This window comes from Phytoactinopolyspora halotolerans (genome assembly GCF_010550675.1).
Taxonomy (GTDB): domain Bacteria; phylum Actinomycetota; class Actinomycetes; order Jiangellales; family Jiangellaceae; genus Phytoactinopolyspora; species Phytoactinopolyspora halotolerans.
The window spans coordinates 1-56797 of the sequence record NZ_JAAGOA010000028.1 but is presented as its reverse complement, the minus strand read 5'-3'; the positions used below and the strand labels follow the sequence as shown (position 1 = coordinate 56797).

Here is a 56797-nt window from a genome sequence, read left to right as displayed (position 1 = left end):
CCGGCTGCACTACTTGTCCGGCGCCGTCCGCGTCGGTGAGACCCAGTTCGCCGACGTGCACCAAGACGTCGTCGACGCGGCGCACATCCTGGATCTGAAACCGGTGCCCGACCTCTACGTGGTCCTCGATCCGGTGCCGCGCGCGATGGCCATCGGCAAGGACAAGCCGTTCATCGTCGTCAGCACCGGGCTGTTCGACCTGCTCGACGCGGAGGAGCGCCGGTTCGTCGTCGGACACGAGGTCGGGCACATCCTCTCCGGTCACGCCGTGTACCGCACGTTGCTGCTGGCGCTGACCAATCTGGCGCTGCGGGTGGCATGGCTGCCCATGGGGTACTTCGGCCTGCGCGCGATCGTGCTGGCGCTCGAGGAATGGCATCGGAAGTCGGAGCTGTCCTGTGACCGGGCCGGTCTGTTGACGCTGCAGGATCCGGACGCCGCGAAGCGGACGCTGATGAAGCTCGCCGGTGGCTCCCGGCTGGCGGAGATGGACACGGAGGCGTTCCTGCAGCAGGCACGCGAGTACGACGCCGCTGAGGACGCCCGGGACGGGCTGCTCAAACTGCTGAGTCTGATGGGCCGGACGCACCCGCACGCGGTCGTCCGGTTCGCCGAACTGGACCACTGGGCGAGTTCCGGTGAGTACAGCCGGATCCTGGCCGGTGATTACCCACGCCGGTCCGAGGACGCCGACGCATCGATCAGCCAGGAGGCGAAGAACGCGGCGAAGTCGTATCAGGAGGCGTGGAACCGCTCCGCGGATCCGCTGATCAAGGTTCTCCGCGACGTCGCCGGCGGCGCCCAGGACGCCGGAGGCAAGATCTTCGACACCGTCTTCAACCGCAACCGCCCCAACACCTGACCCCGCCCTAAATGATCATGTGAAGTGGGTTTTCTCGTGCCGTAACAGGTCTGCAGACATGGTGGGGCACGAAGAAACCTACTTCACATGATCATTTAGCCCGGTCGAGGGGCTGGGTTAGACGCTGAGGCTGGGCTTGACGGTGATGAGCCGGGCGAGCAGGCCGTTGACGAAGCCCGGCGACTCGTCGGTCGACAGGTCGCGCACCAGGGCCACCGCCTCGCTGACCGCCACCGGGTCCGGCACGTCGTCCCGGTACAGGATCTCGAACGCGCCCATCCGCAGGACGTTGCGGTCGACGGCCGGCATCCGTTCCAGGGTCCACCCCTCGGAGTAGGTGGACAGCAGCTCGTCGATCCGCTCCTGGTGCGCGTTGACCCCCTCGACCAGCGCGACGGTGTACTCGTTCAGCGGCTGGTCGGCCGTGGCCATCCGCCGCGACAGCGTCGCGCCGAGCGCGAGACCTTGCTGTTCGGATTCGAACAGGATGTCCAGGGCCCGCTTCCGGGCGCGAGTGCGGGCTGGCATGAAGGTCGCCGATCAGGACGCGCGGCCGAGGTACGAGCCGTCGCGGGTGTCGACCTTGACCTTCTCACCGGTGGTGATGAACAGCGGAACGTTGATCTCGTGGCCGGTCTCCAGCCGGGCCGGCTTGGTGCCACCGGTGGAGCGGTCACCCTGCACGCCGGGCTCGGTGTACTCGATGGTCAGCACCACGGATGCGGGCAGCTCCACGAACAGCGGGTTCTCGTCGTGCAACCCGACGACGGCGTCCTGGTTCTCCAGCAGGAAGTTCTGCCCGTCGCCGACGGTCGCCGCGGGGACGTGGACCTGTTCGTAGGACTGGGTGTCCATGAACACGAACGCATCTCCGTCGCGGTACAGGTAGGTCATCTCACGCCGGTCGACGTTGGCGGTCTCCACCTTGACGCCGGCGTTGAAGGTCTTGTCCACGACCTTGCCCGACAACACGTTCTTCAGCTTGGTGCGCACGAACGCACCGCCCTTTCCTGGCTTCACGTGCTGGAAGTCCAGGACGGTCCACAGCTGGCCGTCGAGGTTGAGCACCAGGCCGTTCTTCAGGTCGTTGGTGGTCGCCACGTCAGTAGTGCCTCTTCGTCGTCATCGTGCACGTCCGTCGCGCTCACGCGTCGAGGACGAGCAGCTCCTTGGTCAATGGTGTGAGCAGCTCCGGTCCGTCGGCCCGGACCACGAGCGTGTCCTCGATCCGAACCCCACCGCGGTCCGGCAGGTAGATACCGGGCTCAACCGTCACTGTCATGCGCTCGGCAAGTGTACCCGTTGCCGAGTACCCGAGCGTCGGCGCCTCATGTACCTCCAGCCCGACGCCGTGACCGGTGCCGTGGCCGAACTGCTCACCGTAGCCCGCGTCCTCGATCACCGAACGCGACGCCTTGTCCACGTCGATCCGCTCGCCGCCGGGTGTCAGCGCCTCCCGACCGGCCCGCTGAGACGCGGCGACGATGTCGTAGATCTCACGTTGCCAGGCCGCCGGTTCGCCCCCGACGACGCACGTACGGGTGCAGTCCGCGTGATAGCCACCGAACGCGGCGCCGAAGTCGATCTTCACGAAGTCCCCGCGCTCGACGACGCGGTCCGTCGGGCGGTGGTGCGGTACGGCGCTGTTCGGGCCGGACGCGACGATCGTCTCGAACGCGATGGCGTCCGCCCCGGCCGCGTACATCCGCCACTCCAGGTCGCGGGCGATGACCCGCTCCGACCGCCCGAGCAACGAGCCGGCGCCGAACAACTCCTGCAGCGCCTGGCAGGAGATCTCGCACGCGCGCCGCAGGCTGTCGATCTCGGATTCGTCCTTGACCGCTCGCAACTCCTCGATCGCACGGCCCATCTCGGTCAGTTCGGTTGTGCTACCGGCGTCCTCCAGCGCGGCGCGGATCGCCGCAGCCAGCTCCAGCGTGACGTCGTGCTGCTCGACGGCCAGCCGCCCGAGGCCGCGCTGCCCGGCGCGGGTGGCCAGCTCAGTGGCGACGCCGCGGATGACGACGAGCTCGACGTCCGGCGCCACGGCGGCGGCCGCCGTCGCGTATCGACCGTCCGTGGCCAGCGTCGCCGTCCCGTCGTCGGTGATGAGTACGGCGGCATTGCTGCTCTTCAGACCGGTCAGGTACTGGACGTTGACGAGCCGGGTGACCAATGCGGCGGGGATGTCGCGCTCGGCGAGGTGGGCCGCGAGCCGGGCCCGACGGGCAGCGTGGAGTTCAGCCATGGTGACGACTCTAGACGCCGTCTTCTCGGGTGAGAGACCCTGCCGTTCACTCCACGAGAGAAGGCCGCATCGGTTACCATTTTGATCATGGTCGAGCTCGGCTTGATTCTGGTGGTAAGCCTGGCGATTGTCGTGAGCGTGGTGATCATCAGGCGAGCCCCGGAGCGCCGTGGCAAGCCGGTCGAGAACACCGTACTCTCCGATGTCCGCCTGAACTCCGAGTTCCAGGAGGAGCTGCGGTCGCTGGCATGGCAGGGCCATACCGAGCAGGCGATCAAGCTGTTGCGTAAACACAGCAAGCTGGAGACCCACGAGGCGACGCTCGTCGTTCAGGAGCTCATGGTCGGACGTGTCTTCCCGCAGGCGGAGACGTCCACTCAGACCGAATCGGGCGGGCAGTCGAGTGCGGTCATCGACGATCACCTGTTACGCAGGCTGAACGCCTTGGTTGAACAGGACCCGTTCACCCGGACCGCCGCCATCCAGCTGCTCCGCGATCACACGGGGATGAGCGTCAAGGAAGCGAAACGGTTCATCGACGCGCTGTGATTGATATCAAGTAATAGCTAGCATGCGATAGCAGCTATCAGCTATCATGATCGTCATGCGGCAGCTTCTCCTACGCATCCCCGACGACCTGCATGCGCGCTTGACCGCCAAGGCAAAGCGCGAAGGGATCTCGGTGAATGCACTCGCCAACAAGGCGCTACATTCGGCCGCGCCCGCCGAGGGCCCGGCCGACGGCGTCACCACCCGCCGATATCGCCTCAAGGAACGCGCCCGCGAGATGGGGATCCTGGTCGAGTCGCCGGCCCCTCCCGTCACGCCGGAGCGTTTCTCTGCCGCACTGAAGGAGACCGAGGGGATCGGACCGGTGGTCACCGAACTCTGGACCAAGGGGCGCTGAGATGATCGATACCACGCTGATCTATGTCGATCCGTCGGTTCTGGTCCGTTCCTACCTCGCCGACGAGCCCGGACATCAGCAGGCGCGGGCACTGGTGGAAGGCGGACAGCTGCTGCTGACGGCAAGCTTCACGCTGGTCGAGGTCGTGGCGACGCTGCACCGCGCAGGCAAGGCGAAACGCCTCGCCGACGTCGACGTGCTGATCGAGAAACTGTATGAGGAGGTCTCACCCGACGGTCCGATCAGCCTGACCCGCCCAGACCCTACGGCGACGGAGAGCGCCGCGCTCACCATCGTGCGGGTCTACGGCGTCCATGCCATGGAGGCCCTGCATCTCGCCGTTGCCGACATCGCGGTGCGGCCGCTGGCCGAACCGGGTGAGCGGGTCGGTTTCGCCACACAGAGCGAGCCGCAACGCGCTGCCGCGAAAGCCCTCGGCTTCCTACCCGTGGCCGGGTTCACCGACTCGGGCGCACCTGCGGACGAGGTCGTCCCGTCGGTCCGGACCATGCCGCCGGCCGCATCGACCCTATCGACGCCGTCGGCCCCGTCCGCGCCGTCAGTACCTCCTGCCCCACCGGCTCCCGCGTCGTGAGCTCCTCACCGGTGGTGCAGGTCGTGCAGCGCCTGGAGCGCGAGGTCATAGGAGACCATGCCGAAACCGGCGATGGTCCCGGTGGCGACGCCGGCCACGACGCTGGTGTGACGGAACGACTCACGCGCGGCCGGGTTCGAGATATGCACCTCGATCAGCGGTGCCGTCAGCTGCGCACAGGCGTCGCGCAGCGCGTACGAGTAGTGCGTGAACGCCGCCGGGTTCAGCACCACCGGCGTAGCGGCGTCAGCGGCGGAGTGTAGCCAGCCGACGAGTTCGGCCTCGTCATCGGTCTGCCGCACCTCGACGTCGAACCCGAGCTCCCGACCGTTACGCTCGCACCGTTTGACGAGGTCGTCGTAGGACGTGTCACCGTACACGTCCGGCTCCCGCGAGCCGAGCCGGCCCAGGTTCGGGCCGTTCAGCACCAGCACCTTCTTCATCGCATCTGACCCTACAGTGCGGCACCGACCGACGTGATGTTCGCCCCATCTCGGACGCCTCCGTTTCGCACGCCTGGCCGGACCGTGCCACATAGAGTGGACGGGTGAGGATTTCGGCATCCCAAGCGGGCCACGAGCACGCCACATCGCTGTCCTCGGTGCTCGCCAGCATGAACGCACACTCGGCGAGCCAGGCGGCGTCCGCGGATCCGGTCGCCGTCAAGGAGCTGCGTCAGCTGCGCGAGGACTTCACCCGCTTCATGATGCAGTACAAGTTCGGCATGGAGGAGATCACCACCAAGATCTCGATCCTGCGGGAAGAGTTCAGCCACCTGCATGACTACAACCCGATCGAACATGTCTCCTCGCGATTGAAGTCTCCGGAGAGCATCCTGGAGAAGATCCAGCGCAAGGGGTGCTACCCGTCGTTCGACGCGATCCGCGAGACCATTACCGACATCGCCGGCGTGCGGGTGACCTGCAGCTTCGTCTCGGACACGTACCGCGTATTCGACATGCTCGCCAAGCAGCAGGACGTCCGGGTACTCCAGGTCAAGGACTACATCCTTCAGCCCAAGCCCAACGGCTACCGCAGCCTGCACGCGATCGTCGTGATCCCGGTGTATCTCTCCGACGGCATGGTGGAGGTCGTCGTCGAGGTTCAGCTGCGCACGATCGCCATGGACTTCTGGGCGAGCCTCGAGCACAAGATCTACTACAAGTACGACAAGGACGTGCCACGGGAGCTGCTCGACGACCTCGCCACCGCGGCGCAGACGGCCGCTCATCTCGACGAGACGATGGAGCGATTGCACAACGAGATCCGCGTCGCCGACGGCGTCGACCAGCAAAACGGGCCGGAGCCGCCGGACGAGCAGCATGTGGTCCCGGCCGAAGAGGTGGTCGCCCGGCTACGCCAAGCCCGTCGGCACTACCGCGACTGACCCGCCGCCATCGGCGATGCGCCATGTGCGCATCCCGGGTATGCCGATGTGTACTGACTGCTCCTGTGCGGCTGACTAGCCGGCGACCTCGGCGAATGCTGCGGCCAGCAGTTGCGGATCGGGGCCCTCGAGGATCCCCGGCTTGGCCAGGCCGTCCAGGACGACGAACCGTAACCGGTCGCCGCGGCTCTTCTTGTCCACCCGCATCGCCTCGAGCAGCCGCGGCCAGGCGTCGCCGCCGCCGTACGAGGTCGGCAGGCCCAGCGCCTCCAACACCGATCGATGCCGCTCGGCCGTCTCGTCGTCGAGGCGGCCGGCCAGCCGTCCCAATTCGGCGGCGAAGACCAGGCCGACCGAGACGGCGGCGCCGTGCCGCCACCGATACCGTTCCACCTTCTCGATCGCGTGCCCGAGCGTGTGACCGTAGTTGAGGATCTCGCGCAGCCCCGACTCCTTCAGGTCCGCGCCCACCACCTCGGCCTTCACCCGCACGGACCGCTCGACCAGTTCGCGGACGTGCGGGCCGTCCGGCTTCGCCGCGGCCTCAGGGTCGGCCTCGATGATCTCCAGGATCCTCGGGTCGGCGATGAAGCCGGCCTTCACCACCTCCGCCAGCCCGGCCACGTACTCGTTCGCCGGCAAGGTGCGCAGCGCGGCGAGATCGCAGAGCACCGCGGCGGGCGGATGGAACGCGCCGACCAGGTTCTTCCCCTCGGCCGTGTTGATGCCGGTCTTGCCGCCGACGGCTGCGTCGACCATGCCGAGCACCGTCGTCGGGATCGGGATCCAGCGCACGCCGCGGAGCCAGCTCGCCGCGACGAAGCCGGCCAGGTCCGTGCTGGCGCCGCCGCCGATCCCGACGATGGCGTCCGAGCGAGTCATGCCGATCCGCCCCAGTACCGACCAGCAGTACGAGGCGACCTCGGCCGTCTTGGCGTCCTCGGCGTCCGGGACCTCGATGGCGTGCGCCTCGTATCCTTGCTCGCTCAGGTCGTCCCGGACCGCGTCCGCGCTCGTGCGCAGCGCTCCCGGATGGATGATCGCCACCCGCCGCACGTCGTCGCCGAGCACCGCCGGCAACTCACCCAGCAAGCCGGTGCCGACGACGACGTCGTACGGGGCGTCCCCGCCGACGGTGATGCGCCGCGGCTCAGACATGACCCATCGCGTCCTCCACGTCCTGCACGACCTCCTCGATGCCGCGCCCCGTGGTCACCACCGTCGCCGACGCCACCTCCTGGTACAACGGCCGGCGCGCGTCCATCAGCTTCTTCAGCTGCGCCCGTGGGCTCTCCAGCAGGAGCGGCCGGTCCCGGTTCAAGCCCACCCTCGCGGCGGCGTCGGCCAGCCCGACGTCGAGGAATACCACCCGGTGCCCGGCCAGCTCGGCCCTCGTCTCCGGGTTGGTGACCGCTCCCCCGCCGAGTGCCAGCACACCGTCGTGCTCCCGCAGCGCCGCGGTGATGGCGGCGCGTTCGAGTGAGCGGAAGGCAGGCTCGCCGTCTTCGACGAAGATGTCCGTGATGGGTTTGCCGGCCGTTCGCTCGACGTCCGTGTCGGTGTCGCGGAACGTCACGCCGAGCCGGTCGGCCAGCTGCCGTCCGACGCTGGACTTGCCCGCGCCCGGCGCCCCGACCAGGACCACCCGAGGACTCACCGGATCGCCAGCCTCTCCGGGATGGCGTCCAGGTAGGAACGCCAGTTCCGCGCCGTCTCCGCCACCGAGTCGCCGCCGAACTTCTCCAACGCCGCCTGCGCGAGTATCAGCGCGACCATCGCCTCGGCCACCACACCGGCTGCCGGCACGGCGCAGACGTCGGAACGCTGGTGGTGAGCGCGGGATTCCTCACCCGTCGCGGTGTCGATCGTGCGCAGCGCGCGCGGAACGGTGGAGATCGGCTTCATCGCCGCCCGGACCCGCATCACCTCACCGGTGGACATACCGCCTTCGATGCCGCCGGAGCGCCCCGACGTGCGTCGCACGCCGCCGCCCTCCACCGGCTCGATCTCATCCTGTGCGTCCGACCCGCGCGTGCGCGCCAGCTCGAAGCCGTCGCCGACCTCCACACCCTTGATCGCCTGAATGCCCATCAGCGCACCGGCCAGCCGGGCGTCCAGCCGGCGGTCGCCGTGCACGTAGCTGCCGAGCCCGGGCGGCAGCCCGTACGTGACGACCTCAACGACGCCGCCCAGGGTGTCACCGGCCTTTCGGGTCTCGTCCACCTCGGTCACCATCGCGTCGCTGGTCTCCGCGTGGAAGCAGCGCAGCGGGTCAACGTCCAGCTTCGCCACGTCGTCCGGATGCGGCAGCGGGGAGCCGGCGGGAACCGCGATGGTGCCCAGTTCGACGGTGTGGCTCACCAGCCGGACCCCGTACGCCTGTTCCAGGAACGCGGCCGCCACCGAACCGAGCGCGACGCGCGCCGCCGTCTCCCGGGCGCTGGCCCGCTCCAGTACCGGGCGAGCCTCATCGAAGCCGTACTTCTGCATGCCGGCCAGGTCCGCGTGTCCGGGGCGCGGGCGGGTCAGGGGCGCGTTGCGGGCCAGCCCGTCCAGCTCGTCCGGGTCGACCGGGTCGGCGGACATCACCTTCTCCCACTTCGGCCACTCCGTGTTCCCCACCTGCACGGCGAGCGGACCGCCGAGGGTCCGGCCATGCCGCACGCCGCCGAGGAATGTCACCTTGTCCGCCTCGAAGGACATCCGCGCGCCACGCCCGTAGCCGAGCCGGCGGCGAGCCAACGCCTCCGCCACGTCGTCTGTGGTGACCTGAACGCCGGCCGGGAGCCCTTCCAGGGTCGCGACGAGCGCGGGGCCGTGCGATTCCCCCGCCGTGAGCCATCTGAGCATGGTGAACATCTTCCCACGCCGCCCCCACCCCTGCCCCGCTACCCCTAAATGATCATGTGAAGTAGGTTTTCTCGCGCCGTACCAGGTCTGCAGACATGGTAGTGCTGGGGAAAACCCACTTCACATGATCATTTAGGGCGGGGCATGTGGGGGTGGGTGGTGGGTGGGATACGCTCGGGCGCGTGGCTCATGAGATCGATCCGGCGTTCCGCGCCTATCCGATGCGGATGCTCGCCGACGCCGCACTGCAACGCGCTCGTGACCTCGGCGTCGACCACGCGGAGTTCAGGTTCGAACGCATCCGCTCGCAGACGCTGGCCCTCCGCGACGCCGCTCTGGAAGGCAGCCGCGACGGCGAGGACGTCGGCTTCAGCGTCCGGGTCCTGCACGACGGCACCTGGGGCTTCGCCGCCGCCGTCGACCTGACCCCCGAACACGCGGTCCGCGCCACCGAGCAGGCCGTCGAGCTGGCCAAGGTGGCCCGGGACCTCAGCCCCACCCGGGTGGAGATCGCCGACGAGCCCACCTACGCCGACGTGATGTGGGTGTCCGACTACGACATCGACCCGTTCAGCATCCCGGACACGGACAAGATCGAACTGCTGGCCGCCCGCTCGCGGCAGGTGCTCGAGCAGCCGGCCGTCGATCACATCACGGCTCGCCTGGACCAGGTGCTGGAGAACAAGTTCTACGCGAACACGGCGGGCACCGTCACCACTCAACAGCGCGTCCGGGTGCAGCCGGCCTTCGAGGCACTCGCCGTCGACGCCGGCAGCGGCAGATTCGAGACGATGGAGACGCTCGCCGCACCCGCCGGCCGAGGCTGGGAGTACGTCACCGGCGCCGACGGCGTGGTCGCCTGGGACGCCGCACTCGACGAGCTCGGGCCGCTGCTGGCGGAGAAGCTCGCCGCGCCGACGGTCGACGCCGGCCGGTACGACCTGGTCATCGACCCCACCAACCTGTGGCTGACCATCCACGAGTCGGTCGGCCACGCCACCGAACTGGATCGCGCGCTCGGCTACGAGGCCAACTATGCCGGGACCTCGTTCGCCACGCTGGACAAGCTCGGCACGCTGCGCTACGGCTCCCCCGCGATGCATGTCACCGGGGATCGCACCGCGCGGCACGGGCTGGCCACCATCGGCTACGACGACGAAGGAGTGCAGGCGCAGCGCTGGGACATCGTCCGCGACGGCGTGCTGGTCGGATACCAGCTCGACCGGGCGATGGCGAAGGACAACGCGTCCGCGCTCGGGACCAGCCGGTCCAACGGTTGTGCCTTCGCCGACTCGCCCGGCCACGTCCCGGTGCAACGGATGGCGAACGTCTCCTTGCAGCCGGCCGCCGCCGGACCGTCCACCGAGGACCTGATCTCCCGAGTGGACGACGGCATCTACATCGTCGGGAACAAGTCCTGGTCGATCGATATGCAGCGGTACAACTTCCAGTTCACCGGCCAGCGGTTCTACCGGATCCGCAACGGCCGGCTGAGCGGACAACTGCGCGATGTCGCGTACCAGGCGACGACGACGGACTTCTGGGGGTCCCTGGATGCCGTCGGCGGTCCGCAGACCTACGTGCTCGGAGGCGCGTTCAACTGCGGCAAGGCGCAGCCCGGGCAGATCGCACCGGTGTCACACGGCTGCCCGTCCGCGCTGTTCCGGGATATCAACGTGCTGAACACGGCTCAGGAGGGTGGCCAGTGAGCGGGGTCATGACGCCGCAGCAGATCGTCGAGCGCTGCCTCGAGCTCTCCCGCACCGACGGCATGCTGGCCTTGGTGGACGAGTCCTTCACCGCCAACCTGAGGTGGGCCAACAACGCCCTGACCACCAACGGCGTGATGCAAGAGCGGCTGGTCACGGTCGTCGCCCTGGTCGGCGGCAGCACCGGCACCGCCTCCGGCGTCGTCTCCCGTAGCGCCGTCACCGACGACGCGCTGGAGCCGCTGGTGCGCACGGCGGAGCAGGCGGCACGGGACAACGGACCGGCCGAGGACGCCCAGCCGCTCATCGCGGGCGAGGCGGCCGCTGACTGGGCGGCGGAACCCGGACGCACCTCCGCCGCCGCGTTCGCCACGCTGGCACCGGCCCTGGGCGAGGCGTTCGCCACGAACTCCGAGCGACGGAACTTCCTCTACGGATACGTCGAACACGAGGTGCGCACCACCTACCTGGGCAGTTCCACGGGCCTACGGCTGCGGCACGAGCAGCCGACCGGGCATATCGGGATCACCGGCAAGTCCAGCCGTCCCGGCGACCCCAGCGCCGACGCCGGCAACGCCTCCGCGTGGGTGGGCCAGTCCTGCCGGGAGTTGGCCGACATCGACATCGCCGGGCTCGACGCCGAGCTGCAGCGGCGGCTGGCCTGGGCTCGCCGCAGCGTCGAACTGCCGGCCGGCCGGTATGACACGTTGTTGCCGCCGACGGCCGTCGCGGACCTGATGATCTACGCCTACTGGACGATGGGTGCCCGGGACGCATACGACGGCCGGAGCGTGTACGCACGTCCAGGCGCCGGCACCCGGGTGGGTGAGAAACTCTCCGCTCAACCGGTCACGCTCTGGTCCGACCCGAGCTTCCCCGGGCTGGAGTGCGCCCCCGCCGCCCTGGCGCGCGCCTCGTCGGCGGAGCAGAGCGTCTTCGACAACGGTCTGCCGCTGCGACGCACCGCATGGATCGAGGACGGTCAACTCTCCTCCCTGCTCCAGACCCGGCACTCGGCACAGCTCACCGGTCTGCCGGTCACCCCGGCGGTGGACAACCTCGGGCTCACCGTCGACGGCGCCACCGGTTCCACCGACGACCTGGTCCGAGACATGGAACGTGGGTTGCTGCTGACCTGCCTGTGGTACATCCGCGCGGTCGACCCGCAGACGTTGCTACTGACCGGGCTCACCCGCGACGGCGTGTACCTGGTGGAGAACGGCGAGGTCACCGGGGCGGTGAACAACTTCCGCTTCAACGAGAGCCCGGTGGCTCTGCTGGATCGGTTCTCCCACGCCGGTGCGACGGTGCCGACGTTCAGCCGGGAGTGGGGCGACTACTTCCCGCGCACCGCGATGCCGGCGCTACGGGTGCCCGACTTCAACATGTCCTCCGTCAGCCAGGCCTCATAGCGCAGAAGCCGCCCGGGGCGGTCCGTCGCTGCCCGGCGGCAGCCGTCGCCGTCCGTGAGCGACGGCCGTTGTCGTCGGTCAGCGGGTCTCGGTGGGGTCTTCAGCGAGGCGAGCGGCTTCCTCCGCTACCTCCGCCTCGTCGACCTCCACCTCTTCGGCGCCCGCGTCACCGCTGCCGCCGTCGTCGTTGTCTTCCTCGAACAGTGACACCGGGCCTCGGCGCCGATTGATCACGTGCCGGACGATCTCCACGATCACCGTGATGCCGAGCGCGATGCCGAGCCCGAGGAGCAGCCCGCGCAGCGGGTCGTCCTCAAACGCCCGGCCTCCGAAGTAGCCGATCAGGCCCGAGTAGATGCCCCAGGAGATCGCTGCGAACATGTCGAAGAAGCTGAACTTCCGCAGCGGATAGTTCAGGGTCCCGCAGGTCAGTGTCACGGCGGTCCGCCCACCGGGGATGTACCGGGCGACCACCAGGATCAGCCCGCCGCGCTGGGTCAACGCATTGGACGCCCAGGTGAACGCCGCACCCGCCCGTTTACCGCCCAGGAAGCGCCGGCGCACACGGACTCCTGCGGTCCGCCCGATCAGGTACGACGTGTGGTCGCCGACGAACGCTCCCGCCGCAGCGCTGACGATCACCACCAGCAGAGCCGGATCACCGCTGGCGGCGAAGACACCGGCGGTGATGACCAGCGTCTCGCTCGGCACAACCGGGAAGAAGGCGTCCAGGAACGCCAGCCCGAAGATGAGCACGTAGATCCACGGCGACGACATCGCGTTCTCGGCGTGTTCCAAGACCGTGTCGCCGAAATCGCCCAGTGCCTCGAGCATGACCCTCATCCCTGTGGAACCGATGTCCTGCACCGCCCGAGACGTACCGGCGTCTGCGGCCCGTCGTCGTGTGCATCCCTATCCTTACACGACGCTACCCACAACGGGCGGCCAGGACATACGACCACAGGTGGACCTTCCCCATCCTTCACCCGGAGGGGTTCCCCCTGATGTGCCGTCTCGTCGCCCGACGGGCACGATTCCCTGGACCAAGGCGCGCACCCACGCCCCCTCGGCAACGTACCGCGGCCGCGAGCGCACACGATCATGTACCGGTTTTGGCCCGCATAGGGGCCAAAACCGGTACATGACGAGCGGTCTCCCCATGACATCCAGCCGAAAGCCCGACCGTCGAGACCTCGAGGTGAAGCCCGGCACATCGGCGACCACAGAAGGTGGGGAGGGACCAGATCCCCTCCAGGGTAGGCTCGGGCATCGGCGTGGGAGGAGCCCCCCGACGACTCGCCGCGGGCGGGGAGGGGATCTGGTCCCTCACCACCGCCACGAGGCCCTCCCCACCGCGACGAGGGCGTCAGCTCTCGAACGCCTCCGGTGCCGGGCAGGAGCACACCAGGTTCCGGTCGCCGTAGGCACCGTCGATCCGGCGCACCGGCGGCCAGTACTTGTCCGCACGCGCGGATGCCGACGGGTACACGGCCACCTCCCGCGTGTACGGGTGATCCCACTGGCCGACCAGCGACTCCGCCGTGTGCGGGGCATTGCGCAGCGGGTTGTTCCCGGCCGGCCACTCGCCCGCCTCGACCCGATCCGCCTCGGCCCGGATAGCGATCATCGCGTCGCAGAACCGATCCAGTTCCGCCAGGTCTTCGGACTCCGTCGGCTCGATCATCAGCGTCCCGGCGACCGGGAAGGACATGGTCGGCGCGTGGAAACCGTAGTCGATCAGACGCTTGGCCACGTCGTCCACGGTCACCCCGGTGGCCTTGGTCATCGGCCGGAGGTCCACGATGCACTCGTGCGCGACCAACCCGCCGCGCCCGGTGTACAGCACCGGGTAGTGCTCGCGCAGCCGGGCCGCCACGTAGTTCGCCGCCAGCACCGCGGTCTGGGTGGCGAGCTTGAGCCCGTCGGCGCCCATCATGCGGATGTACGCCCAGGAGATCGGCAGGATCGACGCCGATCCGAACGGCGCCGCGGACACGGGACCGACGCCGGTGGCCGGCCCCGCCTCGGGGAGCAACGGGTGGTTCGGCAGGAAGGGAGCGAGGTGCTCGCGCACCCCGATCGGCCCGACGCCCGGGCCACCGCCGCCGTGCGGAATGCAGAAGGTCTTGTGCAGGTTCAGGTGGCTGACGTCCGCCCCGAACTCGCCGGGCTTCGCCAGTCCCATCAGTGCGTTCAGGTTCGCGCCGTCGACGTAGACCTGGCCCCCGGCCTCATGCACCAGCCGCGCGATCTCCGAGATGCCCTCCTCGTACACCCCGTGGGTGGACGGGTAGGTCACCATGATCGCGGAGAGCCGCTCACCGTGCTGGGCGATCTTGGCTCGCAGGTCGTCCAGGTCGACGGTACCGTCCTCGGCAGCACCCACGACGACGACCCGCATCCCGGCCATCACCGCCGACGCCGCGTTGGTGCCGTGCGCGCTGGACGGGATGAGGCAGACGTCTCGCTGGGCGTCGTCGCGGGAGCGGTGGTATGCCCGGATCGCCAACAGTCCGGCGAGTTCGCCCTGAGAGCCGGCGTTGGGCTGGACCGACACGGCCGCGTACCCGGTGATGGTCGCCAGCCACGACTCCAGCTGGCGGATCATCTCCACGTAGCCCTCGGCCTGTTCCACCGGCGCGAACGGGTGGATTCCGGCGAAGGCCGGCCAGGTGATGGGCTCCATCTCCGTGGTGGCGTTCAGCTTCATGGTGCATGAGCCGAGCGGGATCATCCCGCGGTCCAGCGCATAGTCCTTGTCCGCCAGGCGGCGCAGGTACCGCAGCATCGCCGTCTCGGAGCGGTGCACGTTGAACACCGGATGGGTGAGGAATTCGCTCGTCCGCTCCAACGTCGCCGGGATGGCGGTGCCGGCGCGCTGCCGCGGCTCGACGCCCGCCCCGAACACCTTCAGCACCACGGCGACGTCGGCGTCCGTGGTCACCTCGTCACAGGCGATCCGGATCCGGTCCGCCCCGTCCGCTCCCAGGTTGATCCCCAGCTCGGCCGCCTCGGCGACGATGGCTTCCGCCCGCCCCGGCACCCGGGCCAAGACGGTGTCGAAGAAGGAGTCGTGGACCACCTCCACTCCCCCGGCGCGCAGCTGGGCGGCGACGGTGGCGGCGTGCCCGTGCACCCGTCGGGCGATCTCGCGTAGCCCGTCCGGTCCGTGCCACACCGCGTACATCGAGGCCACCACGGCGAGCAGAACCTGCGCCGTGCAGATGTTCGATGTGGCGCGCTCGCGACGGATGTGCTGCTCACGGGTCTGCAACGCCAGCCGGTAGGCCTGGTCACCGTCGGCGTCGACCGACACGCCCACCAGCCGCCCGGGCAGACCGCGCTCCAGGCCGGTCCGCACGGCGATGTAACCGGCGTGCGGGCCGCCGTATCCGAGCGGGACGCCGAACCGCTGCGAGCTGCCGACCACCACGTCCGCCCCCATCTCGCCGGGCGGCACGAGCAGGGTCAGGGCGAGCAGGTCGGCGGCGACGGTCACCAGCGCACCTCGCTCATGCGCCGCCTCGATCGTGGGCGTGAGGTCGTGGACGCCTCCGGAGGCGCCGGGGTACTGCAGCAGGATTCCGAAGAACTCGCCCTCCGGGAGGCCATCGGTGAGGTCGGCGACCTCCACCTCGATGCCGAGCGGCTCGGCCCGGGTCTCGATGACGGCGATGGTCTGCGGCAGGCAGTCGGCGTCCACCAGGAACCGGTCCGCCCCGCCCCGGACCGAACGCCGCATCAGGGTCATCGCCTCCGCTGCCGCGGTGGCCTCGTCCAGCAGGCTGGCGTTCGCGGTCGGCAGGCCGGACAGGTCGGCCACCATGGTCTGGAAGTTCAGCAGCGCCTCGAGCCGGCCCTGGGAGATCTCCGGCTGATACGGCGTGTAGGCGGTGTACCAGGCGGGGCTTTCCAGCACCCGGCGGACGACCACGGGCGGCGTCACGGTATCCGAGTACCCCAGGCCGATCATCTGGACCTGCTGCTTGTTGCGGCGGGCCAACCGGCGCAGGTCCTCCAGCGCCTCCAGCTCGGTGCCGGCGTCCGGCAGGTCGAGCGCGGACAAGGTGCGGATCGACTCGGGTACGGCGGCATCGGTCAATGCGTCGAGTGAGTCGTAGCCGACCGCCTCCAGCATCGTCGCGATCTCATCGTCGCGGGGTCCGATGTGCCGACCGACAAACGGGGCGTCGGCGGATACATCGGACAGCGGTCGGGGATTCAGCTGAGAAGAAGTCATCGCTGGAGCTCCTCGGGCGCAGTGTGCGGGTTACGAGCGCTCCCCCTCTGTCGCACCGGCTGCACATCGGCGTGACGCACCGGTACTCCAGAGCTGCCTGTCCCGGCCGGTCCCTGTTGCCTGAGAGGTTGACGGGGATGTTGCCCCTTCGGCGCCCCACGCCACTGCGGGCACGGAGACTCTCCCAGCCGGAGTCGACGGCTTCTACCGCTCAGCATAACCATTTCCGGCCGCGACGCCAGCCACACGTCCCGTCCTCGGACCCCGTGAGCGGGCCGCGGATCCACCCGCACGCGAGTCGTCGGCAACGTGGGCGCCACGCACCGACGACGTTGTGAGCTGCGCCGACATCACCGGCGACCGCGTGCGCACGGCATCGGGCGAGGACAGGTGTAATCTCATCCGAGTGCCTGTGGAGTACCGGGGGCTCCCCACGCGCCGCTGGATTCGTGCGGCCGCGCGCTGGTTGCCTCGTTTCCAGCATCCGGCCCAGTTCGTCGTCGCCGGATTCGCCTCCGCCATCGCGGTCGGAACCGTCCTACTGTCCCTTCCGGTGGCACGCGAAGGACCTGCTTCCGCATCGTTCCTGGATGCGCTGTTCACCGCCACGTCCGGGGTCTGCGTCACCGGGCTGATCGTCGTCGACACACCCGGCTACTGGTCCACGTTCGGCGAGGTCGTCATCCTGGGTCTGATCCAGGTCGGCGGTTTCGGCCTGATGACCACGGCGTCGCTGCTGGTGTTGCTGGTCTCCCGCCGGATCGGGCTGCGTTCCCGGCTGACGGCAGCCGCCGAGACGAAGAGTCTGGGCCTCGGTGATGTTCGGCGGGTGGTCACCGGCGTCGCCAAGGTGAGCGTGCTGTTCGAGTTCGCGACCGCTCTCATCCTGACCGTCCGGCTGCTGATCGGCTACGACGAGCCGCTCGGACGCGCCGCGTACCTCGGCGTGTTCCACGCGATCTCCGCCTTCAACAATGCCGGCTTCTCCCTCTACAGCGACAGCCTGATGCGATTCGCCACCGACCCGTGGGTGCTGATTCCCATCGCCGTCGCGGTGATCTGCGGCGGTCTCGGCTTTCCCGTCCTGCTGGAGCTGCGACGCGAGTTCCGCCAGCCGCGCCGTTGGAGCCTGCACACCAAGATCACCCTGTCGGCGACGGCGCTGCTCATCCCTGGCGGCATGGCGTTCATCACCTACAGCGAGTGGGACAACGACGCGACGCTCGCCCCGCTGAGCGTCCCGGCCAAGCTGCTCAACGGCTTCTTCCACTCGGTGATGCCACGTACCGCCGGCTTCAACAGCGTGGACGTGGAGCAGATGACCGAGGGCACCTGGCTCGGCACGGACGTGCTGATGTTCATCGGCGGCGGCAGCGCCAGCACCGCGGGCGGCATCAAGGTGACGACGTTCTTTCTGCTCCTCTTCGTCATCGTCGCCGAGATCCGCGGCCAACGTGCGGTCAATGTCTTCGACCGCCAGGTCGGCGCACGCGTTCAACGCCAGGCACTGACCGTGGCGCTACTCAGCGTGGCGGCCGTGGTGATCCCGACCATCATCGTCGCCGAGGCCACCCCGGAGATCTCCACCGACCGCGCGATGTTCGAGGTGATCTCCGCCTTCTCCACGGTGGGTCTGTCCACCGGCATCACCGACAGCCTCCCGGGAGCAGAACAGGCGATGCTCGTCCTGCTGATGTTCGTCGGCCGGTTGGGCCCGATCACGTTCGCCAGCGCCCTTGCGCTGCGCAACCAAGAGAAGCTCTACGACCTGCCGGAAGGTCGCCCCATCATCGGCTGAGGACGCCCGATGCCCGATGTCTGACAGCGCACGCGACACGATGGCGTCACATCTGACCTCTTCGGTTGCACCGTGCCGGGTGGCGTGTAATGTCGCGCGAGTGCGCAGCGAACACGGGGCGCTTACCGCGAACTGGGTGGGCTGGCTTGCGAGGCACCGGCCACGCTTGACCCATCCCGCACAGTTCGTCGTCGCCGGATTCGCGTTGATGATCGTCTGCGGCACGGCGATCCTGATGCTGCCCGTCGCGACCGACGGACCGGGTTCGGCTTCGTTCATGCAAGCGTTGTTCACAGCGACGTCCGCCGTGTGCATCGTCGGGCTGATCGTCGTCGACACCCCGGGTTACTGGTCCACGTTCGGTGAAGTCGCGATCATGGGCCTGTTCCAGGTCGGCGGCTTCGGCATCATGACGATGAGCTCCTTGCTGGTCGTCCTGATCTCCCGGCGGATGAACCTGCGCTCACGCTTGACCGCGGCAGCCGAGACCAAGAGCCTGGGCCTCGGAGACGTGCGTCGGGTCGTTTTCGGTGTGGCCAAGCTGACGGCCGCGTTCGAGATCACGGTGGCCGCGATCCTGACCACGCGGCTGCTCATCGCCTACGACGAGCCGCTCAGCAGGGCGCTGTACCTCGGCACGTTCCACGCCGTCTCCGCCTTCAACAACGCCGGATTCTCGCTCTACAGCGACAGCCTGATGCGCTTCGTCACTGACCCGTGGATCTGCATACCGATCGCCGTCGCCGCGTTCTGCGGCGGTATCGGCTTCCCGGTGCTGCTGGAGCTGCGGCGGCAGTTCTGGCAGCCACGCTCGTGGAGCATGCACACCAAGCTCACCGTCTCCATGAGCGTGCTGCTGTTCGTCTTCGGTTCCTGGTTCATCATGGCCGCGGAATGGCGCAACGAGGCCACTCTGGGCCCGCTCGATGTGCGCGGGAAGCTCCTGGCCGGCTTCTTCCACGGCGTCATGCCCCGCTCGACGGGGTTCAACACGCTGGACGTGGAGCAGATGCGGGAGGCCACCTGGCTGGGGAACGACGTGCTCATGTTCATCGGCGCGGGCAGCGCCGGTACCGGCGGCGGCATCAAGGTCACCACGTTCGCCCTGCTCTTCTTCGTCATCTACGCCGAGCTCCGCGGCGAGCCTCGAGTCAACATCTTCGACCGGCAGGTCGGAGGCCGCGTCCAGCGCCAGGCGCTCACCGTTGCCCTGCTGACCGTCGCGCTGGTGGTCGTCCCGACGGTCATCATCTTGTTCGTGACCGGCGACGCCTTCAAGCTTGACCGAGTTCTATTCGAGGTGATATCCGCAGCCTGTACAGTTGGGCTATCGACCGGGATCACAGCAGAGCTTCCCGAAGGCATCCAAGGACTTCTCGTCGTGCTGATGTACGTCGGCCGCCTCGGCCCCATCACCCTCGGTACCGCACTCGCGCTGCGCCAGCGCACCCGGTTGTACGAGCTTCCCGAAGGGAGACCGATCATTGGCTAGGAAGCACCGCGACAGCAGCGTGGTGGTCGTCTGCGGACTGGGCCGTTTCGGCAAGTCCCTGGCGCTGGAGCTGATGAAAGAACAGACCGAAGTCCTCGGCATCGACGCGGACGCCGACAAGGTCCAGTCGGTCTCCGGGCGGCTGACACACGCCGTCGTCGCCGACACGACCAAGATCGAGGTACTGCGGCAACTCTCGGTGCACGAGTACAACCGTGCCGTAGTCGGCATCGGGTCCGACATCGAGTCGAGCATCCTCACCGCGTCGTCGCTCGTCGAGCTCGGGGTGCCGAACATCTGGGCGAAGGCGATCAGCAACTCGCACGCCCGCATCCTCACCCAGATCGGCGTGCACCACGTCACCAGGCCGGAACACGACATGGGCGCGCGTGTCGCGCATCTGGTGCGCGGCCGCATGATGGACTACATCGAGTTCGAAGACGGCTTCGCGATGGTGAAGACCACTCCACCGGCACACATCGTCGGCATGCGGCTGGGCGACTCGAAGGTCCGGCAGGAGTACAACGTCACCATCGTCGCGATCAAGCGGCCTGGTGAGGGCTTCACCTACGCCACCGCGGACACCATCATCCGGCCCGGCGACACGGTGATCGCGTCCGGCCTCGTCGTCGATACGGAGCGCTTCTCCGAAGCGTCCTGACACGCGCTACGGCCGTCCCCTCGGCTACGCCACGCTGTTACGCCGACGCGGAGCGGTGTGGTTGCGTTGGGAGGGCCGGGGATTTCTTCTCCTTCTCACGCGGTCGGCGGTCAGCGTCCCGCGCTGGTCGCGTAGATCTGCCGCCGACCGGAAGATCAGTCGAAGAAGCTCCCCGGCCCGTTCGAACGCGCTGGCCTCTGGGCGGCGTCGGCGGGCACCGCGGGCCGGCGCCTCGTCGCGCCAGTGATCACACGACGGCGAAGACCCGAGCCGAGTGGCTCTGCGTATCCGTGGTGCCGGTGAGTCGAGACCGGGACGAACGTACGGAAAGGCCGGAGAAGCTCTCTTGCCGATCTTCGATCGGCGGCTGATCTACGCAACCGGCACGAAAGGCCGCCCGCCGATCGCGTGAGAGGCAAGAGAATTCTCCGGCCCACCCAACGCAACCACGGCGTCAGCCCACCACAGGGCGCCCGAAAGCGAATCGACGCAACGCAACCACAGACAGCTACGCGGGCTTGGCCGCCTTTGCGCGGCGACGGGCGGCGAGCTGGTCCCCGGGATGATCGGCGCCGTCCTCCCCCGCACGTTCCGCGGGCAGCTCGATCAGTGTCGCCTCCACCTCGCGCCACACCCGGCCGACGGCGATGCCGAACACCCCTTGCCCACCCTGGACCAAGTCGACGACCTCATCCGCCGACGTGCACTCGTAGACGCTCGCACCGTCACTCATCAGGGTGATGCCGGCCAGGTCCTGGACGCCTCGCTCGCGCAGATGCTGGACGGCCTGGCGGATCTGCTGCAGCGACACCCCCGTGTCCAGAAGCCGCTTGACGATCTTCAGGACCAGGATGTCCCGGAAGGAGTACAGCCGCTGGCTGCCGGATCCGGTGGCGTTGCGGATGCTCGGCTCCACCAGGCCGGTACGGGCCCAGTAGTCGAGCTGGCGGTAGGTGATTCCGGCGGCATTACACGCGGTAGGGCCGCGGTAGCCGGAGTCTTCGGGGACAGCGTTCACGACCGGCTCGAAGAGCTGCCCCTGGGCGCCGCCGGCCGGAACTGCGGATCCAACGACACGACCTGCCCGGTCTGTACCGGAAGTGCTGTCTGCGCTCACGCCGTCCCCTTCGTTATTGGTGTGACAGGAGTGACGTTAGGCGCACCCGCGATCACGGTCAACGCAACACGCGGGAAAGCCTCAAGCTCAACTTCAGCTCCAGGCGTCAGTTCCGCCTGCCGGGTCAGTCCCGCATGGTCAGCGCTCCGGCGGCTGGCCATGGAAATCCTCCGGCGACACTTGGTCCAAGAACTCTCGGAACCTGGCCACCTCATCCTCGGACACCTCGCCCGAGTCCGAATCCTCCACGCCCTCCGCCATCAGGATGCCGGCCTCGTCGAGAAGCGGCTCGGTGGCATAGATAGGCGTGCCGGTCCGCAGCGCCAGCGCAATAGAGTCCGACGGCCGCGAACTGACCTCGATTCCGCCGGAGAACACAAGCTCCGCGTAGTACGTGCCATCCCGAACCTCAGTGATGCGGACCTGCTCCAAGGAGGTACCCATCGCCTCCAGGACGTTCTTGAACAGGTCATGCGTCAGCGGCCGCGGTGGCACTACCCCCTGCTGAGCGAAGGCGATCGCGGTAGCCTCTACCGCGCCGATCCAGATCGGCAGGTAGCGGCTGCCGCCCACCTCGCGCAGCAGCACGATCGGCTGGTTGGACGGCATCTCTACTCGGACACCGACAACGTCGAGTTCACGCACAAGTCCAGACTACCCCTGCATGGCAAATGATCCAGAGGGCGCAAACTCACGAATCCGCGCCGTTCGCCTCACGGTCTCGCCGCGCGGCTGCGCGCCCGCACCGCCTCACCGGGCGCGCAGCCGTCGCACGCCGATGTCGACGAACGCGGCGTGCAGGCGTGTCGCCAGGCGAGCGATTTCGGCCGCCGTCTCCTCGGCCCGGCCGGCCGCCTCCACGCTGCGCTGACGCAACATGGGGGCCAGCACCTGCTCCACCAGGTCGACCTCACGCTCGGCGGCGCTGCGCACCACGCGCAGGTGCCGCGGCTGAAGTCCGTACTGCGCCAGCTCGCCGGCCGTGCGCGCGACGAACAACGCATGTGCGTCGTAGAGGCCGCCCTTCCCCGGCTGCACCAGCGAGTAGGACTCGAGCTCGGCCAGCAGTTCGGGCGTGATCCCGGCTGCTTCCACCAGCGACGACTGGGTCAGTGCCACCTCGTCGTCGCCGGTGTTCTTGGCCGTGCCTGCCGTGTACGGGGTGACCGTGCGTTCTCCGTCGGAGACCAGCTCCATACCGCGGTCAAGCTGCTCGAGCTGCTCCTTGATCACCCGCAGCGGCAGGTAGTGGTCACGTTGAACCGTCAGGACGTACCGCAGGCGGGCCACGTCGTCGTCGGTGAAGCGCCGATAACCAGAAGCGGAGCGCTGCGGCTCGACCAGACCCTCAGTCTCGAGAAAGCGGATCTTCGAGATACTGATATCGGGAAAATCCGGACGCAACAGCGCCAAGACTTCCCCGATGCTCTTGGTCTGGCGAGCCGGCAGCGCCGAACTCACCTCGGTCCGCCTCCAAACCCGTGCTGGCTGGAGTAGTAGACCAGGCGGTACTTGCCTACCTGGACCTCGTCACCGTTCGAGAGCCGGACCTCATCGACCCGGTCCCGGTTGACGTACGTCCCGTTCAAGCTTCCGACGTCCGATACGACGAAGCCTCCCTCGAACCGACGGAACTCAGCGTGCCGGCGCGAGACCGTGACATCGTCCAGGAAGATGTCCGAATCCGGGTGCCGCCCGACGCTGACGACGTCGGTGTCGAGCAGGAACCGACTTCCCGCGTTCGGACCACGTAAGACCACGAGCAGCGCGCTGCCTTCCGGAAGCGCGTCAACGGCGGCCTGATCGCTCGGACCGAGGTCCCGCCCCTCTTCGCGGTCCGCGTCCTCACGCGGGATCATCATGGTGCTCGTCACGTCGCCAGACTCAGCCTGCGACACGGACGTCACGATCCTGGTTCCACACTGCGAGCAGAACCTGGCATCGCTCGGATTCTCATGCCCACACTGGGTACAGAACGGCATCAGCTCGGCCTCCCGCCGCTGGCGTCCGCGGCTCGACATCTCCGGCGCGTCGAGAGTCTATGCCAGACACTCCCTTTCACGCCTTGGGGTTGAAAAGATAAAGGAAACCTATGGCTGTCGACAGCCCAGGGTCAACTTCGTGGCGCAAGCCGCCCGCAAGACCCCGAACCCGCTCAGCCTTCGACCTGCGCGCGGTACGCCTCGGCTGAGAGCAACCCGTCGACCGCTGCCTGGTCCGCCGGCACGACTTCGAACATCCATCCCTCGCCGTACGGGTCGGAGTTGACCTTCTCCGGCGCGGCATCCAGCGCGTGGTTGCGGGCCACCACCTGCCCCGAAACCGGCGCGTAAAGGTCGCTCACACTCTTGGTGGACTCCAGCTCGCCGCACGCCTCGCCGCCGGTGACCTCGTCACCGACGTTGGGCAGCTGCACGTAGACGATGTCTCCCAGCTGCTCCTGTGCGAAGTCCGTGATGCCGACCCGGACGCTGCCATCGGCCTCTCCTGGGCTGCGCACCCACTCATGCTCGGCCGTGTATTTCAGGTCCTCGGGGTACATGGGGTGAAACCCGCCTCCTTCGATGATGTCAGCACTCGCGTTCGCACGCATCATCATCACACGCGTGCCTTGATCACTCGCCCTCCGGTGCCGGACTAGCGTGTTCCGGCTCGGTGACCTCGTGCAACGTCTCCACGGTGAGCTCACTGAACTGGGTGACCGTGGCGTCGCCGCCGTCCAGGGTCACGTCGCTCATGACGCCCTGCGGGAAATGCATCGCTTCGTCGAGATTCTCCGGATTGCCGATCGCGGTGATCACGTAGGGCGGCCGGAGCATGACTCCGGACACCTCGACTCCGCCCTCGGCCGGAAGCAGGTACGACTCCGCCACGATCCGCACGGCGGTGTCGTTGCCCTGCCCTTCGATCTGGATCGCCTCCGCACCCGCCGAGCGCAGCTCATAGATCGCGCCGAACAACGTCGTGTCGGTGACCTGATTGTCCGGATCGCTGATGGTCAGCTGAATGCCCGGACCCGTCACCGGTACGGTTCCGGCGACGATCTGAGCCTGCCGGAGGCGTTCCTCGGCTTGTTCCAGGGCGACGCTCTCGTCCCCGGCGCTGGAGGCGAGGTCGTCACGGTCGCGGCGCAGGTCCTGGATCTCCTCCTCCAGGCGGTCCGCTTCCCGGGTGAGTCCGTCGTAGATCTGCAGCAACTCATCCCGGCGCGCATGGCTGAGTGCGTCCTCCTCGTCGCCGCGGACCTGCAGGACGGCGCCGAAACCGAGCAGTGCCAGCAGTACGGCCACACCGAGGTGGCTGGCCTGTGGGCGCTTGGTCATCGCGCGCCAGAAACGCCTGCCTCCGGACGGCACGGCAGGCCGGAACCGTGGCACGTCCGTGTCGCTGGGCGCCGCGGCGTCTCCGGCGTCCGCCTGGCTCTTGCCGTTCGCCTGATCCTTGTCCTGCTCCTCCACCATGACGGTCTCACGCTCGGAAGATATGTCGTCTGATGGTTGCGGCATTGGTGAAGATACGGATGCCGAGGACGACGATCACCGCGGTCGACAGCTGTGCGCCGACGCCCAGCTGATCACCCAGATACACGATCAACGCCGCGATCAACACGTTGGCGATGAACGAGACCACGAAGACCTTGTCGTCGAAGATGCCTTCCATGACCGCACGAATGCCGCCGAAGACGGCGTCCAGCGCGGCCACGATGGCGATCGGCACGTACGGCTGAAGATCGAGGGGGACCGAGACATCGAGGAACAGGCCGGCGATGATCCCAGCCACCAGTCCGAGCGCTGGGATCACGAAACACCCCCGGTGGCGGTCGCGTAGGAAATCGACATCGAACTCCCGGCCGGCAACCGGACTGATTCCTCGACCCGGACCGTGTACCGGATTCCGTCTTTGCCTGCGCTGCGCAAGTAATCTCCCCCGGGGCCCTCGCTGAAGTCACTCGCCAGCGTGCGTGAGTCGCCGATCGCCAGGACCTCGTACGGCGGGCTCAATGGCCGCCCGTTGACGTTGATCACGTTGTTCGCCATCCGTATAGGACTCAGCGACGTTACCCGCTGATCATTGATGCTGATCGCCTCCGCACCTGCGATCCATAATCCGTTCACGACCCGTTGCAGGTCGACGTCGAGCACAACAGCGTATTCAGGTTTCTCGGTCTCCTCAGGATGCTCCGCGTCGTCGAGCACGACCGAGGCCCCCGGACCGGCGACGGCGGCGGTGCCGGCGCTGCCCTGAAGGTTCTGCAGCGACTCACGCAACCGCTGGCCGCGGGCGCTGCTCTGCAACTGACGATCCTCGAGCTCAGCGATCTCCGCCTGCAACGAGCTGACCGCGTCCTGCAGGCGTTCGGTCTGCTGCTCCTGGCCCCGGATGCGCTCGGCCAGACCTTCGCGCTCCGCCGAGGCCACGCTCGCGGTGCCTTCCTTCTGCACGATCGCCACGGACAGCAGCAGGCCGAGGGCGAGCATGCCCAGCACAAGCGAGGCGGACATGCGCGGCTTCCTCGATGGTGCCTCGTCCTCGTCGGCGCCTCGCCTGGTGGCGGCGACACGCTCATAATCAGGGTCGAGCGGGTTGGCGAAGACGTTGTTGAGCAGCGACATCGACGCGTCACGAGGACGCGTTACCGTTGCCTTCTTGCTCGTCACCGTCATATCGTCGCACGCCCACCCGCGGTCATCGCTCCGTGTCCGAACACCCGTGGATCACGCCGGATTGTCACGCAACACCCGTCGCACCTGCTCGGCGTAGAGGATCCCCGCCCACCAGTAGAGTGCGACCCCCCACAGCGCGAAAGCCCACCCGAACACTTGTGCCAACATGGCCAGCGTACCGTCCCCGATACCTAACAGCAAGAGCGGGAAAGCATACAACAGACAGAATGTGGCGGCCTTACCCAGAAAATGCACCGGAAGTCGCACCAGGCCACGTTTACGCAGAACCGGCACCAAAGCCAGCAAGAAGACATCCCGCGCTACCAACACGATCGCGAACCACAACGGAATGATCTCCCGAATGGTGAACGCGGCAATGGTGGTGAGGATGTACAACCGATCGGCCAGCGGATCCAGCACCTCGCCGACCTTGCTGATCTGATTCCATCGACGGGCGAGCTTGCCGTCCAGATAGTCGCTGACACCGGAGAAGGCCAGCACCGCCAGAGCCCAGAGGTCGGCCTCCTCGACCAGGATCAGCCACAGGAACAGCGGCACACCCAACAGCCGAAGTAACGAGAGCAGGTTAGGGATGGTGAAGACTCTGGACGTCTGCACCTCGTTTTCTCCGACCTCCACGCGGGCCGCCCTCCTACCGCGTTAAACCGCCTAATCGACGGTACACCGCAGTTCGAACCGTCCGACAGCCGGTTCCGGTTCCCGGCGCGTCGTCGTGCTTCACGCTTGGGTCATGAGCTGGAAGATCGGCGCAGCACCCCCGCCTTGACATACGGCGCCCCGCACGGTGATTGGTTACGATGACCGCGACGATCCTACCGACTCGCCGGAGAGGCACCGGATGACCAACGAGCATCTGACCCAGCCGTTGATACTCACCGGCGCGAGTCTGGACGAGGCCGAGGTGGCGGCCGTGGTCGTGCACGGCCGGGGCCAGGATCCACAGTTCATGATCGCCGCCGTCGTCGATCGGCTCAACGTAGGGCATGTGGCCTGCGTGCTTCCCCGTGCCGCGGAGAACAGTTGGTACCCGGCGAGGTTCATCGAGCCGCTCGAGGTGAACGAACCACATCTCGGGCATGCGCTGCAGGCATGTGACTCGGCTGTGCGCACCGTGGTGGAGCACGACATCAAGCCGGAGAAGACCGTGCTGATCGGATTCTCGCAGGGGGCCTGCCTGCTGGCTGAGTACGTGGTCCGCAATCCCCGGCGATACGGCGGAGTGGCGCTGTTGACCGGCGGCTATATCGGCCCGCCGGGTCCTCCTCGGCGGCCGACCGGCTCGTTGGGTGGGACCCCGGTGTTCCTCGGTAGCAGCCGATACGACGCGTGGGTGCCGCTCGCCCGGGTCCAGGAGACGGCCGACCTGCTCACCGCGATGGACGCCGACGTCGACCTGCGCGTCTACGACGACCGGCAGCACTTCGTGAACGAGGACGCGATCAGACGCACCCGCGACCTGCTGACCGCGGTCAGTTGAACGCATGGCCGGACTCGACCCGGCCCGATCGGCCGCGCCTGCCGGGAGGACCTACACGTGGGCCTACGCGGCGTACCCCGCCCGAGTGGTCTTCGGCCACGGCACGGTCGGCACCGTGCTGGACGAGGTGGAGCGGCTGGGCCGCTCCCGAGCGTTGCTGCTGGCGGGTCCGCGGGTATCGGAACACGCGGATACGGTCGCGGCCGTTCTCGGTTCGTCCGCGGTGGCGCGCTTCGACGGGGTGGCTGAGCACACGCCCGTGCAGGTGACCGAACAAGCGCTGACGGTGCTCCGTGAGCACGACGCCGATTGCGTCGTCGCGGTGGGCGGCGGCTCGACAACCGGACTCGCCAAGGCGCTGGCCGCCCGGACCGGCCTCGACCAGGTCATACTCCCGACGACGTACGCGGGCTCCGAGATGACGCCGGTGCTCGGGGAGACGGAGAACGGCGTGAAGACCACCAGGTCCTCGGCTGACGTCGTGCCGGAAGCGGTGGTATACGACGTCGACCTCACCCTTGATCTACCCGTGCACATCTCGGTCGCCAGCGGTGTCAACGCGATGGCGCACGCCGTCGAAGCCTTATATGCGCCACAGGTGAGCCCGCTGGTCCAGGCCTCGGCGCTCACCGCACTGTCCCGCATCGCGGGTGCGCTCCCCCGGCTGGTGTCGGATCCGGGCGGGACGGCCGCGCGCGCCGACATGCTGACCGGTGCGTGGCTGGCCGGGATCTGCCTCGCGTCCGCCGACATGGCCCTGCAGCACAAGCTCTGTCACACCCTCGGCGGTTCGTTCGGTCTGCCGCACGCGGAGACGCACGCCGCCGTCCTGCCGCATGTCATGGCCTACAACGCGCCCGCGGTGCCGGACGTCATGGCGCAGATCGCCGAGGCGCTGTCGGCTGCGACCCCGCTCATCGCGTGGCCCGCGCCGGCCGGTGACCGGCACAGCTCGGTGATCGACGACGCGCCGGGGTTCATGTTCGACCTGATCTCCGCCGTCGGCGGGCCGCTCTCGCTCCGCGAGCTCGGTCTCGCCGAGCACGACGTGCCGAAGGCCGCGGAGCTGGCGACGGCCCGGCCCTACCCGAACCCGCGCACCGTCACGACGCCGGGCCTGGAGCGTCTGCTTCACGCGGCGTGGCGTGGAACCCGTCCGTAGCCCTGACCAGCCGCCCGCCCAGCTCGCGCAGATACGTCAACGCCTCAGCCGATCCCTCGACGGCGAACTCAGCGCCGAGCGCGATCAGCCGCTGGGCCAGGATCTCCAGCCGGTCGGCACCGAGGCGGACCGCACTCGTGTGCTCGTCCGCCGGCTCGATGCGCTCGATCACGACGGCCGGCAGCCGTGCGCGGACCACGTCGGCCGATGCCGCCACCGTCACATCCAGCACATACCGATACGGCGCCATCGCGATGGTGCGGCCGACATACTCCGCAGCGTCATCGGCCGGCAGTTCGCGGCGGTCGAATCGGCGTCCGGTGGGCCGGACGTCGCTGATCCGGTCCACACGGAACGTTCGCCAGCCGTCGCGGCGCAGATCATAGGCAACGAGGTACCAGCGCTCCCAGGACATCACCACGCTGTGCGGTTCGACGCGTCGCTCCGCCGCACTGCCGTCGCGGCGGCGGTGATGGAAGGAGATGACCTCACTGTCCCGGCACGCCGCCGCCACGGTGGCGAGGATGCCGGGGTCGGCACGCGGGCCCTCCGGACGTTGCACCGACCACACCGCGTCCCCGACCGCCGTCACGTGGTGCCGCAGCCGGGCGGGAAAGACCTGCTCCAGCTTGCTCAAGGCGCGGATCGCCGTCTCCTCGATGCCGCCCACCCCGGCCGCCGCCGTCTTCAGCGCGACGGCGATGGCGACGGCCTCGTCGTCGTCGAGCAGCAGCGGCGGCAGCCGGGTGCCTGGGCCCAGCCGGTAGCCGCCGATCGTGCCGGTGGTCCCTTGGACGGGATAACCCAGATCGCGCAGCCGGGCGATATCGCGACGGACGGTCCGTTCGGTGACGTCGAGCCGTGCCGCCAACTCGCTGCCCGGCCACTCGCGTCGGCTCTGGAGAAGCGAGAGCAGATGCAGCATCCGCGCCGGCATGTTTCCCATCATCGACACTCTGTCACACGTTGCGGACAAGTTATGTCCGCAAGGCGCTCTAACGTCGTGTTTGTCGTCGCTCGGGTGCACGCCACCTGAGATCCGGACCACTACCGAAGCGAGGAGAAGCTCCATGACACAGATGCCCACCGCCACCGTTCACGCCCCGACGGCGCCACGCAATCTGGACGAATTGCAGCACATGCTGCGCGGTCCCGTTCTTGGACCCGACGACGCCGGCTACGACGAGGAACGGCACGGTTTCAGCCTGGCGGCCGTGCACCGCCCCGATCTGATCGTCGGCGCCGCCGGGTCGGCCGACGTCCAGGCCGCCGTCGCGTACGCTGATCGGCACCGGATTCCGGTAGCCGTCCAGGCCACCGGACATGGTGCGCCGTCGCCCGCCGCCGGCGGCCTGCTCATCACCACCCGTCGCATGGCCGGCGTGACCGTCGACCCGGAGCGGCGTACCGCCTGGATCGAGGCGGGGACACAGTGGCAGCCGGTGATCGAGGCGGCCGCGCGGCACGGCCTTGCTCCGCTGAGCGGGTCATCGCCACACGTCGGCGCGGTGTCGTACACCCTCGGCGGCGGGCTCGGTCTACTGGGACGCACCTTCGGCTACGCCGCGGACCACGTGCGTCGCATCCATGCCGTCACCGCGGACGCCCAGCTGCGAGAGGTGACACCCGAATCGGATCCGGACCTGTTCTGGGCGCTGTGCGGGGGCCGTGCCAACTTCGGCGTCGTGACGAGACTGGAGATCGGGCTGGTACCGGTCAGCCGGATCTACGGTGGAGCGCTGTACCTCGATATCGACGAGTCCCCGCAGGTACTGCGCGCGTGGCGAGATTGGACGTCGTCCGTGCCGAATGAGATGACCTCGTCGATCGCGCTGATTCCGTTTCCAGACGTGCCGTCGGCTCCGGGGCCGTTGCGTGGGCGCACCGTCGCACACGTCCGGGTGGCATACGTCGGTGGACCATCCGCTGGGGCTGAGCTCGTCGAGTCGCTCCGGCAGCAGGTCGGGGATGTGCTGATCGACACGGTGCGCGAGATGGACTACACCGAGTCCGGCTCGATCTGCGCCGACCCCACCGACCCGCAGGCGAGCACCATGGTCAGCGCCATGATCTCCGACGTCCCAGATCCAGCGCTCGCCGCGATCGAGCAGACCTCTCGCGGCCGCGACTCCGTGCCGTGCATCCTGGAGCTGCGTCATCTCGGCGGTGCGTTGAGCCGTCGGCCGCCGGTGCCGAACGCGGTGGGCCACCGGAATGCGCAGTACTTGCTCGGCGCCATCACCCCTCTGGGCACGATCGGCGCGGACGCCGCAGCCGTGGTTCATCGCCGCCTGCTGGCCGGGCTGGATCCGTGGACCGTGGGCCGGTTCCTCAACTACACGGCGGGGGCGAACGCGACTGCGGATGAGGTCCGAGCCGCCTACGAACCGGACGACTACCGTCGACTCGCTGACCTCAAGGCCCTCCACGACCCGACCGACTTGTTCCGCCTCAACCATCACATCGCGCCGGCCGGGCACCCGTGACCCTATCGCCGTGCCGCCTGCGGTGGGTCGTGACCGGCGTGTTCATGCCTCCAGGCAGAACTCGTTGCCCTCGGGATCCGCCAGGACGGTCCACCCGTCGGCATCCTGCCGCAAGACCGTCGCCCCGAGGCCGACCAGGCGCGTGCGCTCGTCGTCCGGATCATCGGCGACGATGTCGAGGTGTACGCGGTTCTTACCGCGTTTGGGTTCCGGCACGCGTGTGCACCACAGCCGGGGCCCTGCCCCGGTCACCGGTTCGACCAGCACCGAGGGGTCGTCTTCCGGGTCGTCGATTCCGAGGCCTCGCAGGCGGGCCAGCTCCTCGTCGTCGTACGGCGCCACGCGATATCCGTCGAGCGCCGCCGCCCAGAATCGAGCCAGCGGTGCCGGCTTCGCACAGTCGATCACTACGTCCCGCAACCGCGCCATCCCGACATCATGCCAGGTATGTGGTGACCGCATGTTCAATACTTCACGGTGACGGTGCGAATAGGCTCGCGGTGCTTCCGACCTTGTATTCCGGATAGCTATCCAACACGATGCCCGTGCGCCCAGCGAGGGCGCCGACAGGCAACAGGTAGATGTCACCCATGCCATTGATCACCAGGAAGTAATCCAGCAGGTCGGGATCATAAGGCACCTTGCGGGCGCTCTTGTCCAACGAGTACGGACGGCGCCCGATGCCTACCTGCCACTTCCCGTCCGAAGCACGACTCGTCGTGCTCTTGATCTGGACACGCTTGATGCCGTCCGGGAAGGTCACCAGCACGTCGTATTCGCGCGGCTCCGAGGGAACCGCTACCGACATGCCGTGCATAGTGAACCACGCCACCGCGATCGGTTCGGCGGCTATCCGTAGGCGCTTCGGATCCGGGGCTTCGCGGAACAAAGGCTTCGGCGAAGGAGGGGCATAGGCGCGCTGGCTCAGATGGGAAACATCCAGGCCGAGCCTGATCGCGTGTCCCTTGATCTTCACTCGACTCTCGTACGAATCAACAAGCCCCAGCCGACGGTTGACGCCAGCCCATGAGTCTTCCTCCGCCACCGCAGTTCTGAGCTCCTGATCGGACCACTTCCGCTTTCCGCGGAAGTGCGACGTGTCCAGTTCCAGTCGTTCGGCATGGTGACGGACCCGGTTCGTCGAGCTTTTGGCAAGACCAAGCGCTTCAGCCACCTGCCGCCAGTTGGTACAGGAGGATACTGCGTCTCGAAGCTGTTCATCGGTCCAGGACCGCCGATCTGCTAGGTTCGTGCCAATAAACACAGGCTAATGCACGCCGTCGACGATTAATCATGCTTAAGGGCCTGTAGCTGCACTGTCCGGGCAGATCGAGGATCAGCGAGCGAACGATGGGGTGAGCGACCCCAACGATGCGATGATGGCCTGGAACCGCGGTAGGCATGGTCAGCGGTATGGCAAGCTCCGCCTCTGGTCCCACTGGCAGGCTACTGAGCCACACGCCCATGTGGAGCTCAGTGGCGCCCAATCGAGGTCCCTCGACAAGAAACCCCTGGGCCTCAAGACCCAGGGGTGTGCGTTCTCAGAACCACATGGTCGGGCTGGCCAGATTCGAACTGGCGACCTTCCGGCCCCCAGCCGGACGCGCTACCAAACTACGCCACAGCCCGCTGACTCGACGTAACCTCAAGTCGAAAGACACTCTACACCACACGGCACCCGGACAAGAAGTGGGCAACGTGCGCGCGACAACTCGCCCAGTACCCCACCCGCCCACCACCGCCGGCGCACCGTGGGATGGGTTCTTCGGGTCGCGAGTCGATCGATGGCCGAGCCCGCAACGGCGAGTTATCCACAGGCCGGATCACGGGGCTGGACTCGTGGTGCCACCAGGCAGGAGGATGATCCGCAGCCGCCGGGACGGACCACCGTCGCATCCGCCTCGAGCGCGCCCACCGCCGGATCACGTGACAAGGAGCGCCCTCATGCCCCTGCTCAGCGAACTCGCCGCCGCCCTGGCCACCGGACGGGTGGAACTGGTCGACCTGACCGCACCGCTGCGTGAGTCCACGCCGATTCTGGTGCTGCCGGAGCCCTTCGGCCAGACCGCCACGTTCCAGCTCGAGGAGATCAGCCGGTACGACGACCGCGGCCCCGCCTGGTACTGGAACAACATCAGGACGGGCGAGCACACCGGTACCCACCTGGATGCGCCGAACCACTGGATCACTGGTCGTGACGGCGAGGACGTCTCGCAGCTGTCACCGGTCCGCCTGGTGGCACCCGCCGCGGTGATCGACGTCAGCGAACAGGCACAGGCCGATCCGGACTTCCTGCTGGAGATCGACCACATCAGGGCGTGGGAGGCCGCACACGGTCCGCTACCCGACGGCTGCTGGCTGCTGCTGCGGACGGGCTGGGACGCACGTGCCGGAAGCCAGGACGAGTTCCTCAACGCCGACGACGCCGGCCCGCACACGCCGGGTGTGAGCGCGGAGTGTGCCAAGTGGCTCGCCGACGAAGCGCCGATCACCGGCATGGGCGTGGAGACCGTGGGCACCGACGCCGGCGCGGCGCATTCCTTCGAGCCGCCGTTCCCGTGCCACGCGTTCCTGCTGGGAGCCGGCAAGTACGGCCTGACCCAGCTGCGCAACCTCGACCGGCTCCCTCCGACGGGCGCCGTCGTCGTCGCCGCGCCGCTGCCGATCGTCGGCGGCTCCGGCAGCCCGGCCCGCGTGTTCGCCATGGTGGAGCACTGATGAACGTCGCGGAGTCGGTCGGCCGCACGCTGGCCCGGTGCGGGCTTCGTCAGGTCTTCGGCGTCGTCGGCAGCGGCAATTTCCACGTCACCAACGCCCTGATCGCCTCCGGCGCGCACTACGTGGCCGCCCGCCACGAGGCAGGCGCAGCCACCATGGCGGATGCCTACGCTCGGATGAGCGGAACCGTATCCGCGGTCACCGTGCATCAGGGGTGCGGGCTGACGAACGCGCTGACCGGCATCACCGAGGCGGCCAAGAGCAGGACGCCGATGCTGGTGCTCGCCGCCGAGACCACGGCTCCACGTTCCAACTTCTTCGTCGACCAGCCCGGACTCGCCGACGCGATCGGGGCGCACAGCGCGCGGCTGACCTCCGCCGAGACCGCTACGCAGGACGCTGCCCGCGCCTATGCGATGGCCCGCGACGAACGCCGGACCGTGGTACTCAACCTGCCCCTCGAGGTACAGGCGGAGCCGGCTCCGGACGCATCGGCGGCACCGGCCGCCGGCCCCGTCGATGCACCCGGACCAACCGTCGAGCCGTCGACGGACGACATCGCCACGCTGGTCACCCTGCTGAGCCGGGCCGAACGTCCGGTCATCGTCGCCGGCCGGGGCGCGCGGCACGCCGGCGCCGAGCTCACCGACCTGGCCGAAGCCTGCGGCGCCCTGCTGGCGACGTCGGCCGTCGCCAAGGGGTTGTTCACGCCGAACCCGTGGTCCCTCGATGTCTCCGGTGGCTTCGCTTCCCCGCTCGCCGCTGAACTCATCGCCGGTGCGGACGTCATCGTCGGCTTCGGCTGCATGCTGAACATGTGGACCATGCGGCACGGACGCCTGGTGGGCGCCGGCACCACCGTGGCCCAGGTGGACATCGAGCCGGACGCGATCGGAGTGCACCGCCGGGTGGACCACGGCATCGTAGGCGACAGCGCCCGTGTCGCGGCGGCAGCGGCCCAGGCGTTGTGGGATCTGCCGGAGGCACCGGAAGGCTACCGCAGCGACGCCATCCTGCGGCGGCTGCGGGAGGGTCTACGCTGGCGCGACGTCCCGTACGAGGACTGGTCCACCGGCACCGGCGGCGATGCCCGCATCGATCCCCGCACGCTGACCATCGAGCTCGACGACCTCCTTCCTGAGCAGCGCGTGGTCGCGGTCGACTCGGGGAATTTCATGGGCTATCCGAGCGCGTACCTGTCCGTCCCGGACGAGAACGGGTTCTGCTTCACCCAGTCGTTCCAGTCGATCGGGCTCGGTCTGGCCACGGCGATCGGCTCGGCGCTGGCGCAGCCGGAGAGGCTGCCGGTCGCCGCGCTCGGTGACGGGGGCACCCTGATGGCGGCCGCGGAGCTGGACACCGTGCGCCGCCTCGGCCTGCCGATGGTCGTCGTGGTGTACAACGATGAGGCCTACGGCGCCGAGGTACACCACTTCGCCGACGGTGCGCCGCTGGACACCGTGACCTTCCCGGAGACCGACATCGCCGCGATCGGCGCCGGCTACGGGTTCGACTCCGCCACCGTCCGCACCCCTGCCGACCTAGCCGCCGTCGCGCAGTGGTTGGCAGGATCGCGGGAGCGTCCATTGCTCGTCGACGCGAAGATCGCCACACCGCAGGGCGCGTGGTGGCTCGAGGAGGCATTCCGCGGCCACTGACCTCCGATGCCGCGCCCACCTCGGTTACGGCGACGACCTGCCGTCTTCGACCGCGATTGCTTTCCGTCGTGAGTGAGTGTACAGTCACTCACATGACGACGCAGCGCCCACACCTCTCCACGGCCGACGCCCGGCGCGAGACCGTGGTCGCCAGCGCCATCACCGTCTTCGCCCGATCCGGCTACGCCAGCACCCCCATCGCCGCCGTCGCCGAACACGCGAAGATCTCTCCGGCGTACGTGTTCAAACTGTTCCCGGCGAAGGTCGCACTCTTCGTCGCGGCGCTGGACCGGTGCTATCAGCAGATTATCGACGCCCTCGAGGACGGCGCGACGAAGACCGACGGCCAGGCGCCCGCGGACGTGCTGGATGCCATGGGAGCCTCGTACGCGGCCCTCATCGCCGACCGCGACCTGATGATGCTGCAGGTACACGCACAGGCCGCAACCGACGTGCCGGAGATCGCCGAGGCGGTCCGGCGCGGCATCGCGCGCGTGACCTCGTTCGCCCAGTCCCGCTCCGGCGGGTCGCCGGCCGAGGTCCAGCGATTCATGGCCTTCGGGCAGCTCTGCCACCTGCTCACCACACTCGATCTGTTCGGCGTCGACGAGCCATGGGCACACTCTCTGACCGAAGGCATCCGCCACCACGCCGAGCAAGGAGGTGAAACGCCATGACCCGCATGCCCGCACGCTGGATCGCCCTGATTCCGCTCGCCATCCTCGACGTCGCCATGTTCGTCGCCTGGAGCTGACAGCAGCGTCGCCGACGTTCCCACACCCACAGCACCTTCCAACAGTCACCGAGGTTCCCCACACGCACAGAGTTTCCAAAAAAACACCTGACCCTTCATCAGAGGGCTCCGGTGACATCCCCTGCCCGCGCAGGGCTTAATTTTCGACCCATCAAGTGATTGACCAATCACTCACGAGGAGGACCATGTCTCCGCTTCACGAACACAACCATCCTCGGCCCGCCGAGCGCATCGCGTGGTGGGCCACGCTCACCGTCCTGGTTCTCGCCGCCGTGATCATGCCCGGCGCCTGGAACTGATCGCCGCGGCGTGCCCGCGTTTGCGCCGTGGATCGGTGGGGCCCTGACCCCACCGATCCACGGCAATCATCGTCCGAGCCTCACTCAGCCCTCATCGCAGGAAAAGGAGATCGAATATGAGCAGCAGCAACACCGGCCTGCACGTCGTCCTCGGTGCCGGACCGGCCGGAACGGCGATCGCCGAAGAGCTCGCCGGCCGCGGCCTGCGCGTCCGGCACGTCGCCCGTGGCCCGATCACCGGCGCACCCGACGGCGTCGAGACCCACCAGGCAGACCTATCCACGCCCGAGGCGGCGATCGCCGCAACCGAGGGCGCGTCCACGATCTACCACGCGGTCAACGTCGCCTACCACCTGCAGGTCGACCTCATGCCGGCGATCGCCGACTCGATCCTCAGCGGCGCGGAGCGGCACGGTGCCAAACTCGTCGTCCTGGACACCCTTTATCCATACGGGGAGGCGGACGGCGACCACATCACCGAGTCGACCCCGTGGAGCGCGACGACCCGCAAGGGCCGGCTCCGGGCCGAGCTCGACCGGCGCTATCTCGACGCACACGAGTCCGGCACCGTTCGCACGGTGCTGGGCCGCTCGGCCGACTTCTTCGGTCCAGGAGTGCTCAACTCCACGCTCGGTGGCGCCTTCTTCCCGCCCGCATTGACCGGACAACCGGCGCTTGCGCTCGGCGACATCAACCTGCCCCACAGCTACACCTACATCCGCGATGTCGCCCGCGGGCTGGTCACGCTCGGCACCACGGAGGCCGGCGACGGACGGGTCTGGCACCTGCCGACGGTGCCTGCCGTCAGCACCGCGGAGGTCCATCGTCTGACGGAAGATCTCATCGGCCGGCCGCTGACCGTCGACGTGCTCGCCGAGGCGAAGCCGTACGGACCGTTCGACGAGACGTTCATGCGCGAGTACGCGGAGATGTTCTACCAGCACTTGATCCCGCAGAACATGGTCTCGACCGCGTTCGAGGACACCTTCGGGGTGCGCCCGACACCGCTACGCGAGGCCCTCGCCGACACGATCGAGTGGTACTCCCCATGATCATGAACACTAACCCGGGTTAGATCAACGGTTAGTGTTCATGATCATAGGATCAAGAGCGGGAGCGGCGCTCGCGCACGCGAACGGACAGCTCGATCGGCGTACCGGCGAAGCCGAACTGCTCGCGCAGCCGCCGCTCCAGGAACCGCCGATACGACGCCTCCAGGAAGCCGCTGGCGAACAGGACGAACCGCGGCGGCCGCGAGTCAGCCTGGGTAGCGAACAGGATCCGCGGCTGTTTGCCGCCTCGGACCGGGTGCGGGTGCGCGGAGACGACCTCGCCCAGGAACGCGTTCAGCTTGGCCGTCGGCACCCGGGTGGTCCAGCCCTCCAAGGCGGTGTCCATCGCCCGTACCAGCCGGTCGACATGCCAGCCGGTCAACGCCGAGACGTTCACCCGCATCGCCCAGCTCACCCGGATCAGCTGGCGGTCGATCTCGCGCTCGAGCATCTCCCTGCGCTCGTCATCGAGCAGGTCCCACTTGTTGTACGCGATCACCAGCGCCCGGCCGGCTTCCTCCACCATGGAGATGATCCGCAGGTCCTGCTCGGCCAGCGGCTCGCTGGCGTCGATCAGAACGACGGCCACCTCGGCCCGTTCGAGAGCCGCGGCCGTCCGCAACGATGCGTAGTACTCGGCGCCGGACGCCTCCCGGACGCGCCGGCGGATTCCGGCGGTGTCGATGAACCGCCACTCCCGGTCGCCGAGGGAGATCAGCTCGTCGACCGGGTCCACGGTGGTGCCGGCCACCGCGTCGACCACCACCCGGTCCTCCCCCGCCAGCTTGTTCAACAGGCTCGACTTGCCGACGTTGGGTTTGCCCACCAGAGCCACCCGGCGCGGCCCCGTCTCCTCGTCGAAACTCTCCGGCGGTGCATCCGGCAACGCCGCGAGGACCGCGTCCAGCATGTCGCCACTGCCCCGGCCGTGCAGCGCCGATACCGGATGCGGTTCGCCCAGGCCGAGGTTCCACAGCGCCGCCGCGTCCGCCTCGGTGGTCGGCCCGTCGACCTTGTTCGCCGCCAGCACGACCGGCTTACCCGCCCGGCGCAGCACGCGCACGACCGCCTCGTCCGCGTCTGTCGCGCCGACCGTCACGTCCACCACGAAAATCACCACGTCCGCGGCGACCACGGCGATCTCCGCCTGCGCAGTGATCCGTGCGGCCATCCCCTGGCCCTCCGGATCCCAACCGCCGGTATCGAGCAAGGTGAACGCCCGGCCCGCCCACTCGGCGTCATAGGCCACCCGATCCCGGGTGACGCCGGGCACGTCTTCCACGACGGCTTCCCGGCGGCCCAGAATACGATTGACCAGCGTCGACTTGCCGACATTGGGCCGACCGACCACCGCCACGACCGGCAGCGGCACCTGCCCGGTGTCAGCCTCGACGGCCTCGACTGGCTCGCTCACGCGTTCTCCTCGTCACCTCGCCCATGTTCATCAACCGCTAGGCCGCTCATGGCCGGCCCTCAGCGTTGATCACGGGGAATCGTCGTTCAACATCTCCAGCGCCGCCTTGCGGTGGGCCACCAGCTCTTCTCGCAGCTGCTCGGTCGCCGCCGCCAGCGCCGATCTGGTACGAGGTCCGCCGACCGGCAGCGTGACCGGCTCACCGAAGACCACGTCCAGCCGCGACCGCAGCCGTGGCATCCCTGCCAGGGTACGGCCTCGCGTACCCGTTCCGTGAAAGACGACCGGAACGACCGGCGCCCCCGACCGCACGGCGAACCACGCGAGTCCCGGCCGGATCTGGGCGAAATCGCCCGCACCGCGGGTGCCCTCCGGGAAGACCACCAGAACACGATCGTCGTCCAGTACGCCCATGCCGGCTTCGAGCAGGTTCCGCCCCGGGTCGTCCCGGTCCAGCGGGATCTGGCCGACGCCCCGCAGCACCCAACCGACGGGCCCACGGAACAGCTCCCGTTTGGCCAACGTGTGCACCGGGCGCGGGCACGTGGCCATGAGGAGCGGCGCGTCCATGAAACCGGTGTGGTGCGGGGCGAGGATCACCGGTCCGGCCGCGGGCACGTTGTGCTTCCCGTGCAGCCGCACCGACCACAGCATGCCGGCCAGCATCGCCGCCAGCCGACGGCCGACGGCGGCTCCACGCCTGCCCGGAGTCCGTACCTCGGTCACGGTGTGATCCCGGTCCGCTTCTCCACCAGGTCGAGCACGGCGCGCACGGTCTCGTCGAGCGTCATATGCGACGAGTCGACCACGTCTACCCCCTCGGCCGCATCCAGGAAACGCGCGACCGTGGAGTCGTCCGCGTCCCGGCGCAGCACCTCGTCCCGTGTCGCTTCGACCGTGGACTCCGTGGATTCGCCGTGCAGCTCGTTGGCACGGCGGGACAACCGCGTCTCCTCGCTGGCGGTCAGCAACACCCGCACCGGCGCGTCCGGCGCCACGACCGTGGTGATGTCGCGGCCCTCGACGACGACGCCGCGCTCCGCCGCGATCGCCTGCTGCCGCGCTACCAGCTCCCGCCGGATCCCCAAGTTGGTCGCGACCGCGCTGACCGCGGCCGAGATTCTGCTCTCGCGGATCGGTCCGGCCACATCCACGTCGCCCACATGCACCGTCGGCCGTTGCGGATCCGTCCCCATCCGCAGCGGGATCCGGGCGGTGAGCTCCGCCGCACGCTCGGTGTCGGTCAGTTCCACCCCCTGCTCGAGCAGCCACCACGTCACCGCGCGGTACATCGCACCGGTGTCGAGGTATCTCAGCTGAAGGACTTGGGCCACGCGCCTGGCGACGCTCGACTTACCCGAGCCCGACGGACCATCGATGGCGACCACAAGGTCGGCCGCGGAGTGTGCGGATTGGGAAGACACGACGAGAAGGGTAGTCTGTCCGGCTCGCGATCGGCTGCATGGCCACGCCCCGCCACGCTGATGGCGCGTCGCCGGCGCGTTCTCGGCCCGGCCGTCTCGCTCGGTTGACGTGTTCAGCGGGGAACGTTCCAGCCGCGCTCGGTCAACGCCGTGCGCAGGTCAGCGTCGGTGCCCGGCCGGACGTCGATCTCCACCAGACCGACCGGTTGCCCTGGGCTGTGGTCGATCCGCACGTCCTCGACGTTCGCTCCGGCGGCGTCGACGTCGGCGAACAGCCTCGCGAGTTGTCCGGGCCGGTCGTCCACCATGACCGCGACCGTGACGAACTCCGCATGGGCTTCGCCGTGCTTCCCGGGGAGGCGGCCGCGGCCGTCCACGCCGGAACGCATCAGCTGGTACAGGGCGGAGCGGGCGGGCTCCGGCGACGCCAGCGCGGCCAGCGTCCGGTCCAGATCGTCGCGGAGGTCGCTGAGCACGTCGTGCACCGCCGCCGCGTTGGCGCTCAGAATCTCTGTCCACAGTCCCGGGTCACCACCGGCGATCCGGGTCACGTCCGACACGCCGGGGCCGGCGAGCCGGATCTCATGGTCCGGCGCGTCCACCAGGCGGGCCGCCATCAACACCGACACCAGGTGCGGCGCGTGCGACACGAGCGCGACGGCGGCGTCGTGATCGGCGACGGACATCGTCACCGGGGCCGCTCCCGCGAGCCGCGCCACGGCCAGCGCACGGGTGACGGCCTGCTGGTCGGTGTGCTCGTCGGGGCAGACCACCCAGGGTCGGCCTTCGAACAGATCCGGCAGTGCGCCGCCCGGCCCGGACACTTCGCGGCCGGCCATCGGATGACTGCCGACGTAGCGCCCGGCCGGTCCGAGACGCGCGCGGACCTGCTCCGCGGGCATCGCCTTCACGCTCGCGACGTCCGTGGCGTACTCGGCGTCTCCGGCGTCCAGGAGGTCCGCGACGACGCCCGCGACCGCCTCCGGAGGCACCGCCACCACGCCGAGCGCGGCCGGCGCGTCACCCGGCTCGCTCGGCCGTCCGGCTCCCAGCCGTACCGCCTCCGCCAGGGTCTCCGACTTGGTGTCGCGCAGTCGCACATCGATCCCGGCGCGGCGCAGCGCCAGACCGAGCGACGTGCCGAGCAGCCCGGTGCCGACGATCAGCACCCCGTCGCTGAGCGCCGATCGGCCGTTCTCCAGCCCGGCTCGCCGACTGCTGTCGCTCACTCGTCATCCTCGCGGAGGTCGTCCCGGAGCACAGTGGTGCCATGCAGGTAGACGTGGCGGATGTCGTCCCGGGTGCGCGGCGTCTGAACGTGCGCCATCAGCCGGACCACCCGGGGCATGGCGCCGTGCACATCCATCTCTTGGGCACACATCAGCGGCACGTCGGTGATCCCGAGTCCGCGTACCGCCGCCGCAGGGAAAGCCGAGCGCAGGTCCGGGGTTGCGGTGAGGAAGATGCTGATCACGTCGTCGGCGGTGAGATCGTTGCGCTTCAGGACGGCTTGCATCAACTCGGCCGTGCGCTCCAGCAGGTGCTCGGCCTCGTCCACCTCGAGTTGGGTCGCGCCCCGTACCGCTCGCACTCTCACCATGTCCCCGTTCGCGCTCCGCTTCTGATCCGTACCGGGCGACGCCCGCGTGCCGCCGCAGTCGTTGCGACGTTCAACTGTAGCGCCCGCCGCAGCCGGTTACCTCGTCGCATCGCGCCACGGCCCAGCGGGTCCTAACGGGCGCAGTCGGCAGGCGGCAGGCGGCAAGGGCACATTCAATGGATCGATGATCGCCAGCAGCTCGCCGTCGTACGTTCCGGACGCGGCAAGCACATGATGGCTCGGGCGGCGCAGGCCTCAACGGCTCACAGGTCGACCGCCTGGTACAGCTGCGCCACCTCGGCACTCGTCAACGGCCGCATCTTGCCGGGGCGCAGATCGCCCAACGCGACCGGCCCGAAGTGGGTCCGGATCAACCGCTGAACGGGATGACCCACCTCTTTCAGCAACCGGCGCACCACGTGCTTGCGACCCTCGTGCAGGACCACCTCGACCATGATCCGCCTGCCGACCCGGTCCAGAACGCGGAACGAGTCGACCTTGACCAGACCGTCGTCCAGCTCCACGCCTGCTCGCAACTGCCGGCCGACGTCGCGCGCGACCGTTCCGTGCACCTCGGCCAGGTAGGTCTTCTGCACACCGTAACTGGGGTGCGCCAGCCGATGCGCCAGCTCGCCGTCGTTCGTGAGCAGGATCAACCCCTCGGTGTCGACATCCAGCCGGCCGACGTGGAACAACCGCTCCTTACGTCCCTCGACGTAATCCGCCAGGCTCGGTCGCCCCTCCGGATCCGTCATGGTGCTCACGACGCCGGGAGGTTTGTTCAACGCGAGATACGCCAGCCCCGCCTCGGCGGTGGTCACCCGCATGCCATCGACCTTGATCACCGCCGTCGCGGGATCGACGCGCACGCCTTGGGTCCGCACGGTCCGGCCGTCCACCTCGACGCGTCCGGCCGCGATCAACTCCTCGCAGGCGCGCCGGCTGCCCACCCCCGCCGCGGCGAGGACCTTCTGCAACCGGACGCCTTCACGGGCCTCAGCCATCCTGCACCTGGGAGCCCAGGGGTGTGCCGCCGTCAGCGGCATCGGCCGAAGCAAGGTGCGGCTCGCCACTCGGCCCGTTCTCCGGCTCACCGCCCGGCTCGTCGTCGGACACGTCATCCGGATCGTCCGTCGGCGCGCCGAGAGCGCCGTCCGGGACGTCGATCCGGTGCGAGGCACTCGACACCGACTCTCCTTCATTCTCGATGTCGTCGATGTCCGGCAGATATTGCGCCAGCGGCGGCAGTTCGTCGAGCGAGCTCAGCCCCAGCCGTTCAAGGAAGTACGACGACGTGCGGAACAACGTCGCGCCGGACTCGTGGTCGACGCCCGCCTCCTCGACCAACCCTCTGGTGGTCAGGGTCCGCATCACGCCGTCGCAGTTCACGCCGCGGATGGCGGACACTCGCGCCCGGCTCACCGGCTGCCGGTACGCCACCACGGCCAGCGTCTCCAGGGCCGCCTGGGTCAGTTTCGCCTGCTGTCCGTCGAGGACGAACCGCTCCACCACCGCAGCGCATTCCGTCCGGGTATACAGCCGCCAGCCACCAGCCACGCTGCGCAGCTCGAACCCACGCCCGGCGTCGGTGTACTCCTGGGCGAGGCGCCGCAGCGTCGCCGAGATCTCGTCTCGCGGCACCTCCAGGACCTGAGCGAGCGTCACCTCATCGATGGGCTCGTCCACTACCAGCAGGATCGCCTCGATCGACGCGGACAGCGACGGCTCGGCACCAGCAGCGCCGTCACCAGCACCAGCGGCGGCCGCGGCGTCGTCACCAGCGGCAGCTGCGGCAGCTACGACATCCGTAGCGCCGGCGTCGGCGGCCTCGGCGCCATTCCCCGGCAGCGCAGTCTGAACCATCCCGTTCGCGCCGCGTGTCCGATGATCGCCGTTCAGGCGTTCGTCGTCACTCACCGGCGTCGTCCTCCTGTTCCTCAGCGGGTCCGTCGAACTCGTCACCGATGCCGATCGGGGATTCGTCGTCGTCATCGCCGGTCCACCGGATGGTCAGGTCACCCAGCGGCGCGACCTGCTCGAAGGCCACCACTCGCTCCCGGTACAACTCCAGCAGCGCCAGGAAACGGGCGACGACGTGCGTCGTGGACGGCGAGTCCATCGCCAGCGCCCGGAAGGTGATCTGTCGCGATCGGCGTAGCCAGTCCACCACGACCCGGGCCTGTTCGCGCACGCTCACCCGCGGTTCGTGCAGGTGTGCCAGCCCGACCGTCGGTTCCGGCTTCGGGGTGAGCACGCGCGCCGCGAGCTGAGCCAGCTCCTCCGGCCCGAGCCCGACTACCACCTCCGGCAGCAGGTCGGAGTACCGGTCCTCCAGCCCGACGGCCCGCGGGAACCGCAACGACTCCTCCGCAAGCCGCGCGGCGAACACCGCCGACAGCTCCTTGAACGCCTTGTACTGCAGCAGCCTGGCGAACAACAGGTCGCGTGCCTCCAGCAAGGCGAGGTCGTCCTCGTCCTCGACCTCACCGCTGGGCAGCAGGCGTGCCGCCTTCAGGTCCAGCAACGTCGCCGCCACCAGCAGGAACTGGCTGGCCTCGTCGAGATCCCACTCGGCCGCCTTGATGTAGGCGATGAACTCGTCCGTCACCTGATGCAGCGCCAGCTCGGTGACGTCGAGCTTGTGCTTGGCGATCAGGGTCAGCAGGAGGTCGAACGGGCCCTCGAAGTTGTCCAGATGGACCTCGAACCCCGAACTCGGCTCACCGGCCTCCGCCTCGGACTCGACCCCGGCCTGGTCCTCGACCGCTGCTCGTCCATCGAGCTGGTCGAACTCGTCGGCGTCGAGCAGCAGCGCCGACTCCGTCTCGCTGGTCACTCCCACCGAGCCAGGACCTCCCGCGCAAGTTGCTTGTAGGCCTTGGCACCCGGCGACGACGGCGCGAAGGTGGTGATCGGCTGACCGGCCACGGTGGTCTCCGGGAACCGCACCGTTCGGCCCACCACCGTATGGAAGACGCGGTTGTCGAATCCCTCGATCAGCCGGGTGAGGACCTCGCGGCCGTGCACGGTGCGCGAGTCGTACATGGTGGCCAGCAAGCCCTCGATCTGCAACCGCGGGTTGAGCCGGTCACGGACCTTCTCGATCGTCTCCTGCAGCAGCGCCACGCCGCGCAGGGCGAAATACTCGCACTCCAGCGGCACGATCACGCCGTCCGACGCGCACAGGGCGTTCACCGTGAGCAGGCCGAGCGACGGCTGGCAGTCGATGAGCATCACGTCGTAGTGCGGGATCAGCGGCTGCACGATCCGGTACAGCGCCTGCTCCCGCCCGACCTCGGTGACCAGCTGGATCTCGGCCGCCGAGAGGTCGATGTTGGCTGGGAGCAGGTCCATGCCGCTGACCGAGGTCTTCTGCAGGATGTGCTCAGCGCGCAGCGAACTGTCGGTGAGCACGTTGTAGATCGACAGTTCGAGATCGTGCGGATTCAGCCCCAGCCCGACGGACAGCGCGCCCTGCGGGTCGAAATCGACCAGCAGTACCTTCCGGCCGTACTCGGCCAGTGCGGCACCGAGGTTGATGGTGGACGTGGTCTTCCCCACGCCGCCCTTCTGGTTGCACATGGCCACGATCCGCGCCGGGCCGTGCCGGTCCAGCGGAGCGGGCTTGGGGAATTCGACCTGCTGGCGTCGTGTGTGACCCAGGTCGTGTTCGACTTCCTCCGACGACGCGTGGGAAGCCGCACCGACGCCTTCGAGCGGCAGCACTCCGGCCGCGGCGTCCGCATTCGACGGTGGCACGGGTTCTTCAGCTCCTCGCGCTCGTAGGCCTACCAGTCCTCGATAGCCGAGACTACTCCCAGTTCGACCACGCACAGCGTAGCCGCACCGCTGCGCGTCGTAATCATCCACATTTCCGCGCCCAACCGCATTGCCGCATCCCGATTGCCGCGCCCGTCCAGGTCTCCGCGCCGGCATGCGGCACGGCACCGGGTCACGACCAGGACATCCGCACGGCACCCGAATCCCGTTGTGGGTGGCGCAGCCGGCTGCGAGGATCGCCGGCATGAGACTGAGCCATGAGCGGTACATCGACCACGTGCGGGCCGACGCCGAACGTATCGCCGCCGAGGCGGAACGCGGCCAGGACCTCGCCGTACCTTCATGCCCTGGATGGACGGTACGCGACGTGGTGGAACATACGGCGGAGGTGTACCAGCACAAGGTCGCGTGCATGCGAGACAAGAGGTTCCCGGATCCATGGCCGCCGGAACGCGACGACGAACCGACGCTGGACTATTTCCGGCGATCCGCCGACGAGCTGCTGACCGAGCTGAGCAGCCGCGACCCGCTCGAGTTCGCCGAGACGTGGTGGTGGGACGAACGGACGGTCGGTTTCTGGGGACGGCGAATGGCGCACGAGACCGCGATCCACCGGGTCGACGTCGAGCTGGCGCATGATGCGCTGACGCCGGTCGACGCCGCGCTGGCCTTGGACGGAATCGACGAGGTGCTGCGGCTCATGCTCGCCGGCGACTGGAGCGACGAGCCGTACCGCGACGCTTCGTCGGCGATCGTCCGGGCGCGAGCCGCCGACGAGGCCTGGCGGATCGTGATGGAGCCGATGGCCGTCGTCGCCCAGGTAGACCGCTGGCCCGACATGCCCGTCGATGCGACGGTCACCGGCGAACCGTCCATGCTCTACCTGTGGCTGTGGCGCCGCGGACCGGGCGACAGCCTCACCGTCGACGGGGACGCGTCCGTCGTCGATCAGCTCCACGCCCGGATGGCCGTCGCCACCCAGTGACGGGCGGCACGATGACGGCGGCACGATCCGGCCGAGCCTCGTGGGCTCACGTAACGTTTGGAACCTCTCCCGGGCCGCTATCCATTACTTGAGCCCACGAGGCACTCAGGGTTCCAGCCGCGTCCCATCGACTCACGGCATCGGGCCGGCTCGTCGCCGGCGCTGATGAACAGAGCGGTCAGCACCGGCGGCCCGTGGGCAAGCGCTTCGCGCGGCAGCGGCCCGGTGAGCACGAGCGAGGCCAGGCCGTGGCCGATCACCCAGCCCTGCGTCGCCAACTCCAGCGCATCGACCTCCGGGTGGAAACGGCCTGCACTCTTGGCCCGCTCGACGGTGCGGACCAGAAGGTGCAGCGTCTCGTCGGCGGCTTCGGAGTCCTCGAGATCGAACCCGGCGTCGAACATGACCCGGTAGAGATCGGGGTTGGCCGCGGCGTTGGACAGGTAGGCGACGCTGAGGGCGGCAAGATCCCGTACCGGGTCCGCCGTCATCGTGACGTTCGCGAGCCTGGCCGCGAGCCGGGTGAACCCTTCCTGCCGCACGGCCTTCCACAAGCCGTCCATGCTGCCGAAATACGTATACACCGCCATCGTCGAAACATCGGTTCCCGCGACGAGCGAGCGGAGGGTGATCGGCTCCCGGGAACGGAGCATCTGGGCGGCTCGCTCGATCAGCAGCGATCGGACCGCGGGATCCTTCCTCCTCACCATGCTCCAACAATACATAACGGTGCTATGTTTTAGCGGTGGGCGGCACACGACGTGACGCCACAGAGCAGAACGAGGAGTCGGTCATGGCCGTGACATTGGTGAATCCCGACGGGCTGCCGAAGCCCGAGGTGTACCGCCAGCTCTCGATCGCCACCGGATCGAAGCTGGTCTTCCTGGCCGGACAGGTCGCACGCGACGCCGAAGGGAACCCCGTCGGCGACGGTGATCTGGCTGCCCAGGTCGAGCAGGCGTACGTCAATATCGGTACCGCCTTGGCCGAGATCGGCGGCTCTTTCGACGACGTCGCGAAGCTGACCATCTACGTCGTGGACTGGACGCCGGACAAGATGCCGCTGCTCGGCGAGGGCGTGTCCAGGGCGGCGGCGGCCATGGGCGTCGATCCCACCAAGCCGATCACGCTGTTGGGCGTCGCGGCGCTCGGCGAACCCGATCTATTGGTCGAGGTAGAAGCCACCGCGGTCCTCGACTGAGCTCCGACTTCCTGACCGGACGTCACGTTTGGAGTCGGCTTCAGGCCCTGTATCCGTTACATGCGCCCAGGAAGTGCGGCCAGAGACCATGAACTCGAAAGCGTGTCATCTCGGGCGGCGGCGGCTGATGGCCACACCGAGCAGGCACAGCGATCCGCCGATCATGCCCACGACGGTCGGGAGTTCACCGAGGAACGCCCACGACAGCAGGATCGCGATCGCCGGCACGGTCAACGTCGTCGCGGTCATCCGGCCCGCGTCGGTGCGGGCCAGCGCATACGCCCAGGTGCTGAACGCGATCGCCGTGGGGAACACACCGAGGTAGACCACGCCCGCCATCGCGCCACCGGACGCGGTCAGGCTCTGCTCGACGAACTGAGGTGCGAACGGGACCAGCACCAGCGCCCCGGCGGCGCATCCGAAGAACGTGGCGGTGACCGCATCGACGCTGCGCAGCACGATCTTCTGCATGAGCACGCCGCTGGCGTAGAGCAGCGCGGTGAGCAGGCCGAGCCAGATTCCGATCGTCTCGTTCACCGAACCGCCGCCCGACCCACCGGCCGCGATCAACACCACCCCGGAGAACGCGATCCCGATCCCGACGACGAGCGGCCGCGGGAACCCCTCGGCGAAGAACACGCCGGCGAACACCGCCACCAGAATCGGCGCGACGTTGACCAGCAACGCGGCCGTGCCCGCGTCGAGATGATGCTCGGCGAGGTTGAGCACGGCGGTGTAGGCGGCGAACCACACAGCCCCGTACGCGACGACGAGCCAGCGGGCGCGGCCCGTCGGGAGCGTCAGCCGCCCGTAGCGCCACGCGATGACGCCGAGCACCAAGGCTCCGACGGCGATCCGGCCGAAGGCGAGTGCTCCCGGCGAGTATGTGCTGCCGATCATCCGGATGCCGACGAACGCCGACGCCCATAGGACCACGGTCACGGCGGCGGCGAGGACGGTGCGGTACTGCTGTGCCGGCGCTGCGGAAACCGGGGCCGGCGCGATGGTTGTCGTCACGGCATTCATGGTGCGTCCGCGCTATGCATCAGCACAAGCGAATGTTTCTGTACGATCATTCAGTAGTGCTGTACAATAGTCGCCATGCTCGATCCGCACCGTCTGCGCGTCTTCCGGGCCGTCGTCGCCACCGGATCCGTGCACCAAGCAGCCACGAACCTGGGCTACACGCCGTCGGCGGTCAGCCAGCACCTCACCGCCCTGCAGCGGGAGACCGGCCTGCGGCTGGTGGAGCGCAATGGACGCGGCATCGAACCCACCGCCACCGGGCGGATGCTGGCCGACGAGGCCGCCGCCGCGCTCGAGCGACTGGCCGAACTGGACGCGGTCGTGACGGACCTGCGCGAGGGCCGGGTCGGCACGTTGTCCATCAGCTATTTCGCCTCGGCCGGGGCGGCGTGGATCCCACCGGTTGTCGCGGCCCTTACCCGCGAGTTCCCCGAGCTACGGATCGACCTGCGGCTGATCGAACTCGCCGACGAACACAAGTCGGCGCCGGACGTCGAGATCTTCGTCGAGGGCGCGGAGTCCGGCCCCATTCAGGGTTACGACGTGTATCCCCTGCTCGAAGAGCCGTACGTCGCGGTTCTCCCGGAGACGCACCCGCTGGCCGGACGGCGTTCCATCCCGCTGCGCGAACTCGCCGACGAACCGTGGGTGGACAACGATTTCTCCCGCGGCCCCTGCCGGCAGGCGCTGCTGGACGCGTGCTCCGCGGTCGGCGTCAGCCCCGGGTTCCACGTCGAGACGCATGACTACCCGACGGCCATCTCGTTCGTCGCCGCCGGCGTCGGCATCACGGTGCTGCCCCGGCTCGGCGTCGGCACGCTCCCGGCTGGGCTGGTCGCGGTGCCGGTGGTGGATCCGGTTCCCGTGCGCCGCATCTCCGTCCGCGTGCGCGAGTCGTTGCGCCGCAATCCGGCCGCGCGGCGCATCGTCGAACTCCTGCACGCGCGCGTCGACGCGAACGAGATCGACCCCGTACCAGAACCGGCGTTGACCGCCGTCACAGAACCGGCGTAGGCGGCCGTTGCAGAGCCTGCTTCCTGACTGGGAATCATCTGTCGCTATCGCGGCGATCTATCGCGACAATATGGAGGCTTGCTGCACACGGTGGCACGCCATGCGAACGCTCGCTGCACACGGCGGTCTGCCGCGCGGAAGCATGCGGTCGCCATAGCAACCATGTGGAAGCTTGCTGCACAGGATGACAGGCCACGTGGAAGCTCGCTGCCCACCGGGGCACGCCGCGCGGAAGCATGCTGTCGCCATAGCAACCATGTGGAAGCTTGCTGCACAGGATGGCGGGCCATGTGGAAGCTTGTGCGTCAGACCATGAGGTCCAGCTGATTACTGCTCGAGGACGGCGACGGTGCGGGCCGGAACGGTGACGCCGTCGGCGCCGACCTCGGTGTCCTTGACGACGTTGTCGGAACCGTCGGCCTGGATGGCATGGAGCTGCAGCGACGCCGGGTCGCCGACGGAGACGGTCTGCGCCTCGGGCGTCGCGTTGAACACGACGACGATCCGCTCGCGTTGGGGATCGATGTCGGAGCCGTCACCGGAGCCCGAGCCGTCGGCGATCTCCATCACGATGATGCCCGGAGTCTGGTCCGCTCCGCCGCCGAAGCTCACCCGCTCCTGGATCAACTCGGCGGAGCCGAGGCGAAACAGCGGCGACGAGTACCTGATGCGCAGCAGATCCTGCGCGGCCGCGGTCGCGGCGGCCATGTCGGACGGGCTCGGCTTCAGCGCCGGATCGGCCAGCAGCGGGCGCATGAAGTCCCATTTCGCCTCGTTGTCGGGCGCCGGAGGCAAGCCGGAGCCGAACGTGTTCTCCTCCCCCGTCCAGTCGATCCGGTTGTACCAGTCCCCCGAGTCGTAGGAGTTGCGGTCCAGCGACTTCGAGCGCAGCAGGTCCGCCCCGGCGTGCCAAAACGACGGCCCCTGGCCCAGCGCCGTCGTCGCCAGCGAGAGCGTGTTCATCCGCACCCGGTCCGCCATCGGCGTGTCCACCGGGAGCTTGTAGGTCAACGCGTCGAACAGGGTCTCGTAGTCGTGCGCGTCGACGTAGGTGACCACCTCGGCCGGATCAGCCGCGTAGCCCGCCGGCGAGCCGTTGTAGTCGACGTCGGCGCCGGTCACCTCTGCGCCAGTGTGATCGACGAACACGAAGTCGCGCAGGTTGCCGGCCAGCCCGACCTTGATCATGTCCTGGTGTTGCAGCAGCTTAGCCCGCCGCTCCTCCGGCGTGCCGTTCTCCGGCGACGCGTTCGGATCGGTGAACAGGCCGCTGCCGAAGCCCTGCAGCCGCGGGTCGTCGTCGAACGGGCCGCCGCCGCGCACTCCGTCGCGCAGCCGGTCGTTGAAGGTGCCGATCCCGGCGCCGTACATCTCCAGCTGCGTGGCCTGACGGAACCGGGCGTTGTCGGCGACCTCGCCGAAGTTCCAGCCCTCGCCGTACACGTAGACGCTCTCACCGTCCACGCCGTCGTCGTCGACGGTCAGCTCGTCCAGCGCCGCCCGCACCGCCTCCATGGTGGACCGGCTGTGGTGACCCATCAGGTCGAACCGGAAACCGTCCACCTTGTAGTCGCGGGCCCAGGTCAGGACCGAGTCGACGATCAGCTTCTCCATCATCGCGTGCTCCGACGCCGTGTTCGCACAGCACGTCGACGTCTCCAGCTCACCGGTCGCGGACAGCCGCTGATAATAGCCGGGCACGATCCGATCAAGGATCGACTGCTCGTCCTGCCCGGCGGCGTGCGTGTGGTTGTAGACGACGTCCATGACGACGCGCAGCCCGGCGCCGTTCAGGGCGGCCACCATCTCATGATCATGAACATAAACCGTGCTATGTGAACGGTTTCTGCTCATGATCATGGTCACCCTTGGGCGCGTGGGTGGGCGGCGGCGTACACCTCGCGCAAGTGCTCGACGGTCACCAGGGTGTAGACCTGTGTCGTCGTGACGGAGGCGTGGCCCAGCAGCTCCTGGACGACGCGGACGTCGGCGCCGCCGTCGAGCAGGTGGGTGGCGAACGAGTGGCGCAGCGTATGCGGCGACAGCGTCGAGCCGAGCCCGGCCCGCTCCGCCGCCGTGCGCAGCACCGTCCAGGCGCTCTGCCGGGACAGCCGGCCGCCGCGGGCATTCAGGAACAGCGCTGGCGTGCCCTTGCCGACCGCAAGCAACGCCGGCCGCCCGCGGACCGTGTAGGCCTCCACCGCGTCCCGCGCGTAGGAGCCGATCGGCACGATCCGGGTCTTGCCGCCCTTGCCGCGCAAGACGACGGTGGCGGTCTCCAGGTCGACGTCGTCCCGGTCCAGCCCCACCGCCTCGGAGATGCGTGCACCACAGCCGTACAGCAACTCCAGCAACGCCCGGTCGCGCAGTGCACGCGGACCGTCGCCGGTGGATGCGGCGGCCAGCAAGCGCTCCACCTGGTCCAGCGGGATCGCCTTCGGTAATCGGCGCGGCGGCGTCGGTGGACGGACGGCGCCGGCCGGATCGACGTCGGTGATGCCCTCGCGGCAGAGGAACCGGTGTAGCCCGCGCACCGCGACGACGGTGCGGGCGGCAGAGCTGGCCCCCAGCGCGGGGAAGATCTCGTCGCCCTCGCGGAGGCTGCGCAGGAACGCGGTGACGTCGGTCTCGACCACATCGGTCGGTTCCACCCGTCCCTGGCCGACTAGGAAGTCGACGTATCGGCGCAGGTCACGACGGTACGACGCGAGCGTGTTCGCGGCTAAGCCACGCTCGACCGCCAAGTGGTCGAGATACGCCCGCACTGCCTTGTCCAGTCCGGTGTCGCTGCTCAGTTGAGCACCTCGTTCAGGTCGGTCACCGCTAGGCCGTGTGTCTCGGCGACCGGCGCGTACACGACGTGACCGTCGTGGGTGTTCAGTCCGCGCGCCAGTGCCGCATCCGATCGTAGCGCTGAGCGCCAGCCCTGATCCGCCAGCTCCACCACGTACGGCAGGGTGACATTGGTGAGCGCGTAGGTCGAGGTGTGCGGGACGGCGCCCGGCATGTTCGCCACGCAGTAGAAGATCGACTCGTGGACGCGGAACGTCGGGTTGGCGTGCGTCGTCGGCCGCGAGCTCTCGAAGCATCCACCCTGGTCGATGGCGACGTCGACGAGCACCGTGCCGGGGCGCATGCGCTCCACCAGCCTGTCCGGCACCAGCGTCGGCGCCTTGGCACCGGGCACGAGGACCGCACCGATCACCAGGTCGGCATCGAGCACCGCACTCTCCACCTCGTACAGGTTGGACGCGATGGTCTGCATCCGCCCGCCGTAGAGCTCCTCGACCTCGCGCAGCCGGGCGACGTTCTTGTCCAGGACCCAGACGTCGGCCAGCATCCCGGCGGCGATGACGGCGGCGTTCATCCCGGCCACCCCGGCACCGATGACGACCACCTTGGCAGACTGGGTGCCGGGCACGCCGCCCAGCAGGATTCCGCGCCCGCCTTGGGCGCGCTCCAGCACGTGCGCGCCGACCTGCGTCGCCATTCTCCCGGCGACCTCGCTCATCGGCGCCAGCAGTGGCAGGTGACCGTCGGCGGTCTGGACGGTCTCGTAGGCGATCGCCGTGATCCCGGCGTCGAGCAGCGCCTGGGTGCACTCGCGCGACGCCGCCAGATGCAGGTAGGTGAAGAGCACCTGCCCGCGGCGCATCCGGTGATACTCGTCCGGCACCGGTTCCTTGACCTTGCAGATCAGATCGGCGTCGGCCCACACGTCGTCGGCGGACTCGACGATGCGTGCCCCGGCGGAGATGTACTCGTCGTCGCGGATGGACGAGCCGATGCCCGCGCCGGCCTGCACGACGACGTCGTGCCCGTGCCGGGCCAGCTCGTGCACGCCAGGCGGGGTGATCGCCACCCGGTATTCGTTGTCCTTGACCTCGGTAGGAATGCCGATCAGCACCAACGTCCCCTTCGCCGTTCCAGCCGCGATGGCCATCGCCCCATCTGCGACGCTCGGGTGCCACCTAGTTCCGAGCGTGCCATGTCGGAGGCTACGGGCGCAGTCTAGATCAGCGGACCGGGCAACGTCTCGCGATGCGGACGCATGCCGGATAACAAGATCATCACTGACGTTCGCCGGCGGGCCACGGTGCATCCGCCGGACGGAGCGCGTCGTAACCGCCGTCATGGCTGGCTGCCCAGGCAGCGAGCGTCCCGATGCACAGCAGCGCGTTCTGCACCGAGCCGCCGAGGACAGCCTGGACGAGATCGGCCAGCGGTGTCCAGGCGACCGGCATGTCGGCTTCCTCGTGCTCGCCGTTGTGCCGTTCGTCGTCGGGCACCTCGGTGACGCCGCGGGCGAGGTAGACCCGGACGGCTTCGTCGCACATGCCCGGCGTGCTGAGCACGTCGGTGAGCACCCGCCAGTCGGTCGCCCGGATATGTCCTTCTTCGTAGAGTTCGCGCTTGGCCGTCTCCAGGGGCGGCTCGCCATCCATGTCCCGCAGCCCGGCCGGCAGCTCGATCAGCCGGTGGCCGACCGGGTGCCGGTACTGCGACACGACGAGCACCTGGTCGTCTTCGTCCAGTGCCACAATGGCCACCGCACCCGGATGAACGACGACGTCGCGCTGGAAGGTGGTGCCGTCGACGGGCGACCGCACCACGTCCTTGCGGACGGCGATGACCTTGCCCTCGAACACCACGTCCGACGTCTCGACGGGCCAGCTCTCCGGCCGGTCCCTGAACTCCTCAATCGTCACGTGCGCCAAGCCTACGCTGCGCGCCGTACAGCCGGCTGAGAATGGCAAGGCCCAGCGGCCGGGTACCGGCTCCGGCAGCCGTACCGCATACCCGTATACGAAGATCAGGCGTCTACTTTGTTTGATGGCAGCACGACCCATATTCGATTCGGGCAATCTGCGCCTTGCATTCCTTGCCGGGCGAGCATACACGATTCGCCACGTACACGGCGATCGGGACTGGCCCTCGCGTTCTGATTTCATATTCTAGTTGACCAGGAAACTCTGGATCGTCCACACCCAAACGCCCGCTCACAACACTTGACTGATTGCTAAAGAATAGCCGATCCTCAGTGGGCCATTCATTGTAAAATCGATCAAAACGTCTTCCCGAAGTCATCTTGTGTCACACGGCACTAGCGTCGAGGTATACACCATGCGCGTCGAACCAGGCCACTACCCAATAGCGGTTCTAGCGGCCCGATTCAGGATGTGCATGATTTGCACGCATAGAAGGGTGTGGCTGCCGTAAAGCCGATCCTATCCTGGAAATGAGCCACCGCGAAGGCAAAATATATCTGACCTGCCCGGTGGTGCCTTTTATGGCTTTGACATCAAAGTGAGCTACTGCCACGCCACCACGGCAGGCGTTCTTAGTAGGCCTCCCTACCTTGGTCCAGCCGACAGGACGTCTACGACAAATTGGTCAACCGGCCGTACGAGTTGCCTGAACTTCTCCTCATCAATATTTTCGCCGACATATTGGATCTGTACCAGGTACTGGCCATAACGTGCCCAGTAAAACCAAATCTGGCACGATTCCGTTGAACCTGCCGCACACACCATCTGACTGCGGTCTGCATCGGCACTATCGTATGGATCAGTCGCCGAGTTGAAGCTGGGATAGTCATCCGAATGCGCCCAACGAGGCTGCGAAAGCCAGTATTGACCTTCTGCCCAGACAGGGTTCGAATACAAGAAGACTGTTTGATCTAATCGCCCTCCGCCGTCAACTTTCGACCATATGCGACGAATATGCTCATCAGAATTGTACGAACCGTGCGCTCCCGAAGTCTGTTCCTCATCGAGTTGCCAATTATCGTCCATATTCGGTCCAGCAAGATCCGGGTCCGCACCAAGGAGATCTTGAGGTGAGACTGATTGCTGTTCGCTCCGCACGACGTCTACCAGAAAGACGACTCCCCCCGCGACAAGCACAGTGGCCACTAGAAGGAGACCACGAACCACCCACTTGACTCGCTTGGAAGCCAGAGTTCTCACCTACACTCATCGAACCAGTAGTTGTTCAGTTCCGACGGCACTAAGTTCCGGGAGTGCGCTCAGTATAGCCTGATGTATATGTTGAGGCTTGAGTTCAGTTGGCGCATGCTGATCGTACAAATCGATTCCGATTTGCACGGTTATTATGTCACCGGCGTCATTTACCCCAGCCAGCGGATTTCCTGATGCGGCCCCTTCCTGCAGCGTGTCGGCGTCGAAACCGGCGGACCTTCCCACGTACCCGTAGTGAATATTCGACCATATGTCGTAGTAGGCCTCGTACCCTGGCCGGTCCTTTATCGGAGTGTAATAGTTTTCCCTCGAATCCATTTCGAAGCGTTCCTCAATCTTGGGCTTATGGTCCCACTCGCATACCTTCTGGCATACCTTGGCCGCCCAGGTTGCATTGGCCAGCAAAGCGTACGATTCTGGGTTCTCTCCCGCATATGAACTGCGGAACCGAGCCCAAAAGCTCAGGTCGCCAGTGAGGTACTGGTACCGTTCCAGGCGAGAACGAATCGTCTCCACTGTATCACTTTGCGAGTTGGTGACAATTTCATCGTGCACGTAATCTACTAGTTCAGTGTACTCACTAGTATCGGCGTCACGAGATACGCTTCTGCCTCCCTCGGCTGGGTCGGCGGTGGCGTTGCAGTCGATGGTCCAGTCCGAGCAGGTGCGTCGGTGTCCGTCGAGTTCGATGTAGGAGATGGGGTTGCCGCCGGTGTAGGCGTAGCGGTTGTTGTTCCACGGGGACGTGGTGAGGTTGAGGTCGGCGAGGGCGCCGGTGTAGGAGTCGCGGGACAGGAATTGGT

At 68.0% G+C, this 56797-nt stretch carries 57 protein-coding genes, 1 tRNA gene, 1 pseudogene and 1 riboswitch (1 of these 60 cut by a window edge); of the genes and pseudogenes, 20 read left to right on the top strand and 39 right to left on the bottom strand.

All coding sequences use genetic code 11. From position 1 onward, the window contains the following. Positions 1 to 862, top strand: the 3' portion of a protein-coding gene (locus G1H10_RS28105) for a M48 family metallopeptidase (protein WP_163744209.1). Its footprint begins 161 nt before the window's first position; only the last 862 of its 1023 coding nucleotides appear in the window; its start codon lies beyond the left edge, outside the window; it ends in the stop codon at positions 860 to 862. 117 nt (positions 863 to 979) lie between these two features. Here G1H10_RS28105 and nusB read toward each other — a convergent pair whose 3' ends face one another. From nusB to G1H10_RS28090, 3 genes are read right to left on the bottom strand one after another with little or no spacing between them, the layout of a single operon-like run. Beyond that, the gene (gene nusB / locus G1H10_RS28100) at positions 980 to 1390 is read right to left on the bottom strand and encodes a transcription antitermination factor NusB (protein ID WP_163744207.1); all 411 of its coding nucleotides are present in this window, start codon (positions 1388 to 1390) and stop codon (positions 980 to 982) included. 12 nt (positions 1391 to 1402) lie between these two features. Next, positions 1403 to 1963 (bottom strand): elongation factor P, encoded by a 561-nt coding sequence (efp, locus tag G1H10_RS28095; protein WP_163744205.1) that lies wholly within the window; start codon positions 1961 to 1963, stop codon positions 1403 to 1405. A 43-nt stretch (positions 1964 to 2006) separates the two neighbouring features. Beyond that, positions 2007 to 3110: a M24 family metallopeptidase gene (locus G1H10_RS28090; protein ID WP_163744204.1), complete on the bottom strand. Its 1104-nt coding sequence runs from the start codon at positions 3108 to 3110 to the stop codon at positions 2007 to 2009. Between the two features lie 87 nt (positions 3111 to 3197). Here G1H10_RS28090 and G1H10_RS28085 point away from each other — a divergent pair, with 87 nt between their 5' ends. The 3 genes from G1H10_RS28085 to G1H10_RS28075 are packed head-to-tail and all read left to right on the top strand — an operon-like array spanning position 3198 to position 4612. Further along, complete coding sequence (locus G1H10_RS28085) at positions 3198 to 3659, top strand: hypothetical protein (protein ID WP_163744202.1); 462 nt, start codon at positions 3198 to 3200, stop codon at positions 3657 to 3659. Positions 3660 to 3714: 55 nt separating this feature from the next. Beyond that, a complete protein-coding gene (locus tag G1H10_RS28080; protein WP_163744200.1) occupies positions 3715 to 4017 on the top strand; it encodes a toxin-antitoxin system HicB family antitoxin in 303 nt (100 codons plus the stop codon). Position 4018: 1 nt separating this feature from the next. Continuing rightward, the gene (locus G1H10_RS28075) at positions 4019 to 4612 is read left to right on the top strand and encodes a type II toxin-antitoxin system VapC family toxin (protein WP_163744198.1); all 594 of its coding nucleotides are present in this window, start codon (positions 4019 to 4021) and stop codon (positions 4610 to 4612) included. Between the two features lie 5 nt (positions 4613 to 4617). Here G1H10_RS28075 and aroQ read toward each other — a convergent pair whose 3' ends face one another. Beyond that, entirely contained in the window at positions 4618 to 5055 is a 438-nt protein-coding gene (gene aroQ / locus G1H10_RS28070; protein ID WP_163744196.1) for a type II 3-dehydroquinate dehydratase, read from the bottom strand. Positions 5056 to 5225: 170 nt separating this feature from the next. Here aroQ and G1H10_RS28065 point away from each other — a divergent pair, with 170 nt between their 5' ends. Then, complete coding sequence (locus G1H10_RS28065; protein WP_163744297.1) at positions 5226 to 5999, top strand: GTP pyrophosphokinase; 774 nt, start codon at positions 5226 to 5228, stop codon at positions 5997 to 5999. Between the two features lie 75 nt (positions 6000 to 6074). On the opposite strand, the gene aroB is transcribed toward G1H10_RS28065, so the two are convergent. The 3 genes from aroB to aroC are packed head-to-tail and all read right to left on the bottom strand — an operon-like array spanning position 6075 to position 8849. Further along, a complete protein-coding gene (aroB, locus tag G1H10_RS28060; RefSeq protein WP_163744195.1) occupies positions 6075 to 7157 on the bottom strand; it encodes a 3-dehydroquinate synthase in 1083 nt (360 codons plus the stop codon). After that, positions 7150 to 7656 carry a shikimate kinase gene (locus tag G1H10_RS28055; protein WP_163744193.1) on the bottom strand — a complete coding sequence of 169 codons (507 nt, stop codon included), beginning with the start codon at positions 7654 to 7656 and terminating at the stop codon, positions 7150 to 7152. The genes aroB and G1H10_RS28055 overlap by 8 nt, the downstream gene beginning before the upstream one ends. Continuing rightward, the gene (aroC, locus tag G1H10_RS28050; RefSeq protein ID WP_163744190.1) at positions 7653 to 8849 is read right to left on the bottom strand and encodes a chorismate synthase; all 1197 of its coding nucleotides are present in this window, start codon (positions 8847 to 8849) and stop codon (positions 7653 to 7655) included. Before aroC ends, G1H10_RS28055 begins: the two co-directional genes overlap by 4 nt. Positions 8850 to 9070: 221 nt before the next feature. Between aroC and G1H10_RS28045 the strand changes: the two genes are divergently transcribed. Continuing rightward, entirely contained in the window at positions 9071 to 10558 is a 1488-nt protein-coding gene (locus G1H10_RS28045; protein WP_163744293.1) for a TldD/PmbA family protein, read from the top strand. 8 nt (positions 10559 to 10566) lie between these two features. Continuing rightward, positions 10567 to 11970: a metallopeptidase TldD-related protein gene (locus G1H10_RS28040; RefSeq protein ID WP_163744294.1), complete on the top strand. Its 1404-nt coding sequence runs from the start codon at positions 10567 to 10569 to the stop codon at positions 11968 to 11970. A gap of 78 nt (positions 11971 to 12048) precedes the next feature. Here the strand turns inward: G1H10_RS28040 and G1H10_RS28035 are convergent, their stop codons facing one another. Both G1H10_RS28035 and gcvP read right to left on the bottom strand, forming a co-directional pair. Beyond that, complete coding sequence (locus tag G1H10_RS28035; RefSeq protein WP_163744188.1) at positions 12049 to 12804, bottom strand: DedA family protein; 756 nt, start codon at positions 12802 to 12804, stop codon at positions 12049 to 12051. A 532-nt stretch (positions 12805 to 13336) separates the two neighbouring features. Then, on the bottom strand, positions 13337 to 16210 hold the full coding sequence (gene gcvP / locus G1H10_RS28030; RefSeq protein ID WP_163744186.1) for an aminomethyl-transferring glycine dehydrogenase: 2874 nt from the start codon (positions 16208 to 16210) through the stop codon (positions 13337 to 13339). 97 nt (positions 16211 to 16307) lie between these two features. Continuing rightward, positions 16308 to 16407: riboswitch (glycine riboswitch) on the bottom strand. Positions 16408 to 16622: 215 nt separating this feature from the next. Between gcvP and G1H10_RS28025 the strand changes: the two genes are divergently transcribed. From G1H10_RS28025 to G1H10_RS28015, 3 genes are all read left to right on the top strand, one after another. After that, on the top strand, positions 16623 to 18008 hold the full coding sequence (locus G1H10_RS28025; RefSeq protein WP_376778673.1) for a TrkH family potassium uptake protein: 1386 nt from the start codon (positions 16623 to 16625) through the stop codon (positions 18006 to 18008). 100 nt (positions 18009 to 18108) lie between these two features. Next, positions 18109 to 19500 carry a TrkH family potassium uptake protein gene (locus G1H10_RS28020; RefSeq protein ID WP_216853735.1) on the top strand — a complete coding sequence of 464 codons (1392 nt, stop codon included), beginning with the start codon at positions 18109 to 18111 and terminating at the stop codon, positions 19498 to 19500. Further along, a complete protein-coding gene (locus G1H10_RS28015) occupies positions 19493 to 20161 on the top strand; it encodes a potassium channel family protein (RefSeq protein WP_174264730.1) in 669 nt (222 codons plus the stop codon). Before G1H10_RS28020 ends, G1H10_RS28015 begins: the two co-directional genes overlap by 8 nt. 508 nt (positions 20162 to 20669) lie before the next feature. On the opposite strand, the gene G1H10_RS28010 is transcribed toward G1H10_RS28015, so the two are convergent. The 9 genes from G1H10_RS28010 to clsA form a co-directional block, all read right to left on the bottom strand. Continuing rightward, entirely contained in the window at positions 20670 to 21278 is a 609-nt protein-coding gene (locus G1H10_RS28010; RefSeq protein WP_163744184.1) for a MerR family transcriptional regulator, read from the bottom strand. A 138-nt stretch (positions 21279 to 21416) separates the two neighbouring features. Then, the gene (locus G1H10_RS28005; RefSeq protein WP_163744182.1) at positions 21417 to 21923 is read right to left on the bottom strand and encodes a bifunctional nuclease family protein; all 507 of its coding nucleotides are present in this window, start codon (positions 21921 to 21923) and stop codon (positions 21417 to 21419) included. 105 nt (positions 21924 to 22028) lie between these two features. Further along, positions 22029 to 22739: a transcriptional regulator FtsR gene (gene ftsR, locus G1H10_RS28000; RefSeq protein ID WP_216853734.1), complete on the bottom strand. Its 711-nt coding sequence runs from the start codon at positions 22737 to 22739 to the stop codon at positions 22029 to 22031. After that, complete coding sequence (locus G1H10_RS33490; protein WP_163744283.1) at positions 22736 to 23260, bottom strand: double zinc ribbon and FHA domain-containing protein; 525 nt, start codon at positions 23258 to 23260, stop codon at positions 22736 to 22738. Before G1H10_RS33490 ends, ftsR begins: the two co-directional genes overlap by 4 nt. A 173-nt stretch (positions 23261 to 23433) precedes the next feature. After that, positions 23434 to 23820, bottom strand: coding sequence for a glycine cleavage system protein GcvH (gcvH, locus tag G1H10_RS27990; RefSeq protein ID WP_163744180.1), 387 nt, complete (start codon positions 23818 to 23820; stop codon positions 23434 to 23436). 73 nt (positions 23821 to 23893) lie between these two features. Beyond that, positions 23894 to 24739, bottom strand: a complete 846-nt coding sequence (locus G1H10_RS27985; RefSeq protein ID WP_163744178.1) for a DUF881 domain-containing protein — start codon at positions 24737 to 24739, stop codon at positions 23894 to 23896. Positions 24740 to 24746: 7 nt separating this feature from the next. After that, a complete protein-coding gene (locus G1H10_RS27980) occupies positions 24747 to 25079 on the bottom strand; it encodes a small basic family protein (RefSeq protein WP_163744176.1) in 333 nt (110 codons plus the stop codon). Then, positions 25076 to 25936: a DUF881 domain-containing protein gene (locus tag G1H10_RS27975; protein ID WP_163744174.1), complete on the bottom strand. Its 861-nt coding sequence runs from the start codon at positions 25934 to 25936 to the stop codon at positions 25076 to 25078. The genes G1H10_RS27980 and G1H10_RS27975 overlap by 4 nt, the downstream gene beginning before the upstream one ends. A 57-nt stretch (positions 25937 to 25993) precedes the next feature. Continuing rightward, positions 25994 to 26581 carry a cardiolipin synthase ClsA gene (gene clsA, locus G1H10_RS27970; protein WP_163744172.1) on the bottom strand — a complete coding sequence of 196 codons (588 nt, stop codon included), beginning with the start codon at positions 26579 to 26581 and terminating at the stop codon, positions 25994 to 25996. Positions 26582 to 26801: 220 nt separating this feature from the next. On the opposite strand from clsA, the gene G1H10_RS27965 reads away from it, so the two are divergent. Both G1H10_RS27965 and G1H10_RS27960 read left to right on the top strand, forming a co-directional pair. After that, the gene (locus G1H10_RS27965; RefSeq protein WP_163744171.1) at positions 26802 to 27440 is read left to right on the top strand and encodes an alpha/beta hydrolase; all 639 of its coding nucleotides are present in this window, start codon (positions 26802 to 26804) and stop codon (positions 27438 to 27440) included. Positions 27441 to 27444: 4 nt separating this feature from the next. After that, positions 27445 to 28602 carry a maleylacetate reductase gene (locus G1H10_RS27960; RefSeq protein WP_163744169.1) on the top strand — a complete coding sequence of 386 codons (1158 nt, stop codon included), beginning with the start codon at positions 27445 to 27447 and terminating at the stop codon, positions 28600 to 28602. Here the strand turns inward: G1H10_RS27960 and G1H10_RS27955 are convergent. Next, entirely contained in the window at positions 28544 to 29548 is a 1005-nt protein-coding gene (locus G1H10_RS27955) for a helix-turn-helix transcriptional regulator (RefSeq protein WP_163744168.1), read from the bottom strand. The genes G1H10_RS27960 and G1H10_RS27955 overlap by 59 nt on opposite strands. Positions 29549 to 29672: 124 nt before the next feature. Here G1H10_RS27955 and G1H10_RS27950 point away from each other — a divergent pair, with 124 nt between their 5' ends. Beyond that, positions 29673 to 31088 (top strand): FAD-binding oxidoreductase, encoded by a 1416-nt coding sequence (locus G1H10_RS27950; RefSeq protein ID WP_216853731.1) that lies wholly within the window; start codon positions 29673 to 29675, stop codon positions 31086 to 31088. A gap of 42 nt (positions 31089 to 31130) precedes the next feature. On the opposite strand, the gene G1H10_RS27945 is transcribed toward G1H10_RS27950, so the two are convergent. The 3 genes from G1H10_RS27945 to G1H10_RS27935 all read right to left on the bottom strand — a co-directional run bounded on the left by G1H10_RS27945 (position 31131) and on the right by G1H10_RS27935 (position 32717). After that, the gene (locus G1H10_RS27945; protein WP_163744166.1) at positions 31131 to 31517 is read right to left on the bottom strand and encodes a VOC family protein; all 387 of its coding nucleotides are present in this window, start codon (positions 31515 to 31517) and stop codon (positions 31131 to 31133) included. Between the two features lie 43 nt (positions 31518 to 31560). Next, the gene (locus tag G1H10_RS27940; RefSeq protein ID WP_163744164.1) at positions 31561 to 32262 is read right to left on the bottom strand and encodes a PDDEXK-like family protein; all 702 of its coding nucleotides are present in this window, start codon (positions 32260 to 32262) and stop codon (positions 31561 to 31563) included. A gap of 378 nt (positions 32263 to 32640) precedes the next feature. Next, a tRNA-Pro gene (locus G1H10_RS27935) sits at positions 32641 to 32717 on the bottom strand. 315 nt (positions 32718 to 33032) lie between these two features. Here G1H10_RS27935 and G1H10_RS27930 point away from each other — a divergent pair. The 4 genes from G1H10_RS27930 to G1H10_RS27915 all read left to right on the top strand — a co-directional run bounded on the left by G1H10_RS27930 (position 33033) and on the right by G1H10_RS27915 (position 37569). Then, positions 33033 to 33806: a cyclase family protein gene (locus tag G1H10_RS27930; RefSeq protein WP_163744162.1), complete on the top strand. Its 774-nt coding sequence runs from the start codon at positions 33033 to 33035 to the stop codon at positions 33804 to 33806. After that, positions 33806 to 35464, top strand: a complete 1659-nt coding sequence (locus G1H10_RS27925) for a thiamine pyrophosphate-binding protein (RefSeq protein WP_163744160.1) — start codon at positions 33806 to 33808, stop codon at positions 35462 to 35464. Before G1H10_RS27930 ends, G1H10_RS27925 begins: the two co-directional genes overlap by 1 nt. 92 nt (positions 35465 to 35556) lie before the next feature. Next, positions 35557 to 36141 (top strand): TetR/AcrR family transcriptional regulator, encoded by a 585-nt coding sequence (locus tag G1H10_RS27920; RefSeq protein WP_163744158.1) that lies wholly within the window; start codon positions 35557 to 35559, stop codon positions 36139 to 36141. Between the two features lie 492 nt (positions 36142 to 36633). Continuing rightward, positions 36634 to 37569 carry an NAD-dependent epimerase/dehydratase family protein gene (locus G1H10_RS27915; protein WP_163744157.1) on the top strand — a complete coding sequence of 312 codons (936 nt, stop codon included), beginning with the start codon at positions 36634 to 36636 and terminating at the stop codon, positions 37567 to 37569. A gap of 52 nt (positions 37570 to 37621) precedes the next feature. On the opposite strand, the gene der is transcribed toward G1H10_RS27915, so the two are convergent. The 9 genes from der to G1H10_RS27870 all read right to left on the bottom strand — a co-directional run bounded on the left by der (position 37622) and on the right by G1H10_RS27870 (position 45766). Further along, positions 37622 to 38983, bottom strand: coding sequence for a ribosome biogenesis GTPase Der (der, locus tag G1H10_RS27910; protein ID WP_163744155.1), 1362 nt, complete (start codon positions 38981 to 38983; stop codon positions 37622 to 37624). Positions 38984 to 39052: 69 nt separating this feature from the next. After that, complete coding sequence (locus tag G1H10_RS27905; RefSeq protein ID WP_163744279.1) at positions 39053 to 39649, bottom strand: lysophospholipid acyltransferase family protein; 597 nt, start codon at positions 39647 to 39649, stop codon at positions 39053 to 39055. Positions 39650 to 39705: 56 nt separating this feature from the next. Continuing rightward, positions 39706 to 40407, bottom strand: coding sequence for a (d)CMP kinase (gene cmk, locus G1H10_RS27900; RefSeq protein ID WP_163744153.1), 702 nt, complete (start codon positions 40405 to 40407; stop codon positions 39706 to 39708). A 113-nt stretch (positions 40408 to 40520) separates the two neighbouring features. After that, positions 40521 to 41636 (bottom strand): prephenate dehydrogenase, encoded by a 1116-nt coding sequence (locus tag G1H10_RS27895; RefSeq protein ID WP_216853729.1) that lies wholly within the window; start codon positions 41634 to 41636, stop codon positions 40521 to 40523. Beyond that, entirely contained in the window at positions 41633 to 42004 is a 372-nt protein-coding gene (gene aroH, locus G1H10_RS27890; protein WP_163744275.1) for a chorismate mutase, read from the bottom strand. Before aroH ends, G1H10_RS27895 begins: the two co-directional genes overlap by 4 nt. 266 nt (positions 42005 to 42270) lie before the next feature. Continuing rightward, positions 42271 to 43011 carry a pseudouridine synthase gene (locus G1H10_RS27885; protein ID WP_174264727.1) on the bottom strand — a complete coding sequence of 247 codons (741 nt, stop codon included), beginning with the start codon at positions 43009 to 43011 and terminating at the stop codon, positions 42271 to 42273. Beyond that, positions 43004 to 43924, bottom strand: a complete 921-nt coding sequence (gene scpB / locus G1H10_RS27880; RefSeq protein WP_216853728.1) for an SMC-Scp complex subunit ScpB — start codon at positions 43922 to 43924, stop codon at positions 43004 to 43006. Before scpB ends, G1H10_RS27885 begins: the two co-directional genes overlap by 8 nt. Beyond that, entirely contained in the window at positions 43917 to 44849 is a 933-nt protein-coding gene (locus G1H10_RS27875; protein ID WP_163744149.1) for a segregation and condensation protein A, read from the bottom strand. The genes scpB and G1H10_RS27875 overlap by 8 nt, the downstream gene beginning before the upstream one ends. After that, positions 44840 to 45766, bottom strand: coding sequence for a ParA family protein (locus G1H10_RS27870; protein WP_312856651.1), 927 nt, complete (start codon positions 45764 to 45766; stop codon positions 44840 to 44842). Before G1H10_RS27870 ends, G1H10_RS27875 begins: the two co-directional genes overlap by 10 nt. A 265-nt stretch (positions 45767 to 46031) precedes the next feature. On the opposite strand from G1H10_RS27870, the gene G1H10_RS27865 reads away from it, so the two are divergent. Further along, entirely contained in the window at positions 46032 to 46772 is a 741-nt protein-coding gene (locus tag G1H10_RS27865) for a maleylpyruvate isomerase family mycothiol-dependent enzyme (RefSeq protein WP_163744145.1), read from the top strand. A 77-nt stretch (positions 46773 to 46849) separates the two neighbouring features. Here G1H10_RS27865 and G1H10_RS27860 read toward each other — a convergent pair whose 3' ends face one another. After that, positions 46850 to 47482, bottom strand: a complete 633-nt coding sequence (locus G1H10_RS27860) for a TetR/AcrR family transcriptional regulator (protein ID WP_163744143.1) — start codon at positions 47480 to 47482, stop codon at positions 46850 to 46852. Positions 47483 to 47565: 83 nt separating this feature from the next. Here G1H10_RS27860 and G1H10_RS27855 point away from each other — a divergent pair, with 83 nt between their 5' ends. Continuing rightward, positions 47566 to 47973: a RidA family protein gene (locus tag G1H10_RS27855; RefSeq protein ID WP_163744142.1), complete on the top strand. Its 408-nt coding sequence runs from the start codon at positions 47566 to 47568 to the stop codon at positions 47971 to 47973. Positions 47974 to 48078: 105 nt separating this feature from the next. Here G1H10_RS27855 and G1H10_RS27850 read toward each other — a convergent pair whose 3' ends face one another. Continuing rightward, on the bottom strand, positions 48079 to 48999 hold the full coding sequence (locus tag G1H10_RS27850; RefSeq protein WP_163744140.1) for a DMT family transporter: 921 nt from the start codon (positions 48997 to 48999) through the stop codon (positions 48079 to 48081). Positions 49000 to 49074: 75 nt separating this feature from the next. Between G1H10_RS27850 and G1H10_RS27845 the strand changes: the two genes are divergently transcribed. After that, on the top strand, positions 49075 to 50013 hold the full coding sequence (locus G1H10_RS27845; protein ID WP_163744138.1) for a LysR family transcriptional regulator: 939 nt from the start codon (positions 49075 to 49077) through the stop codon (positions 50011 to 50013). Between the two features lie 327 nt (positions 50014 to 50340). Here G1H10_RS27845 and pulA read toward each other — a convergent pair. The 6 genes and pseudogenes from pulA to G1H10_RS32570 all read right to left on the bottom strand — a co-directional run. Beyond that, positions 50341 to 51819, bottom strand: a pseudogene (gene pulA, locus G1H10_RS27840) (pullulanase-type alpha-1,6-glucosidase); the annotation flags it as partial. A 56-nt stretch (positions 51820 to 51875) separates the two neighbouring features. Then, a complete protein-coding gene (gene xerD / locus G1H10_RS27835; RefSeq protein WP_163744134.1) occupies positions 51876 to 52778 on the bottom strand; it encodes a site-specific tyrosine recombinase XerD in 903 nt (300 codons plus the stop codon). Positions 52779 to 52804: 26 nt separating this feature from the next. After that, positions 52805 to 53920 carry an alanine dehydrogenase gene (ald, locus tag G1H10_RS27830; RefSeq protein ID WP_163744271.1) on the bottom strand — a complete coding sequence of 372 codons (1116 nt, stop codon included), beginning with the start codon at positions 53918 to 53920 and terminating at the stop codon, positions 52805 to 52807. Between the two features lie 163 nt (positions 53921 to 54083). After that, entirely contained in the window at positions 54084 to 54722 is a 639-nt protein-coding gene (locus G1H10_RS27825; RefSeq protein ID WP_216853725.1) for an NUDIX domain-containing protein, read from the bottom strand. A gap of 645 nt (positions 54723 to 55367) precedes the next feature. Beyond that, on the bottom strand, positions 55368 to 55880 hold the full coding sequence (locus G1H10_RS27820; protein ID WP_163744131.1) for a hypothetical protein: 513 nt from the start codon (positions 55878 to 55880) through the stop codon (positions 55368 to 55370). A 108-nt stretch (positions 55881 to 55988) separates the two neighbouring features. Continuing rightward, the coding region (locus tag G1H10_RS32570; RefSeq protein ID WP_216853724.1) for a polymorphic toxin type 44 domain-containing protein at positions 55989 to 56797 on the bottom strand (809 nt) is incomplete at its 5' end.

Coding starts and splice junctions, on each gene's coding strand:
- nusB (WP_163744207.1), bottom strand. CDS start 1,390: ATGCCAGCCCGCACTCGCGCCCGGAAGCGGGCCCTGGACATCCTGTTC.
- G1H10_RS28090 (WP_163744204.1), bottom strand. CDS start 3,110: ATGGCTGAACTCCACGCTGCCCGTCGGGCCCGGCTCGCGGCCCACCTC.
- G1H10_RS28085 (WP_163744202.1), top strand. CDS start 3,198: ATGGTCGAGCTCGGCTTGATTCTGGTGGTAAGCCTGGCGATTGTCGTG.
- G1H10_RS28080 (WP_163744200.1), top strand. CDS start 3,715: ATGCGGCAGCTTCTCCTACGCATCCCCGACGACCTGCATGCGCGCTTG.
- G1H10_RS28075 (WP_163744198.1), top strand. CDS start 4,019: ATGATCGATACCACGCTGATCTATGTCGATCCGTCGGTTCTGGTCCGT.
- aroQ (WP_163744196.1), bottom strand. CDS start 5,055: ATGAAGAAGGTGCTGGTGCTGAACGGCCCGAACCTGGGCCGGCTCGGC.
- G1H10_RS28065 (WP_163744297.1), top strand. CDS start 5,226: ATGAACGCACACTCGGCGAGCCAGGCGGCGTCCGCGGATCCGGTCGCC.
- aroB (WP_163744195.1), bottom strand. CDS start 7,157: ATGTCTGAGCCGCGGCGCATCACCGTCGGCGGGGACGCCCCGTACGAC.
- aroC (WP_163744190.1), bottom strand. CDS start 8,849: ATGCTCAGATGGCTCACGGCGGGGGAATCGCACGGCCCCGCGCTCGTC.
- G1H10_RS28045 (WP_163744293.1), top strand. CDS start 9,071: ATGCGGATGCTCGCCGACGCCGCACTGCAACGCGCTCGTGACCTCGGC.
- G1H10_RS28040 (WP_163744294.1), top strand. CDS start 10,567: ATGACGCCGCAGCAGATCGTCGAGCGCTGCCTCGAGCTCTCCCGCACC.
- G1H10_RS28035 (WP_163744188.1), bottom strand. CDS start 12,804: ATGCTCGAGGCACTGGGCGATTTCGGCGACACGGTCTTGGAACACGCC.
- gcvP (WP_163744186.1), bottom strand. CDS start 16,210: ATGACTTCTTCTCAGCTGAATCCCCGACCGCTGTCCGATGTATCCGCC.
- G1H10_RS33490 (WP_163744283.1), bottom strand. CDS start 23,260: ATGCCGTTCTGTACCCAGTGTGGGCATGAGAATCCGAGCGATGCCAGG.
- gcvH (WP_163744180.1), bottom strand. CDS start 23,820: ATGTACCCCGAGGACCTGAAATACACGGCCGAGCATGAGTGGGTGCGC.
- G1H10_RS27985 (WP_163744178.1), bottom strand. CDS start 24,739: ATGGTGGAGGAGCAGGACAAGGATCAGGCGAACGGCAAGAGCCAGGCG.
- G1H10_RS27965 (WP_163744171.1), top strand. CDS start 26,802: ATGACCAACGAGCATCTGACCCAGCCGTTGATACTCACCGGCGCGAGT.
- G1H10_RS27960 (WP_163744169.1), top strand. CDS start 27,445: ATGGCCGGACTCGACCCGGCCCGATCGGCCGCGCCTGCCGGGAGGACC.
- G1H10_RS27955 (WP_163744168.1), bottom strand. CDS start 29,548: ATGGGAAACATGCCGGCGCGGATGCTGCATCTGCTCTCGCTTCTCCAG.
- G1H10_RS27950 (WP_216853731.1), top strand. CDS start 29,673: ATGACACAGATGCCCACCGCCACCGTTCACGCCCCGACGGCGCCACGC.
- G1H10_RS27945 (WP_163744166.1), bottom strand. CDS start 31,517: ATGGCGCGGTTGCGGGACGTAGTGATCGACTGTGCGAAGCCGGCACCG.
- G1H10_RS27930 (WP_163744162.1), top strand. CDS start 33,033: ATGCCCCTGCTCAGCGAACTCGCCGCCGCCCTGGCCACCGGACGGGTG.
- G1H10_RS27925 (WP_163744160.1), top strand. CDS start 33,806: ATGAACGTCGCGGAGTCGGTCGGCCGCACGCTGGCCCGGTGCGGGCTT.
- G1H10_RS27920 (WP_163744158.1), top strand. CDS start 35,557: ATGACGACGCAGCGCCCACACCTCTCCACGGCCGACGCCCGGCGCGAG.
- G1H10_RS27915 (WP_163744157.1), top strand. CDS start 36,634: ATGAGCAGCAGCAACACCGGCCTGCACGTCGTCCTCGGTGCCGGACCG.
- G1H10_RS27905 (WP_163744279.1), bottom strand. CDS start 39,649: ATGCTGGCCGGCATGCTGTGGTCGGTGCGGCTGCACGGGAAGCACAAC.
- G1H10_RS27885 (WP_174264727.1), bottom strand. CDS start 43,011: ATGGCTGAGGCCCGTGAAGGCGTCCGGTTGCAGAAGGTCCTCGCCGCG.
- G1H10_RS27865 (WP_163744145.1), top strand. CDS start 46,032: ATGAGACTGAGCCATGAGCGGTACATCGACCACGTGCGGGCCGACGCC.
- G1H10_RS27860 (WP_163744143.1), bottom strand. CDS start 47,482: ATGGTGAGGAGGAAGGATCCCGCGGTCCGATCGCTGCTGATCGAGCGA.
- G1H10_RS27855 (WP_163744142.1), top strand. CDS start 47,566: ATGGCCGTGACATTGGTGAATCCCGACGGGCTGCCGAAGCCCGAGGTG.
- G1H10_RS27850 (WP_163744140.1), bottom strand. CDS start 48,999: ATGAATGCCGTGACGACAACCATCGCGCCGGCCCCGGTTTCCGCAGCG.
- G1H10_RS27845 (WP_163744138.1), top strand. CDS start 49,075: ATGCTCGATCCGCACCGTCTGCGCGTCTTCCGGGCCGTCGTCGCCACC.